Consider the following 42,039-nt stretch of genomic DNA (forward strand, 5'->3'; position numbering starts at 1 on the left):
CTCAACGCTCGGATACTTGACACCCCAAGAATACGAGCTAGGATACAGAAACATCAACGAAATCGCGGCCTAAACCCGCGTCCACAAAAGCGGGAACACTCCAGGGTGGCCTGGTCGAACGCGACTTCACCGCCAACCGGACCGAACCAGTTGTGGGTCGCGGACCTGACCTACGTCCGCACCTCCGACGGCTGGCGGGTCGCCACCAGTCTCTATACGGATCTGGCGCTGGACGCGCTGCGGATGGCGATCTGACGGCGCCGACCTGGCGGGCCTGGTTCTTCACAGCGACCGCGGAGTGCGGTACCGAGCCATCCGCTACACCCAACGGCTCGCCGAGGCCGGCGCGGCCGCATCCGTTGGCAGCAAAGGAGATTCCTACGACAACGCGATGGCGGAGGCGTTCAACTCGCTCTACAAGGCCGAACTCGTCCGCAACCGCGGGCCCTGGCGCGGTCTGGACGACCTGGAAATCGCGACCGTCGAGTACATCGACTGGTACAACAACCGGCGCCTGCACGGCGAACTCGGACCCCCCGCCCGCCGAGCACGAAGCACTACACGCGATGACCCACCCGATCACCGCAACCCTGGAAACCAACTAATCCAGTCTCCACCAAACCCGGGGCTTGACAAAGGTGGCGTGTCGGGTGAGGTCGAGTATTGCCGAACAAGACCTCTTCGTCTGGTCGCGGATTGTCCGTAGTGCCTAAGTGTGTCGCCTGGTGTCAGACTGTTTCGGACCTCTCGGGCACGCGTATGCCGGGTTCTATTGCCTGTTCCAGCTGACCCTTCGATAACTCGGGATGGTCGAGATCGCCGAGTGGTTCGGGGGTCTCACCTCGGACGGTCGCTCTGTGGCGGCGCCGCTCAGGCCAGGGCGCAGGCGGTGGTCGGCCGCGCAAGGCAACGCACTGAACGCCGCGAGCGCAGATCCTGGACTTGGTGGTCGTCCAGGTCCTGTCCGCGGAGCTGAACTCGTGGAGCCTGCTTGCGGCGCGGACGCCGATCACTGGCGATGCTGTCTCTGGTAACGGAGGTTCAGCTGGACTGCGCTCAAGGTTTCCGGGGCGCGTGACTGCCGGGCTTTGGGCAAGTGCCGACCTGCGTCTGTTCGTGTCGACGGATCGGTGATGCGCGGATTGTGGTGATCCTTTGCCGGGTCAGTGCGCGCGCGACATCCAGACGGGCCTCCTCGCCGATGTCGTCGCCGACGGCTTCGGCGGGAAAGCTGGAGTAGCGCCTCCTTCAGGCGGTTGACGGCTTGTGTCTTCGTGGCGGCCACCCCGCCAGACGAGTCGCCGCGACCCGTCCCCCGGCTCGGAGGGTAGGTGCGCGCCTGGTGGCGCGGCTCGCCGTCGGTGCGACGGTCCGGTGAAGGCATGTGCGCTGACCTGGGTTTTTCATTCACGGCGGTTGAACTCGGATACCCACCACTCGTCCGTTAGGATCATTTTCGATTGTTGGTGTGGACAACCGCCGCATGACCTGATGAAAGGCTCTTCATGGCTCAGAAAGTCGTCGTCGAGATCGTGGACGATCTCGACGGCCAGACCGCGACCCAGACCGTTCCCTTCGCGCTCGATGGTGTCTCGTACGACATCGACCTGTCGGACGAGAACGCTGAGGCCCTGCGCGAGGAGCTCTCGCGGTACGTGGAGGCGGGTAAGCGCGTTGGTGGGCGTCGGGTCAAGGTCGCTACCGGGCAGGCGACGGTCGCAGGTGCCGCTGATGGTGCGAAGCGGCCGGTTGACCGCGAGCGCACTCAGGCTGTCCGTGCCTGGGCGAGTGACAACGGATACGCGGTCGCCGACCGCGGCCGGATCCCCAACGAGATCTACGAAGCCTTCGACGCGGCGGAGGTGGCTGCGTCGCAGCCGGTCGAAGAAGCTCCGGCCCGAACAGCGCGCAAGCGTTCGCCGCGGAAGAAGAAATCCGCCGACGACTGAGACAGTAGCCGTCTCCGCGGATCACGAAATCGGCTCGGCTGATGTCTGGTCATACAACGGCCCGCTCTGGCCTCTGGGCGCGTTGGAGCGGGCCGTTGCTCCTTTCAACCATGGCCTCGAGGTTCTGCTGAATGTCCGGAAGGAAGCAGGTGGGCAGACAATTCTCGCGGAATAACGCTGGGCCTCTCGCGGCTCGGAGCGAACTGACTCATGGGGAGGGTGACAGCGCGTTCCGAGGTGCAGCCTGGCATTCCAGGCATGGACCTATGCGAGATCTACGGATCCATTGAGGCGGTGCCTGGATGGGACCTCGGCGGGTGCGGTCGGCCTAACGGAGAGGGTGTCGGAGCCGCAGCCTGAGATATTGCTCGAACGAGTGGCTGGCGGTCGGACGTGGGACAGCCGACGAGCCGGGCGCGGCTACGGCCTCGTTTGGGTGATGTCGTGGTTCCGGGCGGTGTCGGTTGCTGACGTCGTTGGCGGCAGGGTTGTTGGATGTGCGGCATGACAATTTGGGCGGCGCCGAGTGGGCGCTGTTCCGACGCCGCCCGCACCCTGCCGCACACGCTGCGCCAGATCAACGTCGATGATGACGCGCTGGGCCGAGCTGGACGTGCTCATCGGCTACGACGACGACCTCGCTGCCGAAGCCACCCGGATCAGCAACCGCGTCCGCGGCCTGCTCACCGGCATCCACCCCGCTCTCGAACGCGTCCTGGGCCCGAAAGTCGCCCATCTCGCGGTCCTGGAAATCCTGTCCCGCTGCGGTGGCCCCATCGGGATCCGCAAAGCAGGACGTCGGAAACTGGCCTCCATCGCGACCAAGAACGCGCCCCGGATGGGCGCGAAACTGGTCGAGGACATCCTCGCCGCGCTGGACGAGCAGACCGTCGTCGTTCCCGGCACCAGCGCCGCCGACACCGTGCTGCCCAGACTCGCAGACAGTCTGAAAAGTGTTCTGCTGCAACGGAAAACCGTCGCAGACGAGGTGGAGGAGATCCTTGATGCGCACCCTCTCGCCCGGGTCCTGACCTCGATGCCCGGCATCGGCGTCAGGACCTCCGCCCGCATCTTGCTGGAGATCGGCGACGCCTCGGGCTTCAAATCCTCCGGGCACCTCGCCGCCTACGCCGGCATCGCCCCGGTCACCCAGCGCTCGGGCAGCAGCATCCGCGGCGAACATCCAGCCAGAACCGGCAACCGCAAACTCAAACGGGCGTTCTTCCTCGCCGCGTTCGCGGCCCTCTCCGACCCCACCAGCCGTGCCTGCTACGACCGCAAAGGAGCCGAAGGCAAGAAGCACAACGCCGCCCTCATCTGCCTCGCCCGCCGACGCTGCGACGTGCTCTTCGCGATGCCCCGCAACCGAGCCCACTACCAACATCCCGAACCCCGGCAGGCTTGACAACAACCATAGGGACACCCCCCCCGCGCACCGTGCGGGAACCTGCGACCCCGCCACGCTTCGTTGCCCGAAAGTGCACAGCGGGGCGCCAAGCGTACCGCAATGGTGGCAACCAGGCTATCGCCACTGCGACACTGGGGTCTCTCTTTCCTGTAGCCGCATGACTGTGGTCAAGAGGGATAAATGGCTGATAAAAGCTCGCTCCGGACCAAGGTTCCCATTGTCAGTCTGCCCCTCGTGGACGGCGCCGGGCTTGGAGTTTCGCGCCCTGCTGACGGAGCGATCTGCGCCCGCGCTGTTCGGGACCGTCCGCCGTATGGCGCATGATGAGGCCGACGGCGCTGCCTTGCTCGCAATGGTCGGGTTGGACAGTCTCTCAGGGTAGCGACTAGATCGAAAATTGACTCTCACGTGAACTCCTGCGTCACGTCGAGTTCCTTTCGGGATAGTGTCGCCTCTTCCATTTTGTCAATAGCTTGGGCTGGGATTGTTAGTTGATTGACGGAGGTCGCGGCGCATGAGGGCAAAAACCCTGACAGTGGGTTCGGCTCGCCAGGCTTACCGTCAGGTGTGTGTCGGGACGTTTCCGGTGGGTGGTGCACCCATCCCGGTGCAGTCGATGACCACCACACTCACCTCCGATGCAGACGTCACGCTGCAGCAAATCGCCGAGTTGACCGCCGCCGGATGCGACCTCGTGCGAGTGGCGGCGCCCTCGCAGGATGATGCGGACGCCCTGTCGGCGATCGCGGCGAGGTCGACGATTCCGGTGGTCGCCGATATTCATTTCCAGCCCAGGTATGTGTTCGCGGCGATCGAGGCCGGGTGTGCCGGGGTGCGGGTGACCCCGGGGAATATCAAGCCTTTCGATGATCGGGTAGGTGAGATCGCTGCTGCGGCTCGGGATGCGGGGGTGCCTATCCGGATCAGAGTCAACGCGGGCAGCCTCGATTCCAAGATCCTGGCCGAGTATGACGGGCAGGCGAGCGCGGGGGCGTTGGTGGAATCGGCGTTGTGGGAGGCGTCGCTGTTCGCCATCCACGATTTCCACGACGTCAAGATCAGTGTGAAGCATCATGCCCCTGTGGTGGTGATCGACGCCTATCGGCAACTGGCCGAACGGTGTGAATATCCGCTGCACCTCGGGGTGACCGAGGCGGAGGCCGCCGTCACAGGGAGTGATCAAGTCCGCAACCGCGTTCTGGGCGCTGCTGTCGGAGGGGATCGGGGACACGATCCGGGTGTCGCTGACCGCGGACCCGGTCGAGGAGGTCCGGGCCGACGACGCGATCCTGCAGGCGCTGGGGTTGCGGGCGCGGAAGCTGGACATCGTCTCGTGCCTCTCCTGCGGACGCGCACGGGTCGACGTCTATCGGATGACCGCCGAAGTCCAGGCTGCCCTCGACGGTATGGACGTCCCTCTCCGGGTGGTGGTCATGGGGTGTGTGGTTAACGGCCGGCGAAGCCCACGACGCCGATCTCGGCGTCGCCTCGGGCAACGGCAAAGGATCAATTTTCGTCCACGGCAAGGTGGTCGACACCGTCCCCGAACACAAATCCCCGAAACGCTGATCACACACGCACTGCAACTCGCTGAAGAAGGGCACCAATGGCCATGTCGGTGGCACATACCGAGCACGGCTTACCCGACCCGCGCGGAGGCGGACCGATCGGCCTGGCTCGGTGTGGCTGCAAGGGTTTCACCGACGACGGGAGACGGCCATGACCCTCACCTCGAGCACGCGAATCGCGTTGGCCTTCTGCGAGGTGTTGCCGCAGGGTGCGTTGATCGCGGTGTCCGCCCCCTGCACCGTCACCGTCGACGATCCGGAGGACAAGGTCGATCTGACCGGTGAACTCCGTAGCTTGGTGGACGGTGCAGAGGTTGGTGAGGGCACGCTGCAGGTGGATTGCGGAGGCACCTCCTGCGGCCTGGTGATCAACGAGAATGAAACCGGCCGCTGCACAGACCTGCGCCGTGTCCTGGCAGATCTCGCCACGGGCACCCGCGACCGCTACCACGCCCACGGCCAACTCCCACATCCGCGCCTGGATCGCTACTCAGCCGGAGTTGAGCGTTCCGATCGTGGACGACCACCTGTATCTGAGTCGGCGGCAGTCGATCATGCTCCTCGAATTCGACGGCTCTCGCACCCGCGAATTGCTCGTCATGGCTAACCCGACCGTGACCGGCGTCCCAGCTGTCCCTGCCGCGCTGGAACGGGCTCGCGAAACGAGTCTGCCCGTGTTGCGGCGGGCGATCGCCACGCTGCACCCCGACCTCGCGGCGGTGGCCGGCTACCATTGCGGACTCACCGACCAGCACGGCCGACCGGTCACCGCCGGTGGGGGCGGGAAGATGCTGCGGCCTGCCCTGGTGCTCCTGTCCGCCCGCACCACCGAGACACCAGCGCGTACTTCGCCGTCGGAGGCTGTGGTGGCGGGGGCGGGGGCGGTGCAGTTGGTGCACGAGTTCTCCTTACTGCACGACGACATCATGGACCGCGACCGCACACGGCGCGGCCGGGCGACGGCCTGGACCGTCTACGGCACCGACACCGCTCTCCTGGCCGGAGACGTCGTAATGGCTCTGGCGATCTCCATGCTCGGCGATCACCCGCCCGCCGCGGCGGCACTGGCTGAGGCGGTGGTCTGCCTGTGCGCGGGCCAGGCCGAAGACCTGGCACTCGGGACCCGCTCCGCGGTGACGGTCGCAGATTGGGAACGCATGGCCACCGGCAAAACCGGTGCGCTGATCGCCGCGTCCTGCCGAGTCGGCGCCCTGCTCGGCGGCGGCGATGACGGCATCGCCACCGCGCTCTCCGACATCGGCGAACACCTCGGGCTGGCGTTTCAGGCCGTGGATGACTGGCTGGGTATCTGGGGCAACTCCGCAGCCACCGGGAAGCCGGTCGGCGCCGACATCGCAGCCCGCAAACGCTCCCTCCCGATCACCGCCACCCTCTCCACCCCGGGGGCGGCATCGCAGACCCTGGCGGCGATCCTGGACACCCCCGGAAACCTCACCGTCGGCGACATCGCGGAGGCCATCGCCGCTTTGGACCACGCCAACGCCGGCGAGTTCACCCGCCACCACGCCCAACGCCACACCACGCACATCCGCACCGCCCTCGGAGCGCTCGACCTGCCGCCCGAGGTGCGCCGGGACTGGGACGACCTGGTCACCTTCCTCACCACCCGCACCACCTAGAACGGATATCGCTATGGGTAAACGAGTGCTCTTCGCCGCCCCACGCGGCAACTGCGCCGGAGTCGAACGGGGGAAACACCGCAGCCTTCTAGGAATGACACTGCTGACGGTCGACGAAGACCAGTAACCCAGCGCACCTACAGCAAGAAACCAAGAACCACATCCCAGTCAGTGATGTACCGATCTATAGCCCGACGAGATGAGGAAGGCCGTAGCATGAGCGAAAGAACTAGTGAGAATCGGGATCAGTTGGCCGCGCACGCCGGGCAACAGGTCAATCCGAGGCGTTTACCATACCCGAATGCGTACCCGAATGGCTGGTACGGTGTCTGCCTATCGTCAGATCTACCGCCAGGGCGAGTCGTACGCCGCCGCCTGGCGGGCGAGGACATTGTCGTATACAGAACCAGGTCTGGATTATTGCGTGTTGTTCGACCCTATTGTCCACACTTGGGCGCTCATCTTGGATACGGTGGCGCGGTCGACCATGAGAATCTCGTGTGCCCGTTCCACCACTTCGCTTACGACTCCACCGGCGCCTGCGTCAGGACAGGGTATGGAACGCCCCCGCCGCCGAATCTCAAGCTCACCCTAGTCGAATCATGCGAAGCTGACGGAATTATCCTGGTGTGGTACGACGTAAAGGGAAATCCCTCGAACTGGAAAGTGCATGACACGGTTCCTTCTCATCTCCAACCGAGAACCTGCCGGACCTACACCCTGCGCGACCATCCCCAAGAAGTGTTTGAAAACATCGCGGACAGAGGGCATTTCGGCCCTATCCACAAGACTATTCTGAATAGTTTCTCATTCGAGGCACCCGATACTGAAACGTGGTTCAAGGCCTCATGGGACGCCAGGCCGGCAGCCCGAACCAACCTCGGAATCTGGTCCGCGACGAATTTTCGCGTCGAGGTGGAGGGACAGGGTTTGGGGTTTGCCTCCGCCCGGGTCGTCATTCCCAAGCTGGGGACACACCTCCGAGCGTGGGCCGTGCAGGTTCCAATCGATCCTACACATCTTGAGCTCAGAATAGGGTTGCGTGTGGAACGCATCTTCGGTCAAATAGCACCGCGCCTACTGTCCAGGCTCATTGACCGAGCGTTTTTGGTCCTGCAATGCAAGGATGTCGCGAGGGACTTCCCGGTGTGGCGGAATAAGATCCATCAGCCACGGCCTCGGTTGGTCAAAGGGGACGGTCCGATCATGGAGTACCGGCGCTGGGTGCGGAAATTCTATTATGGAGAGTTGGAAACACCGCATGCGGTCACGGACAATGGCGACCGAGCACGGACTCCTGTCAAAAATCCGTCGGATATGACGTAGTTCGCCGATAGGCGGGCCGGGATCACCAGATCGGCAAAGGTCGGTTACTGCTTGAAAAGGCGCTACGATTGGACGTATTCGAAGGTGGCGCCGGACTTTCATCGAGGCAATATCGAGCGTGCTATCGGTGCCGATAGCACGTATATCGGCAATACGATCAGATAACTCGACTGTCGACTAGGAGTTAGGGACCATGCTGACCCCGCAGATGCAAATCCCGCAGTTCTATTGCCCGATCCAGTGTAAAATACATCCGGCCTGGCGTGACGTCGATGAGAGTAGTGTTCGATGGCTGCTGCGTTACTTTGGTGAAGACGCAGAGACTCGGCGCTACGCAACAGGGAGAATGGGGATGCTGGCCGCGATGGCTGCTCCCCAAGCAATCGCTGACCGTCTTCAAATCTACGCCGACTTCTTGATGTGGCTCGCCGTATTTGACGACGGCGTTATCGAGGAAGGAGATCAGGCCACGCGTCCGAGAGAGCTTGCTGCGCGACTGCGGATTCTATTACGTGTAGCCGAAGCCCCCGAGTTCAGCCGTGCCGACGACCCTGTCGCCGAATCGCTGCGGGACATAAGGAGGCGACTGGGCAACTGTGCTTCCGCGACGCAGACGGCTCGGTGGGTGAGCGCAATGCGCGGCTACTTCTTTGACCAGGTATACCGCGCGCATCTCTGTGTCAGCAGGACGATACCGACTCTGGAAGACTACACGCTGCTGCGCATTTACGACACTTCGATGGGGGTCGATGTCGCCATGCTGGATATCATATCGGGCTATGAGATTACTGGTTCTGAAGTCGAGTCGGCCGGGTTCCGTGCGCTCAGCGAATTGACCTGCCTGCTAGTCGGATGGGATAACGATATCATCTCCTACCAGAAAGAGAAAACTCGAGCCCCGTCGGGTCAGAATGTTATCGATGTGCTCGTGAAAGAGAGAAATATTTCACTCGATGAAGCGTTGATGGTCGCAATGAGGCTGCGCGATCGACTGATGCACCGGTTCGTCACACTGCGCGATCAGATTCAGCCGAACGCGAGCGCCCCGGCTTTGCATTACTTACAAGACTTGGCATCCTGGATCGTAGGAAATCTCGAATGGGGAATGCGCTCAAATCGGTACCGGAAGATCAGCAATGGAGATTTTGCTTTCACTGTTGACGAGCCGGCGCGACATCGGTCTGCTGCGGTCCCAGCTGACCTGGTTGACGGCCCTCTGGACTTTCCTGCAATCTCGTGGTGGTGGCAGCCGGAACTCGCTACAGGTGGCAGTGGCTCTCCAATTGGAGCTTAAGAGCCCGTCTCGCGTGGTGTTTTCACGAGTTTCTTGTAGCAGATGATGGCGGCTTCGAGGGTGAGGAAGGCGATGAAGCGGGTGGCTTTGCGTTCGTAGCGCAGGGTCGGACGCAGGTGTCCGGTGAGCCAGGCCATTGTTCGTTCGATCACCCATCGTTGATTGCCAAGCTTGTCGTTGGATTCGACGCCTTTGCGGGCGATGCGGACCTTGATGCCGCGGTCGCGGACCCAGCGGCGCAGGTCGGCCGGGTCGTAGGCCTTGTCGGCGTGCAGTTTGCCGGGTTTGCGTCGGCGGGGTCCGCGCCGGGACTTGACTGCGGGAACGGCCTTCACCAGTGGTTTGAGTGCGAACGACGATGCGCGGTCTGGAACGGCGCCCCGCTGCTTTCCGCTCAGAGCCGGTCACAGGGGTGTGGCGCCAAGGCTGGTGCAGGCGGATCCGTAGGTCTTGCCGCCGCAGTTGTCGCTGGTGTCGCACGACATCTTCGCCAGCGGCACGCTGTCGGCGATCGCCGACAGATCCAACGAGAACTCGTCGGCAGGGGAGGTAAGGGCTAGGGTAGTAATCGATCACTCCTTCTCGGTTACTTCTTGGTGTTCTTGGCCTGTCGGGGAAAGGCCAGGACATCGTGATGTGCTGGTATCGTTTGTCGACTGGATCGTCCCTATATGCGCGATTGATGATCGTGGCGGCTTCGCCCGCGGTTGGCGGGTTTGGTTTCGCTGGTTTAGCTGGCGGTGGCTCGATGCGATCCATTGGATTAACGAACCACCATTCCCGCGCAATCCCTTTCTTGTATGCTCCGGATGGAAGGAAATAGATCTTTCGAATGGTGTCGGACGCGAGCCCGTTGCGCGAGTGGGGTCGACAGCGTTTATCGCACTTGTGCGGCCGCGGGGTCCGATGGTCGGTGAAGCGCTTTTCCTTGCAGCGGACCCGGCACCGGCGAAGTTCTGTGAAGAACGAGTCCAGGGTGTCGCCGCTAATGGGGCCAGCCTTCTTGTCGCCGATCGGCGACAGGACGTGCAGGTCGATGAGCTCAACCTCCCGCGCGAGGGTGGTTCGTTCGACGTCTCGCCGATCGATGAAGCGCTCAAATAGCTGACGGACCGTTGCGTTCGCTTTGGGCTGTCGCCGCTCGTTGACCTCGTTCAGCATCCGGATGAGCATGTCATTGGCTTGCTTCGCGGCGTCTGGTCCGGTGTTCGAACCATCGGTCGTGCCCCAGGCATCGACGGTCGGCGGTGATCGGCTAACGTGCCACGTGTGCCGGGAAACAGCGGATCGGGTGATACGTGCTCCTCGCCTTCGCCGGAGCAGTACTGGCTCAAGATCGCTGACCCTCGAGCCGACCTACCGGCCTTTCCCGCCGGTGCCGATGTCCGTGTTCTCCTCCCCGCGTCCGATGAATTCCATGATGTCAGGGCCAAGCTGACGGCGAATGGCGTCGACTGGCATGCGGTGCGCTATCTGGTGGACGACGAGATCGTCACCCACCGAGTCTCACAGGTTTCGGAGTGTTACCTGGCGCGATCCGCGCGCCGGCAACCGTTCTCCACCGCAGGCTCGGAAGCGGCTGTCGCCCGGGACGCCTTCAAAGTGCTCTGGGACAGTCACGCCGGAACCTCTGAGACCGCGTTTTCGGTACCGACGGAGGAACTCGTCCCCCGCGATTGGCTTCGCTATTTGCCGTACCCTTCCTTCAATCCCGCCCAAGCGGAAGCTGTTCCCCCGATCTTGGGGGATTCGACGCACGTCGTCGTGGTCGCGCCCACCGGTGCGGGCAAAACCGCGGTCGGAATGGTCGCGGCGCTTCGAGCCGTGCTCGGTGAAGGCCGCAAGGCCGCGTGGTTGGTGCCGCAACGATCACTGACGGACGAACTCGATCGCGAACTCGACCATTGGCGTAGAGAGGGGCTCCGGGTCGAGCGGCTTTCCGGCGAGTACAGCGTCGACGTCGAACGTGTCCGGGAAGCGGACATCTGGGTGGCGACAACGGAGAAATTCGAGGCGATGTGCCGGGCGTCGTCCTTGCGTGAGGCTCTCACCGAAGTCGCGTGCCTGATCGTCGACGAGATCCATCTGCTGGGCGACCCCGAACGCGGGCCGGTCCTGGAAGCACTCCTTGCCAGGATGCGTGGCAACGACCAGGTGCGCATCGTGGGGCTGTCCGCCACGGTCGCCAACGCCGACGAGATCGCGGCGTGGCTGGGAGCGCGGCTTGTCAGGGTGTCCTGGCGGCCGAGCACGTTGACCTGGCAATTGCCGGTCATCGCCACTCATCGTGACTGGTCGCTGGTCGAGAGCGCACGTATCCGGGTGGCGAACGCGCTCACCGGGATGGTCACTCAAGACGGTGGTAGTGCGCTGGTGTTCTGCGGAAGTAAGCGCGGCGTCCGGCGCACGGCCCTCGTGATCGCCGGCTCGCGGGGGGTGCGCACCGATGGCGTTCACCCCGATGATCTCGACCGGCTGTACGAAGTTTGTCGCGAGGCTCGGATAGGCATCCACTACAAGGGATGGGATCACAAACGGGAGGCGGAGAAGGCGTTCCGCGCTCGTGACATCGACGTGCTCGTCGCCACGTCGACGGTCGCCGCCGGAGTGAACCTTCCGGCGCGAGCGGTCATCGTGCAGGACACCGAGGTCGGAATGAATCCGATCGACGTGGCGACCGTCCAGCAGATGTTCGGCCGAGCCGGCCGTGTCGGGCACGGGGAGCGCGATGGTTGGGCTTTCTTGATCGTCACCGAACAAGAGCGGCAGCGCTGGCAGGCCAAACTCGTCGCCGGGAACACCGTGCGCTCCCGCATCGAAGCCTGCCTGCCGGATCATGTTCTCGCTGAGGTGGTCCAGCGGCGGATCCGGTCACTACGGGAGGCTGAGGACTGGTGGGTCGGCACCTTGGCGTGCCATCAGGGCAGCCGTAGCCTGCAACCCCTGCGTGAGGCCGTCCGGTTCCTCGTCGAAGGTCAGTTCATCAGCGGATCCGAGGCGGCCGATGGTGAGTTCGTGCTCGCGCCGACGGACTTGGGAAAGGTCACGGCGCGGCTCATGGTGCCCGCGGTGGTGGGACATGAGATCCGGGTGGGTCTCGCTGAGAGCGCCTTGCCGGATTCGCCGGATGAAGCGGAACGCACGGTCATCGACCTGATCGCGGGACTGGTACCCAAGCTCGCGCAAAGCGCGATCAACGAAGAACTCAAGGTCGTGGTCAACCGATTGCTTCATCCGGATGGCTCCGGCGTCTATCAACGGGGCGACCTTGCCAGGGTCGCACTCGGTCTCGTCGCGAGTACCCCGGAAGCATTCCGTCGTGGCGCCAAGACGATCGCCGGGATCCCCTATCAGGCCCTGTATCCCGTGTTGGAGGACGCGCCCCGGTATCTCCATTGGATCGGTTGCCAGGGGCAGCTCGGGACCGTCCACCCCTGGAGCGCGGTCGTCGCCGCGGACCTGAGCCGCCGCGTGAAATGGCGACGATGCCGGCCGCCCCGTGGCGCCGGCCGGCTGCTGTGGATGTGCGAGCAGATGGCCACTTCCGCGCACGCTGAAGACCTTGTTCCCGGCCTCTGGAACGCCGCGAGAGGACGCGATATCACTGGCCCGGACTGGTCGGCCAGGGGCGTTCCGAGCCAATGCCGTCTCGAGGACGAGGCTTATCGAGCCTTGTTGAGGGAACGTGCGACCGGCGTCGTCCTTGAGAGAAGTGAGGAGCTGATCGCGGTCTCGGCACCGGATGCGAGTGTCGTCGTGGCTTGGTCGGGCAGGCGGTTTTCTCGGGTTCTCCTGTCGCAAGGAAATGCGTCGGTTCCGATCAGCGACGACGACACGCAGGTGGCCGTCTTCACCTGGCGCGGCGACTATCGTGCGACAGGCTGGCTCAGCCGGTACTCGCGGATGGAACCGTCCTGATCGAGACGTCCCTTGCTTCCCAAGCGGTCGCCGCGAGTTTGTCGATCTGGTCGAGAACCGCTGATGGTGCCGTGCTCAGATCGATGGGGTACTCGATGATCTCGACAGCGGTGTGCCTGACTTTGACCGCCGGCCGGACGTCGGTGAGCGGCAAAACGTGCAGGTACATCAGTTCCGCGGCCAGGAGATGGGTGGCTCGCGACGTGCCGCGCAACCGTACCTTCAACTTTTCCCGAAAGGATCCGGTGCCTGCGTCCGAGGGACGGACGATGCGGACGTGGAGGTCCCGGGCGACCTCCGGCGTCCACGCCCTGAGATCCGGATCGATCGCCGACGACCCGTCCGAGAGGGCCGGTTCGAGAATCGCTCAAGCCGCTTCCCTGATGATCTCCAGTGACCGTTGCTCCGTGCCCATTGCTGTAGCCAACACCACCTAGTGTCGCGTGATCCTGCAGGTCTTACCCGTGACTGGACGGAGATCTCGCGTGATCAGGCGGCGATCTCGCGTGATTGGACGGAGGACACACCCGCAGCCGGATTCCGCCGGGTGTCGTCCGTCTGATCACGCGAGATCTCCATCTGATCACGCGTAACCGCCGCCTGATCACGCGAGATCACCGTCTGTGGAACGAAACCCAACGTCAAGCAAGCAGGATCACGCGACACTAGAAGACCATCGAGGTACTTGGAAGCCCGCACTTGTCCTCCCAAGTACCCTGCCGGCAGCCTCTCACGGCCTGGTGAAACCGGGTCGGACACCCCGCTGGTCGGCTCACCGCCCGTACGGATCCTCATTCCCCCTGCGCGTCAATGAACCGTGCGGGTGAACGGTGGCCGCGCGGGTATCACGCGCTGAACGCTCGTAGCCGCCATCCGGATGACCGCCTTCGGGCGACCGCAACCTGCGAGCGTGACGTCCTTCCGATCCGCCTGGTGCACCGAACGTGACTGTTAGCGTACAGAACGAAGTGATCATGAACGGGGAGGAATCGATGAACCGTTTTGTCGCCGCAGCGGTGAGCGCGGCATCGGCGGGTGCGCTGATGATCGTGCCGAACCCGCCTGCCCAGGCCTCGGCGGGAGAGGTGGTGGTCTTCTCGACCGAGTTCACGCAGCTGGACACCTACCGGAATCCCGTGGGATGCAAAAAACTTTCGATCACCGCGCACGTGCTGGCCAATCAGACCTCGTCAGACGTGGTCGTGCACGGGGATCCGCTCTGTCTGACACCCGGCCTGACGGTCAGGCCAGGTTACGGCTCCCATGTTCAGCCGGGCAGCGGCGCGTTCTCGATCCGCCGTTGATCGCCCCGAGCGAGAACGAAACCGAAAAGGGACACCCAGTGTCTATCGACCTTGTCGTCGTCGGAGTCGGCTACGTAGGCCTGCCGTTGGCGGAAGCCGCGAGCGCGGCGGGCATGTCGGTCGTCGGGTACGACACCTCGCCGCTGGTCACAGCCGCAGTGGCCGGGGGCCGTTCGCATGTGCCCGACGTGTCCGACGACCGGTTGCGAGCCATGCGGGCACGAGGCTTCCGGGTGACGGCCGATCCCGAGGTGCTCGCGAACGCGGACACGATCGTGCTGTGCCTGCCGACCGGGTTGACCGCGGAGGGCAGGCCGGATCTCGGAGCCGTGCGTTCGGCGGCGGAAACCGTCGCCGAAAAGCTGCGCCCCGGCACGCTGGTGGTGCTGGAGTCGACGAGTTTTCCCGGCACCACTGACGAAGTCGTCCGGCCGATCCTGGAAAGGTACGGGCTGACGGCGGGTGAGGACTTCCCGCTCGGTTACTCGCCCGAACGGGTCGACCCGGGCAATCCCCGATTCGGCCTCCGCAACACACCGAAGGTCGTCAGCGGGCACACACCGTTGTGCGCCAAGCATTGCGCCGCGTTCTACGGGCGCATCGCCGACACCGTGGTGATGGCCAAGGGCACTCGGGAGGCCGAGATGGCCAAGTTGCTGGAGAACACCTTCCGCTACGTGAACATCGCGCTGATCAACGAGATCGCGATGTTCTGCCATCGGATCGGTATCGACGTCTGGGACGTGGTGCGGTGCGCCTCGACCAAGCCGTTCGGCTTCATGGCCTTTCTGCCAGGGCCGGGTGTCGGCGGCCACTGTATCCCCGTCGACCCCAAGTACCTGCTGGACAAGGCCGAGCGTGAGGGCACGCTGCTCGGCGTGGTGCACGCGGCGCGGCAGGTGAACGACCGGATGCCGTTTCACGTGGTCGACAGGGTGAAGCGGCTACTCGCCCGGCACGGGAAGCCCGTGCGGGGTGCGAAGGTGCTGCTGCTCGGCGTCGCGTACAAGCCGGGTGTGCCCGACACGCGCGAGTCCGCCGCGATCCAGGTCGCCGTCCGGCTGCGCGAGCTGGGTGCCGAGTTGTCGTACCACGATCCGATGGCTTCTCCGGTACCTGGACTGGGGCCGCCGGTGGACGACCTCGACGAGGCCTTGGACACCGCGGACATCGCGGTGCTCCTGGTGGCGCACCGCGCCTACGAACCCGGGCGGCTGACTGCGGCGGCCAAGCTGCTCTTCGACGTGACTGGGCAGGTTCCCGGAGAGGAGGTCGTCCGGCTTTGACCGTTCCGCCGCGATGAGACCGGCGGACTCGTACCGCAATTCTTCCGAAATTTCGCGAAAAGGAGTGTGCAGGATGACCACGGCGGTCAAGAACGACAGGGCCAAGAAGCGCTTCGAGAAGTGGGACGTCAACGGCAACGGCACGATCGAAAAGTCCGACCTCGTGGCGGAAGCCAGCCGGATCATCACCGCTTTCGAGGAGGACCCGGCCTCGCCCCAGGCCCGCGCTGTGCGAAGCGCGTTCGAGGCAATGTTCGAATACTTGGCAAGCAAGGCAGGAGTCGGCCCAAGTGGCTCGCTGGACGAGGAGCAATTCATCAACGTACTCGAAACGCAGGTCTTCCAGGGGGGCGATGCGGGATTCGACAAGGTGGTGCGGCCGACCATCGCGGCGATCGTCGGCCTGTGCGACACCGACGGAGATGGCGAGGTGAACCCATCCGAGTTCGCCAAGTGGCTCGACGCCATCGGCGTCGAGCGCTCGGCCGCGAAGAAGGCGTTCAGCGACATCGATGCGAACGGTAACGGCAAGCTCACCGTCAACGAGCTCGTGCAGGCGGTACGTGATTACCACTCGGGGAAGATCGACGTACCGCTGTTGGGCAACTGACGGTGGTCCGGGTGGTGGGCGGCCCTCGTTCCCAGGAGCCGCTCACCACTGGCCGCGGAACCGGACCTCTTTTTCCGGCTTCAGGCTGATGTCCTCGCCGCTGATCGTCCGCTTGGCATGGATGAGCACGTTGTAGTGGTTGGGAAAATGGCAGCTGTCGAAGCCGAGTACGGTGCCGATCAGTTTGGTGCCGATCCACACCTCGTCGCCCCGGTCGATCACCCCGGCACAGTCGATCTCGACGAAGCCGAGGAATCCGACCTTGTCGATCCGCGATCCGGACGTGGTGTCGCCTTGGGTCGTCGTGACGAGTTCGTGCACCTCGCCGGCGCGGACACAACGGCTGGCGAACGGTTCCAGGCTCATCCCGCGGTCTTCGCGGTGATGCACCAGCACCTTCACCGTTCTCGCGGTGACCTCACGTTTCGGCCCATTCTCACGCATCGTTTTCTCTCCGGTAGCACTCGTTCACCAAGGACAAGGTCGTGAGGCCGGGGTCGCGCCAGGACCCGCCCTGGCGTACAGCTCTCGCGAAGTCACGGAGCAGTTCGGCGTATTCGTGCCAGAGCGACTCCTTGAACTTCGGGTAACCGGCCAGCAGATCGGCGCGGAGGAAGCTACCGTCCCCCAGACAGACCTCGATGTCCTTGACCTCACCGGGAAACGACCAGTCGAGGTCCACGGTCGCGCGGTCGAGTTCGAGCGTCGCCCGCCGATCGACACCGTCGGTGTCACGAGTGATCCGGACGTCGCGTAGTGCCACCGGGCCGACGAACAGGTGGACGAGGTCGAGTGCGTTCGGCCCGTTGTCCGCCACGCAACCGCCACCGCAGCGTGCCGCGTCGAGGTACCAGATGTCGGCACCGGCGTGCTCTTCGATCTTTTCCCAGTACCGCACGGTCATCGAGGTGATCGGTGCCGCCTCCACGAGTTTGTCGTACAGTTCGCGGACGTTGCGGTTGTACCTGCGGTGGAACGCGGTGAACAAAGCGACACCCCGCGCCGCGGCCAGTTCGACGAGCGTCTCGCCATCGACGTGCTTGGTGGCGAGAGGCTTCTCGACGCAGACCGGCAATCCGGCATCGAGGACATCCCGGCTCACCCTGGCGTGGATGTCGTTGGGCGTGGTCACGATCACCGCGTCGAGGCCGCCGTCGGCGAGCATCGCCCGATGATCGCGGTACCCGGGAGCGGCGACACCGGACAGCGCCGCGGGATCGAGGTCGCAGACGGCGGCCAGCGCGAATTCCCGTGAGTGTTCGATCGCGTCGAGATAGAACCGCGAGATGACGCCCAGCCCGACGACACCTACCCGGATCATCGGCCGATCCTTTCCTTGGCCGTGCAGAGTTCTTCGTACACCGCATCCGGAACCGGCACCCCATGCGCACGGAACCGGGCCGCGCGTTCACCCTCGTGCCAGCCCGGGTAGACGACCGGCGCCGCGGGATCCAGGGCCGGCCAGCCGAGCACCTTCGCGAACAGCGCGGTCGCGTCCGCCGCGAAGCCGGTCCGGAGGAGGTCCGGAGCGATCGCCAGGGCCATGACCCCGATGTCGTCGTCGCGATTCCCGTCGGTGGACAAGGCGCCGAGCGCGGCGCCGGGAACCAGCGCGGCGAGCACCTCGACCAGCAGACCAAGGCCGAACCCCTTGTACGCGCCCGTTTCCGGATCACCGCCCAGCCAAAGCAGACGAGCGTCTCCCCGGTCGAGCGCGGCGGCGTCGGTCACGGGCGAGCCGTCCTGGCCTGCCAGCCAGCCCGGCGGGATCGGCCTGCCCTCGCGGGCGGCGGCCCGCACCCGTCCGGTCGGGACGACCGTGGTGCTCATGTCGAGCACGAACGGATGGCCTTCACCGGCGGGACAGGCGAGCGCGAGCGGGTTCGTGCCGAGCATCGCGGCCGTGGCACCCGGCGGAGGAGCGATACGCTGCCCGCCGCAGTTCGAGGCGATCAAACCGATCATGCCGTGCGCGACCGCCCGCGCGGCGTGGTGGCCGGCACAGCCGATATGGGTGGCCCCGCGCAGTGACACCAGGCCGATGCCGTGCCGGGAAGCCCGTGCGCACGCCAGTTCCATGGCCTGGGAAGCCGACCACAGGCCGAGCGTCCGCCGGGCGTCGGCCAGGACACAGGCGCCGAGGTCGGTCTGGACGACCATATCCGCTCGTGGATCCGTCCGGCCTTGGTCGAGCAGCGGCAGGTACAGGCGTGACAGGTTGACCAGACCGTGAGAGGTCACCCCGGTCAGGTCTCCGTGACACAAGGCCTCGGCGGCGACCGTCGCGCGATCCTCGGGGACGCCTCGGCCGGTGAAGATCTCGACGACCTTGGACAGCAAGGTCGCGTACGGTACGACGGTCATGCTCCTCCGCTCCGGCTGAAGCGCACGACGATGTCGCGCACGAGGGCGCTGAACTGATCGAGTTCGTCGACGTCGGCGTACTCACCGGCCGAGTGGGCGTTGTTGGCGCCCAGGGAGCCGGGGCCGAGAACGGCTGTCCGGGTGCCAGGGACATCGGCGAGCCAAAGGGCGTCGCAGGTGAAGCCGGGTTCGTCGTCAGGCCAGCGTGGAACGAGCCCGTCCAGAAGGGGAATCTCTTGGCGCGGAAGGACCGGGAGGTCGCGTTTTCGCCAGTGCAGACCGGTGATCTCGGCGGCCTCCATCGCGGTGCGGTGGAAGCCGGGCGAGTCCTGGAATCGCCTGCGGAATTCGCCGAGTCCGGTGCTGAGACCACTTTCCAGCGCCGCAGTCATCTTCGCTGCGGATTCCTGGCTGTCGTAGGGAATGTTGAGCAGAAGCTCGCCTTGGCCGTAGACGCGGTTGTGCATGGTTCCGGTGTGCAGGCCCGCGACGCAGACCTGACCGCGCGGGGCCAGGTCGAGCGCGAGGTGCTGCGCGAGGAAGCCCAGCAGTACCGATGCGTTGTGCCCTCGATGGGCCTCGTCATCGATCGCGTCGTCGCCGTCCACCCGGACACACGCGGTCATAGAGGCCGAGCATCTCGGCAGGTACCGGAGTCCAGTAGGTTCGCAGAAGATGTTGAGCTCGCCGTGGAAACCCGCCTCCACCAGCGGACGTGTGCCGAAAGTGCCCATCGCACCGCCCTCCTCTCCGGAGACGGCCTGTACGATCACACCGGCGTCCCGGCCGACCGCCGGATCCGCCGCGATCGCGGCACGGAGACCCGCCAGCAGGGCCACCGCCGGCCCCTTGGCGTCGATCGCGCCCCGGCCGACGAAAGCGGTCCCGTCGAACCATGCGGATTCGAAGGGAGCGACTGTGTCGAGGTGCACGTTGAACATCACCGCGGGGGAGGCCGGACCGATGCGGAGCACGAGGCTCGGCTGACAGAAGAGAAACTCCGGCTCGACGTGGCGAACCACGGCGGGTACGCCGGGACGATCCAGTAGGGACGGGTCCGGGGAGTCGAAGTACGCGATGTCGAAGCCGATTTCGGTCGCCGCGGCGGCGTAGAGCCGCATCGCCTCCCACAGCTGGACCTCGTCGGTGGTCTCGAGGGGGCCGGCTGTCGGAAGATCGAGCAGCCGAAGGAGCAGATCCCGGTCAGGCGGGATCACCGGAGCAACTCGGTCATCGCCTTGCCGGCCGTGCGGAACTGAGCGACGGCGTCCGCTGCCAGCCCGCCGGATTCGTGTGGGGCGACCGCGAGATGCGGTTCCAGAGACCAGGCGCCACTGTACCCGTTGGCTTGTAACAGTTCTACACACTCCATGACTCGTGCCGAGCCCTCGCCTGGGACGGTGTAGCCGCATCCGTCGGCGTCTTTGACGTGCACGTGCTCGACGTGGTCGACGATGTCGGCGAGCAGGTCGTAGCCGTCGTAGCCATGGACGACCCCGTTCCCGGTGTCGAAAAGCAGCTTCAACGCGGGGCTTGAGATCTCATCGAGCAGGTCCAGCATTCGTTCGGCTTTCGTGCCCGCCCAGCCGGAGCAGTTCTCGTGCAGCAGGGTCACACCATGCCGCTCTGCTCGATCGGTGAGCGCGCCGACCCTGGCGATCGCGTGGGCGCGCCAGTCGAACTCGGCCAGGCCGTCGTTGGGATAGGACATGATCCTGACGTAACGCGTGCCTAGGAGGCGGGCCCGCTTGGCGAGCACGTCGAGTTCGTCGAGGTCGTCGCGGAACGGGGTGGTGATCGGCCGGGACCAGCCGCCGATGCGGGAGGCCAGGCAGACCACGCGCAAACCGTTGTCGAACAGCGCGGCTGACACAGAAGAGAACTGTTCGTCCGTGATATCGGCGATGGCGACCTTGTCGATGGTGCGCAACTCGATCGCAGGCCACCCCAGGTCCGTGAGCACCGAAATCTGCCCGTCGATGTCGTGTGCCGCCTCGTCGGTCAGGCCGGCGAGCACTGGTTCACTCGACATGCGTCGCCGCCGCTTCCGGGTCCGGGCGGGTGACCGGCTCCGCGCAGATGTTCTTGGCCACGGACAGCAGCTGCACCACCTCGGTGGCGAACGTGAAGCCCAGCGTCTGTTCCCCACCTGCCTGAAACTTCTGGTACGCCTGGTACATCCATTCCGTCATGGCGTCGTCGCGCAGCACCACGTGATCGGACGGGCCGTCCGAACGCAGGGTCAGCTGGGAGTGGTGATCGTCCCCGCTGACCGCGAAGTGCCCGACCGCACTGCCCTTTTCGAATTCGACGGTGACTCTTCGTTCGCGCACCGGAGATGTCAGATCCGAGCGGATCTCCGTGTGGATTCCGGTGTTGTGCCGGAGGCCGATGGTGGCGCCGCCCATTCGCGCGCCGAAGTTGCCGCCCATCTCGAGATCGGTCCCGGACGCGTGGGTGACCCGCGCCGCGCCCGCGAGTCGCACGGCGAGCGCGACACCGTGCGGTAGTTCGACGTCGAAGGCGGTCGGATGCCCTGGCACCATCAGCGAACGGCGGAATCGCGGCTTGTTCTGCACGACGTCGATCGTCCTCGGGGTCCCGAACCGGCCACTGCGGATCAGCTCGACCAACCGCCAGGTGAGGGTGCTGGTCAGCCACGGCTCGACGACCTCGACATGCAGTTTGTGCTTACGGCGCAGGCGGATGATGCGGGCGAGATCGTCGATGTCCGCGGCGAGCGGCTTTTCCACGATCAGCTTGCGGAAGCCCAGTTCCGCGAGCTCGGACAGGACCGGGAAGTGTTCGGTCGGCGGGGTGCAGACATGCGCGACAGTGTGGGCGGGATCGAGTCCGGCGGCCGCTTCGTCGATGGTCGGCGCGATGACGAGCCCAGGCCGGTCTGTGACGCCCTGACGCGTGTCGCACGCCGAGATGGGCTCGTCACCGAAGAGGTGCGGGGTGCTGCTGCGAAGTTTGGCCAAGACCGGGAGGTGCAGACCCGCGCCTGCCCGGCCGAGTCCCACGACGAGTGAACGCACGGGTGAGCTTGCTCCTCGAGTTTCTGCCTGAGAAATTCAAGGTAAAACTGGCAGCATGGAGTTCGAGTGTCAATACCCGACGGCCGGATTTGACCAGGAAGGGCGAACCTGTAGAGGGGGCGGATTGCCTGCTCTAGGGTCGGTAGCCGGTTCTCAATGCGCGGGAGGTGGGGACACTGGCTGTCTCTTTTTACAATCAATCCAGGACTTTCGGGCAACTGTGGCCGGCCATCAACCGGCATATTCTCGACGTGATGGAAAATGGAAAATTTTCGCATGGGAACAAAGTGGCGGAGTTGGAGACCGCGCTCGCCGCGTACACCGGTGCGAGGTACGTCGTCGGGGTCAACAGCGGAACGGACGCGCTGGTGCTCTTGCTCCGCGCGGCGGGCTTGGGACAGGGCGACGAGGTCATCGTTCCCGCCTTCTCGTTCGGAGCGACGGCGACCTCGGTCGTGCTCGCGGGTGGGCGGCCGGTCTTCGCCGACATCGAGCAGGACAGCTACGGCATCGACCCCGGCGGGATGGAGGCGGTCGCCGGGGAACGGACCCGCTTCGTCATGCCGACGCATCTGTTCAGCCGGCTCGCCGACATCGACGGCGTGCTCGCCGAGTCGCGGCGGCTCGGCCTCACGGTCGTCGAGGACAGTGCTGAGGCCATCGGCATGCGGCACCGTGGCACACACGCCGGTCTGTTCGGCGCGGGCGGGGTGCTGTCCTTCTTCCCGACCAAGACACTGGGGGCGGTCGGTGACGCGGGTGCCGTCCTCACCGACGACCCCCGCGTCGCCCGGACCGCCGACGCACTGCGCCATCACGGCAGGCTCGGCGACACGATCGGGAACTTCCCCGCCATCGCCACCACCACGAGCCTGCCGGGCGTGAACAGCAAGATGGACGACATCCAGGCCGCCGTCCTGCTCGCGAAGCTCACCAGGCTGGACGAGGACATCGTCCGACGCTCGAGCTTGGCCGCCCGGTACACGGAGTCCTTGTCCGGCGTCCCGGGGGTGCGCAAGACGCCGGTACCCCGGCCGGACAGCGTGTTCTACGTCTACGTGATCGAGGTCGACTCTCGGGACGATCTGGCGGCTCACCTGTCGGCAAACGGTGTGCAAACCGAGATCTATTACCCGGTGCCACTCCATCTTCAGCCTTGTTTCGCCGGGCACGGCCATCGCGTCGGCGACTTTCCGAACGCGGAGAACGCGTGCCGGTACACGCTGGCGCTGCCACTGTATCCGGATATGACGACAGGTGATGTCGACCAGGTCTGTGCGTCCATTCGGAAGTTCTATTGTGGACGGAAAGCATGACGCTACCGTTTTTCCCCGAAGATCTCTTCGACGCCGACAGGGACGTGTTGCTCGACATCGTGGAGCGGGTCGGATGTGCTCCGGAACAGAAATTCATCCTCGGCGAGCGCACCGCGGAATTCGAGGCGGCGATCCGTGATTCGGTCGGTGCCGCGGACGCGATTGCCTGTGGGAGCGGCACTTCTGCGCTGACACTGGTGTTGCGGGCGATGGACGTCGGCGTCGGCGACGAAGTGATCGTTCCCGCTTTCGGCTGCGCTCCGCTCGCGTCGGCACCGGCCCTGCTCGGCGCGACACCGGTGTTCGCCGACGTCGATCCCCGGACCATGGTCGTCGACACCGCCGCGGTCGCGCGGCTGATCACCCCCCGGACGAAGGTGATCATGCCGGCGCACATGTTCTCGGTCATGGCGGACATGCCGGCGTTACGCCGGATCGCGACGAGCGCGGGCGTGCGGCTGCTGGAGGACTCCGCGGTCGCGCAGGGGGGATCGCTGGCCGGCACACCCGCCGGGATGTGGGGCGACGCGGGGGTGTACTCGTTCGTCCAGGTCAAGACGTTCGGGATGCCGGGGGAGGGCGGCATGGTCGTCACCGGCGATCTCGACCTCGGGGCGACGGTGCGGATGCTGCGCAATCACGGCCAGGACGGCGAGAATCGCTTCCTGTACCACCAGGTCGGTTACAACAGCCGGTTCGACGAGATCATGGCGGCGTTCCAGTTGCACCGGCTCCCGACCTTCCCCGAGCGGCTCGCCCGGCGTGCCCGGATCGGCGAGTACTACACCGGGCGGTTCGGCGATCTCGCCGGATGTGGTGTGGAGCCGCCGCCTGCCACTCGTGACGGACGCTGCTACTACGTCTATTCGCTACTTGTCGAGCGGCGGGAAGAACTCCGCGACCATCTCGCGACGCGAGGCATCGGTTCCCACGTCTACTACCGGGACGCGCTGCCCCGGCAACCGGCCTTCACCTCGTACGTCCGGCCGGATGGGGCCTGGCCGGGCGCGGATCTCGCCGCGCGGCGGTCGCTCGCCATCCCGATCTACCCCCAGCTGACCGATCAGCAGGTGGAACACATCGCCGACGCGGTGTGCGAATTCGCGAAGGAGTTGTGATGCGGCAAGTTACCCGGACACCGGCGCCGAGCGAAATCGCCGAAGAGTGGCGCAGTCGCGCCACACGCTCCGGATTGGCCAGGGTCATGCGGGCGTCGCAGCCGGCCGACCTCGCGGCCGAGACGACCGCCCGGACCATTCAGCTCGTCACGACTTTCCTGCGCTCGCTCGGCGAGGTCGACAGCGCACTGGAGATCGGGTGCGGGATGGGCAGGCTCACGTCGTCGATCGCGGGGCAGGCGCGGGCGGTGACCGCGATCGACATGACTCCGCGCATGCTCGACCTCGCCAGGGACAACTGCGCTCATCTGTCCACCGTGGACTTCATGCTGGCGAAGGTTCAGCGACTTCCGTGGAAGGACAAGCGATTCGACGTGGCCGTCTGTGTCTGGGTGCTGATGCACATCCTGGACGACGACGAGATTTCCGCGGCTTGTCAGGCCATCGCCGCGGCCGCGCGGCATCTCGTCCTCGTCGAATACGAGGAGGCGGACATTCCCGTCGGCAGATTCTCGGCGTTACGGAACCTGGGGGACTACTTGGACCTGCTTCCCGGTGCCAGGCTGATCGAACGGCATGAGCTGCGCTACGGCGGAGACCGCTCGTTCGCCGCGCTGATCGCGCTGGACGGCTCGCGATGACGACCCACGCCGTCGCTCGCGGCAAGGCGTACTTCCGGCTCGCGAAGCTCGACATCGTCGACTACTACCTCGGCGTGGTCGTGGTGTGGACGCTGCTCGCGCCGGCAGCCCGGTTCGATTCGAGTGCCCTCGCCTCCGTCGGGGTGTTCCTGCTCGGTGAGGTTTTCGTGATCGCGGCGATGGTCGCGCTGGACGACCTCACGGGCTACCGCGACGGCAGTGACATCACGAACTATTCGCCGGACGACGCCAAACGCAAGCGCTATCGCAAGCCACTGGTCGCGGGAACCCTCGACGAAGAACAGGTGCTGCGGTTCGCGTGGCTGACCGCGGCCGCCGGCGCGGCGCTCTGGGGCGCCGCCGTTCTGCTGGCACCACACCGTCCAGTGTGGACAATGGGGCTCATCGCGGTCACCTACTTCTTTTCGTTGCAGTACTCCTGGGGTCTGAAACTCAGCTACCACGGTCTCCAGGAGTTCTTCATCGCGGCGCTCGGGTGGGCGCTTGTCCTGGCCCCCTACGGTCTGGCGACCGGTGAGTTCACCGGGTTCGCGCTCACGCAAGCACTGCTGTTCGGACTCGGGCCGCTGCTGTTCGGCGTCTACTCCAACACCAACGACGTCGAGGGCGATCGGCGGGTCGGGAGGCCGACGGTCGCGGCACTGACGTCACCGCGTGGCAACACGATCTTCGTGATCGCCGTGTCAGCAGCCGAATTCGCCCTGATCCTCGGCGTTCCAGCGCTCGGCGGGCCTTGGTGGTTCCCGCTCGCACTGCTTCCGACGATCGTGTCCCGGGCCCGGCAGGTATGGGTCGGGTTCGGGCGGGGAGACATCCTGTCGGCACGGATGCTCGGCATCAAGATCCACCGGCTCACCGTGCTGACGCTGGCCTTGGTGAATCTGGTGGTGATCGCGTGACCGATGTGGACGTCGCCGTCGTGGGCGCGGGGATCGCCGGGCTCACCGCCGCGTACCGGTTGGCCGAGACCGGGCGCGAGGTGAGGGTCTTCGAGGCGGCGGACGTGGTCGGCGGCCGGATGACGACCTTGCGCGAGGACGGTTATCTGATCGACACCTGCGCGGAGCAACTCGCCGAGCGGGGTTACCGGGAGACATGGAAACTCCTGGCCGAGCTGGGTATCGGCCGTCAGGCGGTGCCCAGGATCGGACGCGGCATCGCGATGTGGCGCGGCGGCCCCCGATCCGGCGTCGCCGAGCTACGAGGGTTGCTCACCGGCGCCGGGTTGCCGGTGCGGGCACGGATGGACAGCGCGCTGGCGATGCGGGGAGAGTTCGACCTCGCCTGCCCGGAGACCTCGTGGCTGGGCAACCGCACCGTCTCGGAGTACGCCGACCACTACCATCCGGATCTGCTGACCTATCTGCTGGAGCCGGTCGTCTCGGGGTTCTTCGGCTGGAACCCGGAGCGTTCGACGGCTGCGCCTCTGCTCGCCTTGCTCACGTCGGTCGGGCCGCCACGGACTTGGCGCGCTTACAACGACGGCATGGACACCTTCGCCCGCGCCCTCGCTTCCCATGTGGACGTGAGCACGGGATTCCGGGTCGAGCAGATCGTGGACGACGGCTCCTCGGTGCGGATCATCGGCGCCACGCGTGACATCAGCGCCAACACGGTGGTCTTGGCCGTGCCCGCACCCATCGCGGCCGGGCTGCACCCGCGGCACGGATCGGAGTTCCTCGCCGCGTGCTCGTTCACCCCGGTGGTCAAGGCACACCTGCTCCTGGACCGTCCGCTCGGCGGTCCAGACTACGCCGTGGTGGTGCCGATAGCGGAGAACGGCGTCGTGGCGACGATCATCTTCGACCATCTCAAGAACCCCGGCCGTGCGCCGGACGGCCGGGGCCTGGTCACACTGATGGCGCATCCGGCCGTGGTGCCGGACTTGATGACCGCTTCCGATGAAGAGGTTTCAGCACGTCTGCTGGACGCAGCCGAACCGCTCGTGCCCGGCCTGCGCGCGGCGACACGGCGTGCGATAGTCCGGCGGGTTCAGTACGCGTCGCCAGAGGCGACGCGTCGCGCCCTCGCCTTGCGTGCCTCCTTCGAAGCAGGGCTGGGGAGGGGCGCTGTCGACTACGCAGGGGACTGGGTGTTCCTGAGTCCCTGCAGCGAGGCGGCGGTCCGCTCCGGTGTCCGGGCGGCCGGGCGCCTGGCCGGGGGAAGGCCCCGATGAAACCACATGACATGGGAACCCTGTTCGACGAATGCACGGCTGTCCGGACGATCGTTCGCCTCGACCGGCCGTTCGACATCGCGCCGGACCGCGGGATCGATTTCACCGTCGGCCAGCTCGCCGGGCTGGTCCGCGATGCGGCGGGCTGGCTGCACGAGGCAGGAGTCCGCCCCGGGGACCGGGTCGCCATCGCCAAGCGCAACCACTGGGATTACGACCTGCTGGCCTGCGCCGCGGTGCGAATTGGCGCGGTACCGGCGAAACTGTCCGGCCATCTACCGGACGACACACTGGACCTCCTGGTCAAACGGCTCGATGCCGCCCTGCTGGTCACCGATCGGCCGTCCCCGCGCGCCCGCCGGGTGCTGCGGATCGACGAATTCGCGGCCGCGGCACCACCAGAGCCCCATCGGAGGCACGACGACGAACCGCTGGTCATCTGTCACACCTCAGGGACCACTGGCACACCGAAGCTGGTTGTCCACACGACTCGCACGATCATCGACAGACTCGCACGACCGGAAGCAAGCCGTTGGCCCGTCATCGGTACCCGGCGTGACGACGTCGTGGGCAACGCCAGTTCGTACGCGCATGGCCGGACCTTCTGCTGGACCGCGTCGGCCCTTTGCCTCGCGCCTCGCGAGCTGGTGATCCTGAGCACGGACTCGGCGGCCGCCCGGATGTTCGGGCGGTATCGGCCGACCATCATCGAGGCACTCCCCACGGCATACACACGCTGGCGTCAGCTCGCGAACAGCCCGGAGAACCCGTTCCAGCGGGTCCGGAGATTCGTCAGTACCTACGACGCCGTCCATCCCCCGGTGGTCAGAACGTTGCTGAACGCCAGCGCACACAAACGTCCGCTGTGGATGCAGGGCTGGGGTCAGTCCGAGACCGGGCCACTCGCGTTCCGTTTCTTGACAAGGCGTTCCGCGCATACGACGCGCGATCTCGGCAGACCCGTACCGGGGTTCGCCAAACTGAAGGTCGTCGACCCGGAAAGCGCCGAACCGGTCGCGCCCGGCACAGCGGGGCTGTTGCTGGCTCGTACCCGCGCGCTTTGCGTCGGCTACGTGGGTGAGCAGGATCGCTGGGAGGCCAAGACATCCGGGCCGTGGTGGAATACCGGCGACCTCGGCGTGGTGAGCCGGACCGGTGCGGTGACCCTGCTGGATCGCGAGGTCGACACCGTACCGGGGCTGAGCTGTCTCGCCGTCGAGGACCGGATCGAGGATCGCTTGCCGTCCATCGCCGAGTGCGTGCTGCTGTCCGCGGCGGGACGGGAACCCATCCCGGTCGTCGTCACCGATACCGCACTGGACCTCGAGCGGTGGAGTGCCGCCGTCGCGGACTTGCCGCCGATGGGCGAACCGGTAGTGCTTCCCTGGGACGACGTCCCGAGAACGGGGACCGGTAAGGTGCGGCGCCTGGACCTACTGGCGCGTCTCACCGGAACGACCGACACATACGGATCGGGTAGGTGGACGTGACGACGGCTTACGTGTTCGACAACCACAGCGGACACGCCAATGAACAGCATCGGTGTCTCTCGCAGGCATACGATCCGTTCACCTTCGAAAGGCTGGCGCAGACCGGCGTCGGTGACGGATGGTCCTGTCTCGAGGTCGGTGCGGGCGGCAGCGGTGTCGCGCACTGGCTCGCCGACCGGGTGGCGCCGACGGGATGGGTGCTGGCGACCGACATCAAGCCCGACCACGTCGCCACCGGCTCCCGGCTGACCGTTCTCCGGCATGACATCGTCCATGATCCCTTGCCGAGCAACGCTTTCGACGTCATCCACGCCCGGCTGGTGCTCCAGCACCTGCCCGAGCGTGAGGTCGTGCTGGGAAAGCTGGTTGAAGCCCTGAAACCGGGCGGCTGGCTCCAGATCGACGAGTTCGACATCTCTTACGGCCCGGTGCTGCTCGCCCCCGGCGAACGGTCCGCGCGACTCTACGAAAAATTCCTCACGGCCAAGGAAAGGGCGTTCGAGAACGCGGGCGGTGACGGCACCTGGGGTCGCCGGGTCGCCGCGTCGATGGCTTCTGCGGGCTTGACCGGGATCGACCCGATACCGCGGGTCTTTCCCTGGCGGGCGGGATCACCCGGTGTCCGGTTGCTGATCCACCACACGCGCCATCTACGGGAGCGGCTGATCGCCGAGGGCATGACCGACGGCGAACTCGCCGAGGTCCGCGCGGTCATGGAGGATCCGAGGTTCCGGGCGGCATCGTGCGTGGTCTATTCCGTCCACGGAAGGCGTCGCGCATGATCACCACCCTGGACACGATGACCGTGGCGGGACCGGTCGATCTCCCGATGGCCGGTGAACTGGACGTGCAGGCCGCCTGCGGGATCATGCATGTCCACGGCCGCCGATACGGCGAACCGACCCCGCTCGGTCTCGACTACGCGTCCATCCTCGCGTCCGAACTCGCCGCGATCGGTGGCACCGCGGTGGGCTTCGCCCGCGACCGGGGAATCCCGCTGCGCGGCGCGTCCACTTCGCTGGCGCAGGCGGCACTGCTGGCGGTCTCCCAGTACCTCGCGGCCGCGACAACCGAGGACGACCATCAGGAAACCTGGCTGCCCGGTGGCCCGCCCTTCCACTCGGCGGAAGGTGTCGCGTTCGAGATCGAGACACTCGATCCTGTCGTGTGGCAACGGTTCTGGAACGCGCTCGGGGCCTGCCAGGAAACGATCGCACGCGGCTGGCGGCCGTTCGCCGACCGGTTCGCGACCGCGACCTGCCCGTTGCCTTCCGGGCTGCACGATCTGGCCGCCGCGGGGCCGATCCAGTGGATCGAAGGGATCGCCGCCCACACGGGAATGACCCTCGTCCGCGTGGCGACGCGTCCGTACGACGGTATCCCTGCGTTCACCGTGAGCGGGGAGGGACGCGGCCACCGGAGGGTCCGGCCGCTGGAGTTCCTGCCGCTGTCCGGCCTCGTGGTGCTCGAATCGTGTCGGCGGGTCCAGGGACCCATGGCGGGGCACCTGCTCCGGCTTCTCGGCGCGACCGTTCTGCGCGTCGAACCTCCGGGCGGCGACCCACTGCGATGGGTTCCGCCGATCGCCGGCGCGGCGTCGGCCCGGTTCCGCGCGCTCAACGACGGCAAGGAAGTCGTCGAAATCGACCTGAACACGCCGGGCGGCAGGCGGCAACTGCTCGAACTCGCTTCCAGCGCCGACGTGTTCTTGCACAACTGGGCGCCCGGCAAAGCCGAGCAATGGTCGTTGACCGCGTACGACCTGGCGCTGGCCCAGCCGGGGATCGTGTACGCGCACGCGTCGGGCTGGGGTGTGGAGCTGGGACCGAATCCGCCGGTGGGCACGGATTTCGTCGTGCAGGCCTATGCCGGGATCCCGTCCTCGCTGATGACGTTGGTCGATGTGTTCGGCGCGGTCATGGCCGTGCGCGGGATCGTGCGGGCACTGTCCCGGCGGGCCACGAGGGTCGGTTCGTCGCTGCTGTCCGCGGCGTCCCGGCTCAATGCGGCAGCGACGCGGCCACGCTGTGGACATCCGCTGAGTGTCCCCGTCTGCGACGACCTCGCGGCGCTCGCCGCGGATCCCCGGTTCTCCCGCGCGGTCGTGCGGGACGAGTGCGCGCTCGTCGGTTCGCCGTGGGAGTTCCACTCATGACCTGGGTGTCCGCGACCGGGGTGGCTCTGCCGGATCTCGTGCCCGCGGAGGTGCGACGCGATTGGGTCCGAAAGGGACACTGCCCGGACCAGGACTTGTACTCCTTGTTCCTCGACCGGGTCCGCGAGCATCCGCAGCGAGCCGCGGTGATCGACGATCTGGGGATGCTCACCTACACGACGCTCGATGTCGCCGTACGCGCATCGGCCGCACGTCTGAGGGCGTCCGGCTGCGGATCGAGGGATATCGTCGGGATACGGGAGCCCAACGGAAGACGCGCTGTCATCGCCGAGCTCGCCGTGTACGCCATCGGCGCCGTGGCGCTACCGGCGCATTCGGACGACCTGCTCGATCGTGCGGGGGTGCGGTACGTCGTCGGGAACGGTCGTATAGCGGGCAAGCCTCGCCGGAGCGCCGGTGTCACCCGGCCACATCCGGACGCCCCGGCGAGGATCCTGGTGACCTCGGGTTCGGAGTCGGCGCCGAAAATGATCGCGTACTCCCATAACGCGTTCGCCGGCGGCCGGGCCAACTACCTCCGCGCCGTCCACGGCACGACCGACGTGCCCAGGGATCTGGTGCTCGTCCCCTTGACGTCGGGATTCGGCTCGTTCGGGGTCCCGGTGACACTGTGCTGTCTCGGCGGCACGCTGATCCTGACCCGCCGGTTCGAGGCGGGCGCGGCGGTGCGCCTGATCAGCGGCCAGCGCCCGACGCACGTGTTCGCCGTGCCGACGATGTGGCGGCGCATGGTCGAAGACCCGGAAGTGTTGAACGCGTCGAGTGTCGAGGCCATCGTGTCGAGTGGCGACACCCTCGCACCCTCCACACGGGCCGCGTGCCGGGAGCTCTTCGGCGCCGACATGATCGACGTCTACGGCTCTTCCGACGGGGCCAACTGCCATACGACGGAGCCGGAGAACGGTGCCGGTGTCCCGGATCCCTCCGTCTGCGAGATTCGTATCGTCGGGGGTGAGATCTGTGCGAGAGGTCCGATGACCCCACTGTGCTACGTCGCCGCACCGGAGATGGACGCGGAATACCGGTTCGACGGAGGCTGGGTGCGGACGGGAGACAACGGCCGCCTGGACGTGCACGGACGGCTGCACGTGACCGGCAGGCGCAAACGGGTGGTGATCCGCGGGGGTTACACGATCAGCCCGGCCGAGGTGGAACTGGCGATCAGCGATCATCCTGCGGTCACGGACGTCGCCTGTGTGCCGGTGCCGGACGCCGAACTGGGAGAGCGACTCTGTGCCTGCGTCACTGTCCGGAATGGACATTCGCCGACCTTGTCCGAGCTCGCGGCGTTCCTGACCGCTCAGGGGGTCGAGACGGCGAAGCTGCCTGAATTCCTGATAACCCTTCCCGAACTGCCACTGGGTCGCACCGGAAAAGTCGCCACGCACGCGCTGAAGCGGGTCGCGGCCGACCGGTGTGGAGGTGCGCGATGACGGTGCTGGTCACTTCGGGGACCTGCGCTACCGGGACTACGATGGTTCCCCCAGCGCCGCGCTGAGGATACGAGCTGTGCGAGCCACGGTCTCCGACATCGAACCGGGTTTCGCTGAGCCGGTGGTCGCGACCGCGATCGAAGCGATCGTTTCGCCGGTGGGCACCCGGATAGGTGCTTCGGTGACCACAAGGCCGTGCTCGGCCTGCCAGGCGGCGGAGAATCGGCCGGCGCGCCGCGGCACTGTCGACCCCGGCCGAAGCAGGGTTTCATGCCGTGGTTCGGTGAGGCTGGCTGCGGCGATCAGGATGTGGCCGTCGCAGGAAACGGTGAGTACCGCACTTGCCCGGGCCGCCGTCGCCAGTCGCCGGAGATGGCCACGCGCGAGTTCCAGCAGCCGTGGGTAAGGTTGCCATGATTGACCGAGCCGGAATGCCTGTGCGCCGATGCTATAGCGGTTTTCTCGGCGCCGGACAACCTCCAGTTCGGTCAATTGCTCGAGTAATCTGTGTGCTGTGGCTTTCGGTAATGAGCACGAATTGGCCAGCTGGGTCAATCCGGCTTCACCTTGATGCCGCACTAAAGCGTCCAAGAGAGTGAACGCTCCTTCGAGGACACTTCTGGATCTTCTCTTCGTCTCCATCGAAATCCCCTCGTGCGGTCCGTCAGATGGAACTTTTGCTGACAACGCCATGCCGTAACTGCGAAGCTGCACTTCTCCCGGTGTGCATCTTCGGTCAAAAGGCGCGGGCTGGGAAGAGCTTATCCAATGAACGGAAAGAGGTTCGTCAAATGCGAAGAACCATTCGGCTTGGCACGGCGGTCGTGGGTCTGCTCGCGGGTCTGCTCGCGGTGCCGTCGACGGCGGGTGCGGACGATGCCGACGTCGGCATCATGGCTTCACCGTCGTCGCAGAAGCCCGCCGCGGATTTCGACGGCGACGGCTTCGCCGACAAGGCGGTTTGGCGTCCCGGGAATGGTGTCTGGTATGTGATCCGCAGCAGCAACGGCACCGTGGCGACCCAGCAGTGGGGTGTCGCGGGCGACGTTCCGGTGGCCGCGGACTATGACGGTGACCATCGCGCCGACTACGCCGTATGGCGACCGAGTAACGGCGTCTGGTACGTCATCCAAAGCAGCACCGGCACCGTCGTGACCCAGCAATGGGGTGTCGCCGGCGACGTTCCGGTCACCGGCGATTTCAATGGCGACGGCCGCGCGGACTTCGCTGTGTGGCGTCCGAGCAATGGCGTCTGGTACGTGCGCGGTATCGCCACGGTGCAATGGGGTGTGGCAGGCGACGTTCCGATCGCGGGCGATTTCAACGCGGATGGCGTGACCGACTTCACGGTTTGGCGTCCGAGCAACGGTGTCTGGTACGTCCGAGGTATCGCGACCCAGCAATGGGGTGTCTCGGGTGACGTTCCGGTCACCGGCGATTTCAACGCGGACGGTCGGACCGATTTCGCCGTGTGGCGGCCGAGTAACGGTGTCTGGTACGTGCTCGGTATCGCGACTCAGCAATGGGGTGTCTCGGGCGACATTCCCCTGTCCGGCAATTTCGGCGGCGACCCGCGGGCGGACTTCGTTGTGTGGCGCCCGACGAACGGAACCTGGTACGGCCTCGGCCTGTTCACCACTCAGTGGGGCGTGGCGGGCGACATCCCGGTCTGAGCGGTGTCGACGCTGGGCTGGCCATCGCCGGTCGCCCGTTGACCGGCGAGAAGCTCTTCACGCTGTCGCAGACCGGGCTGCTTCGCCTGCAGGTGAAGCCCGCTTCCTCTGGACGAAGCTGCGGTTCGTCGAGATCCCGTCTCCGGCCTCGGTGAAGGGCGACGGGCGAGGTGCGGACAGCCCGCACCTCGCCCGGACTGCCATGGACAAGTCGGCCCACCCCTCGCTGACACGCCGAGGCCAACCCCTGCGGTGGGTGACCGCAAAGCTGCCGGGATGAGCGCGGTGCAGTCGGCAACCACCCCCGGAATCAGTGAAAGCGGCAACGGTCCGCAGGCTGTTGCTGGTCATCAGAACCCGGCGACGACAATTTCGTCTCGGTCGGAGACCCACGCGTAACGCGTCGAGCAGTTCTGCGACTTGGTGAAACGTTCGGCTGATTCGAGGGTGGGTAGTGCGTGTGAGTGACGTCGATAAGGTTGAAGACGTGGCGGAGGGGCTGCCGGTCGCGCTGGCAGCTCCAGCGAGCGCCGTGGTGGTGGTCGGCCCTGGTGTGGAGGGGACGGAATCGATCGCGGTCTGGCACGTGAGCCCGCAAGGAATGCCCGTGGGTGCGTGGATCTACCCGATGGAAAGCCTGCTGGCTTCGCGGGATGAGGCGCGTCGTCTTTTGACCTTGGTCGAGCGACGGTCGATCACCGCGGTCGTTCCGAGCGAGCTGGACGAGGTCCTTGATCGTGCCACCAAAGCCGCAGACATCGATGCGGAGAAGTGGTGGACGAGGCAGCTCTTTTCGCCACTTCAGTGTTTCGCGGACATTGTCGACCGGCGTGCGGTGTACGAGGAGACTGTAGCGGCGGCGAAGTGTGAGCTGAAGAATGTGGCTGATCTCGAGTGGAGCCGTGACTTCGCGGCAGCGCACCTCGTCGATTTCGACGCCCTGCGATCTCAGTCCGAGGTTCGGCCTGTCATTGGATCGACGGCGGTCGGTTCGGATGCCTTGACAGTGGTCGGGGTCTTGCGCTGGCTCGTCCGGCAATGGGCTGAAACCGAGGGAGTGAAGAGGCGCCGCTATGTCCGCGACGCTCATGGAGAACCCGAGCCGCTTCCGCCGTCGTGGCTCGCGTCGGTCCAGGCGGGCATGACCACGCGGCTTCCGCTATGACGGCACTTCGCGGGTTCGCTGTCGTCGACACCGAGACGACCGGGATACTGCCCGGCTTCCACCATCGGGTGGCCGAGATCGCGGTCATTCACGTCAATCTTGCTGGAGAGATCACCGACGAGTGGGCGACGCTGGTGAATCCTGACCGTGATCTCGGCCCTCAGGCCATTCACGGTATCCGGGCAGCCGAGGTGCACGGAGAGGAGATTTCGGCAGCGCCTCCCCTCGGACCTCGGTAGGGTGGCCGTGGTCTACACGAGGGGGTATTCGTGACGGTGGTGGGCACGAGGCCGGTGCCGAGGGCGTTGGCGCCCGATCCTCGTTTGTTCGTGAACCGGGAGGACGAACTCGAGCTGATCGAGCGGGAGATCACGTCCTCGCTCGCTTCCCGGCAGGTCGGCGTCGTGGTGCTGACCGGCTTGCCAGGGGTCGGCAAGACGACGTTGGCGACCAGATGCGCGCATCTGGTCGAGGATCTCTTCCCGGACGGAGCGTTGACGGCTGATCTGGGGAGTTCGTCGGAGTCGGTGACAGTCGACGACGTCCTTTTCCTTTTTCTCAGCCAATTGGGTGTGGAGAAGCCGTCGCCGAGCTCGCAAGGCCTGCGCGCACAGTTCCGGACTGTGACCGCCGATCTCGCTCTCCTGCTGGTTCTCGACGATGTCGAATCGGCGGCTCAGCTCACGAACCTGCTGCCGTCCTCCTCACGAAGCACGGTGATCGCGACCAGCCGCAAACGGTCCGAGGGGTTCTCGCGGCAGCGGTACACCGTGGTCGAGGTTCCGCCGTTCTCGGTGGCGAGTTCGGTCGAGTTGCTCTCCGTGGATCTGTCGGCCGGTCCGACACCGGCTGAGCTGCGGTCGATGGAAGCGCTGGTCGAGTTGTGCGGCCGTCTGCCGCTGGCGTTGAGCATCGCCGGCGCCCAGCTCGGTAACCGGCACGCCGGGCGGCCGGCCGATTACCTGAGTCAGCTCAGGACGGCGCGATCGGTGCTCAAGACGCTGACCGAGGACGGACGGCCGGTGGTCGAGGCTGTTTTCGAGGTCTCCTACCAGGACCTGCCCGAAAGAGCCCAGCGGGCATACCGGTTGCTGAGCCTGCATCCCGGGGATCGTTTCCGCGCGGACGCGGCACACGCGTTGCTCGGTGAGAACGGGGATGCCGAGCTGGAGAGCTTGATCGTGGCGAACCTGCTCACCCGGGTCCGCCACGATCGCTATGAGGTCCATAGCCTGGTCCGTCAGCACGCGGCGGGTCTGGCGGAGCAGACCGAACACCCCGACGACGCCGACGCCGCGGTCGAGCGGGTCATCGAGTGGTATCTCGAGTTCGTCGCGGCGCGCCAGCTCACGATCAGCGACCGGCCCAGGTTCGGTGACCGCTTCAACGGCCGGGTCGCACCGGCGTATACGGGCGAGGGGGCCTGGACGAAGGCGATAGCAGACCTCGAAGCCGAGCGCACGAACCTGAGGCGGGTGGCCCGGGCCGCCGCGGACCTGGAACTGCACGCTCTGACGTGGCAGTTGAGCGAGGCTCTCGCGACATTCTACTTCCAGCGGGATCTTTGCGGTGACGCGATCACCGTCCACACCCTCGGTCTCACCGCCGCGACCGTCGTCCACGCGAGGACGGGGGACGCCCGGCCGGTGCTGCGGATGCGCGCCGAACTCGGGACCGCGTACTTCGGCCTGGAGGACGACGAAGCCGCGACGGAGCAGTTCGAAGCCGCCGCGGCCCTCGCCGCGGAACTGCCGGAGTCCGGTGAGGTGCTGTTCACGCGCGAGAAGCTGCTGCAGTGGAAGTCGTTCGTCCACCAGCGCAGGGGTGAGGCTGACGCGGCTGTGGACGCGATCGACCAGGCCCGCGCCTTCCTGGATCACCCGGCTTTTCCCGAGAACGACCGAGCCCGGGAACGTGCTCTGCTCGACCTCAACGGCGGCCCCATGCTGGCGGAGGTCGGCCGGACGGAGGACGCGGTGTCCCGTGGCCGCGCCGCTGTGGCGTACTTCGGCGCAGGCAAGGAACAGCACAACCGGGCGAAGGCTCTCGCGAACCTCGGACGGTCTCTTGGTCTAGCGGCGCCGGAGCACCTCGACGAGGCCGAACGTACTCTGCGTGACGCGATCAGGTGGTTCGACGAGCTGGGAATGCTGTTCTGGGAGGCCGACAGCAGTGCGGTCTTGGCAGATCTGCTCGACCGGACAGGCCGGCACGAGGAGGCCTTCGCCTTGCGCGGGCGCGCCGATGAGCTGAAGACGATTCTGGACGACAGGAAGGCCGGGTCAAGCTGAAACCGTTCGGATGTCGAACCGGGCGGGACCGGCCACCACGTGCCACGACGGGGGCAAATCGGACAGCGGCTTCCCGGTGAGCAGCCATTCATGGACGAGTGCGCCGACGACGACGGGATCGGCGCACGCGAGCAGGACCAGACCTTCGTCTCGCGCACGCACGACAAGCGGTGCGCCGGTGGCGACAGTCAGCGTCGCGCCCGGATACTGCCGGAGGGCGTCGTCCAGCAGAGCTTCGGTCCGCGCGAGGGGGTCGCCGGGTTCGACGATGATCACCTCGGCGTTGTCCAGCAGATCGCGTTGAGGGTGGTCCTCGTGCACGACCAGGATCGTGTCGTCGTGCGGCGACCGGTCCGAAATCACCTCGGCGGGATAGCGAACGAGGTTCGCGCTGCCGGCTTCCTCGAGCGAGCATCTGACGTGGTCCGCGGACGGAGCCGGCCGCGCCTCGGCGACGAGGGCGTCGACCGGGATGATCGGCACCAGCGCGGCACCGTGGGGCTCCGGGAGCCGGAGGTGTCGGTAGAACAGGGTGCGCAACCGGGCGGCCGCCTGCCCCGGGCAGGAAGTCAGAGCCTCGCGAATGACACGCAGCCCCTCGGTATCTCGGCCGAGTGCTTCCTCGACCTGAGCGCGCAGCGGGGCGTGCCGGTGCAGCCGCGGTGCCACCGAGCCCAGCAGTTCGGCAGCCGAGCCGGTCGCCACGTCCTCGTCGGGGAACGCCGCCAGCAGTACCGGACGCAGGAGACCCGCCGCATAACAGCTCGTCGCGCCGTGATCCCCCAAGACGAGGTCCGATGCGATCAACGCCGCTTGCCAGCCCTCCTCCGGCGGGACGAGCAGCAGACCCGCGCGGACGCAGTCGGCCAGCCAGGTGTGCACCTGCCACGGGCCGTGTCCGTGCCAGATGTTCGGGTGGACGACCGCGGCGACGCGGTATTCGTCGCTCGGAAGGCAGGCGAGCACTTCTCGGAACAGCGAGGGCCAGGTGCCCATGAGCGAACGTTTGTACCAGGTGCTCGCGATCGTGACGAGCTGCTGGCCTGAGGTTAAGCCGAGCTTGGCCCGGTAGCGGTCGCGGAGGTGTTCGCTGCGCAGCATCCGGTCGAAACACGGATCCCCGGCGACGACAGCTGTGCCGATTGCCGCCGGAGTGATCTCCGCGAGCCGGGCGAGCTGCTCCTCATGCGACAGCACCAGCGACGCCGCGATCGGCGTGCCGTCGTAGAGCAGCCATTCGGGAGAAAGACCGAAGACGGAACGGTTTCCGGTTTCCGGTTTCCGGTTTCCGGTTTCCGGTTTCCGGTTTCCGGTTTCCGGGCGAATTCTTATTGTACCCCGCGCCGTGCGGCATGACGACGACAGGTCCGGTCAATTCGGTGAGCCCGCCGTGATTGGCGGCCAGGATCAGATCGAATTCGGTGTCGATGGCCTGTTGCCAGGGAATGACGACGACACCAAGATGCTGAAGGAATCGATCCGTCCCGTGCCGGAAGGGGTCCGAACCGTTCCAGCTGAACACCACCTGCACGCGAGAGTCGGAGTCGAAGACCGGAAGCACGTCCAAGAGCCTGAGCAGGGATGTTACGTGGTGGGCCACGACGAGGACGACTCGTTCGCACCGCACGGTGTTCCAGTGCTGTGCCTGGAGGCTGATCGGCACTTTGACCGGGGACACGGTGAACACGGGACTCCCTGCGGGAACGAGCGGTGCGGTGGCGCTCAGCCACCGTAGCCGATCATCGTGGTCCGGCAGGTGAAGCCAGGGCGCGGTCGACGACAGGAACCGGTGCACGGTCCCGGTGTGGTCGAAGGCCCGCAGTGCATGCTGATAGGCGCGTCTGCGCAGGTGGGCGGGACTTGCGGCGAGCGCGCGCAGGAGCGTGCGGGCCAGCTGGTGGGGCGAACCCGGTGAGCAGGAGAATCCCGTCAGGCCATCCGCCACTTGATCTGCCAGGCCGCCAGCTGTGGTGGTGATCACGGGTGCCGCGCCGGCGGCGAACGCCTCCATGGGAATCCGGCCGAACGGCTCAGCCCGTGACGGAACGATCACGCCGCGGAGTCCTGGGTGTATCAGCAGGGCGGGGACCGCGGGAGTGAACCTGGTCAGAACGGTGTGCGGATGCCCGAGCGTCCGGAGACGGCGGGCCAAGTGCTGTTGATAGGGGCTCGGCCGGGAGAGTTCAGTGGTCGCGGCGAGAACGAGCGGCGGCAGGTCGGCTCCGGCGCTCTTCAGGATCGCGATGGCGTCAAGGAGGTCGTCGAAGCCCTTGTACGGTTCGGCACGTCCCATGGCGAACAGGAATTCCTCGGGCAAGGTGCGGATTTCGTGGTTCGGATCGTTTCTCGCCCATTCGGAATGGGTGAGCCCGTCCTGGAGCGGGATCATGGCGGCGTGCGGTATCGCGTAGTCGTCGCGTAGGTGCCTGGCCATGAACGGCGAAATAGTGCCGATTCTCGCGCCGTTCCCGATCGCGGTGTGGAGCGAGCGGCGTTCCCAGCACAGCCGATCCTGGTCGCGGGGTGCGTGGACGTGTCCGCTGGAGCGAGGGACCAGCACGGTCTTGGCGCGGGGGAAAGAAGGCAGCCCGAAGAACGGGACATCGAAGGCGACGATGAGCAGCGGCCCAGACCAAGGCAGGACCTCGCGGGCGATCCTGGCCGCGGTGTGCGCGGACACCTGCCGGAAGTTCTCCAGACCGCCCCAGCGATCGAGTCCGTTGGTGCCGTTGTCCACGGGGAGGACCTCGAATCGCGCCCTCGCGGCCAAGGCCAGGGCCCGTTCATGCCACTCGGAGTGGTACTCGGTTCCGGACGGGGCCAGCCGTACCGGCAGAACGACCAAGCGGACATCGGGAGAGACGAGACCAACCAGTGTTTCGAGGAAACCGAAGTTCGCGTGACCCGCACCTGTGCCGCAGCCGAACCAGCCATCGTGGACGGCGACTGCGATGGTCGGGCGAGGTATCCGAGAGTGGGCCACCCCGCTGAGGATATGCTGGTCGAAACAGTACGACGCACACGAATCGGGGGAGACGTATGCGAGAGGAATGGATCGTGCTCGTGGCGGCCTTGGCGGGCGTGCTGGCGGGCGGTGCGATGACGTTTCGTTACGCGATCAGGGCCGGTCAGGCCTCGGTCGAACGAAGTCTGCAGGCACAACTCGTTTCGGCCGAGCAGAGGCTGAAGATGCGCCTGGAGTCCGAAGCTCAGCGGCGACGACACGAGAAGCTCGAGGAATCCTACGGCAAACTCATGGGCTGGTTCTTCGAACTCGACATGGTCGTCGACAGCGTCTGGATCGGAATCCACTCCGCGGACCAGGAGGTCATCGAAGAAACCAGGGTGACGCTCGACAAATGGCCTTGGGTGACCTTGAAACCGCCGCAGTATGTGGCATCGACCCAGCAGTACTGGAGTGTCGCGGTCCGGGATCTGGTCGACAAATTCTACGGCGACACGGTTGATTTCGTGAGGTTCGCTCAAATCGTCATCCGGTCCGGCGACGACTTGAAGGACGGTGACGACGTGAAGGATCGAGCCATGGAAAAGGTCTGGGAGGGGCGCGGTAAGTCGAGGGAAAGCATTGCCAAGATCCGCGAGCAGGCCGGGGTGGAGCTGGTGCACCCCGACCGTGACCTCTGGCAGAGCGCCCGATGACCGAATACGGTGGCGTGCAACGATACCTGTACTGGTCGGATCGCCTGGTGGGGAAGTATCTCGACGACCTGGGCGTCCGGGTGATGGAAAAGCGCCAGCGGAAGATATCCACGCCCAACATCCGGGGCTTCCTGCCCGCTGTCGAGTGGTCGGAAGAAGGACCCGCCCTCACCCGGCCGGATATCGCCGCCAAGCTGGAACGAGGTTTGGGGCAATCCGTCGTCGATACCTTCGCTTCGCCGCCGCCAGTACATTTCGCCCGGGGAATCGGCGATGTCGTGTTCGGCGAGTTCGTCGGCACAGAGCCCGGACGGGCGGTCATGTACACCACGGTATCCGAGCCCAATGGCGGCCGGATCGCGGTCTGTCTGTTCGGGAGCGTCCACAACTACGCCGACTTCGTGGCCGAGAGCGGAGCACCGAGCCGGCACGGCTGGACAGCCTCCGAGGCCGGGAACATCCGCCGCTTCCTGGACGAGGAGTGCCGGGTGCGGCCGTCGTGGGCTTCGGAGGAGGAACTCGCCCGCGATGCCGTCAAGGTCGCTTGTTCTCAGGGCGAGGACGCTGCGGTGCCGGTGGCTCGCCGCCGGTGCGGCTGGCATCGTGGTCACACCTACGGCGACACCGGTGAGGTCGGCGAGTGGCTGGCGGAGATCTTTTGCGATTTCGATTTTCGTGAGACACCGCTGGGTCCGCAGGACGGTCATGATCGCGTCCTGATCGGTGCCCCGTTCTGGCTGCGGACGCCCTCGGTGCGCGCGATCAGGCTCTACGCGGACTACGCGGAAGGCGAGTTGGACGAGCGGGAGAGGAAAGCGTCGCGCAGGTGGGGTTTCCGCAAGTTTTTCGGAGGCGCGTCCGCCGACCTGATGCGGTGATGGCCCTTGCGGGGTACTGGTTTCGGACGTCGAGTGCCCGATCTCGCGCATGACCTTCGAGGAGATCACCACTGCTGCGCTGATGTTCGGCCGCGAGTCGACCGAGGAGCCTGCCCGTTCGAAGACAAGCCGAGGGATATACCGAGCGGGACGCAGGCCGCGGGCAGGATCTGGAGCGAGGACGACCGCTTCTAATACTACAGCGGCAGTGAGGGATGTTTGTTGCGTTGTCGCTGGTAGTGGCTGTGGCGGGCGCGGGTTTGGTGGCGTCGTCGCCAGAGTGACCAGTGATC

The 42,039-nt window shown here is 65.9% G+C and carries 36 protein-coding genes and 4 pseudogenes; 28 read left to right on the forward strand and 12 right to left on the reverse strand.

Annotation, left to right across the window (positions count from 1 at the left end):
* Window positions 1-141: 141 nt before the first annotated feature.
* From ACFOSH_RS30485 to ACFOSH_RS30520, 8 genes and pseudogenes are all read left to right on the forward strand, one after another.
* Window positions 142-541: pseudogene (locus tag ACFOSH_RS30485) on the forward strand (integrase core domain-containing protein); the annotation flags it as partial.
* A gap of 964 nt (window positions 542-1,505) precedes the next feature.
* A complete protein-coding gene (locus tag ACFOSH_RS30490; protein WP_378242720.1) occupies window positions 1,506-1,949 on the forward strand; it encodes a histone-like nucleoid-structuring protein Lsr2 in 444 nt (147 codons plus the stop codon).
* A gap of 537 nt (window positions 1,950-2,486) precedes the next feature.
* Window positions 2,487-3,354, forward strand: a pseudogene (locus ACFOSH_RS30495) (IS110 family transposase); the annotation flags it as partial.
* Between the two features lie 517 nt (window positions 3,355-3,871).
* A pseudogene (ispG, locus tag ACFOSH_RS30500) lies at window positions 3,872-4,955 on the forward strand (flavodoxin-dependent (E)-4-hydroxy-3-methylbut-2-enyl-diphosphate synthase); the annotation flags it as partial.
* Window positions 4,956-5,076: 121 nt separating this feature from the next.
* Entirely contained in the window at window positions 5,077-5,532 is a 456-nt protein-coding gene (locus tag ACFOSH_RS30505) for a YjbQ family protein (RefSeq protein WP_378242722.1), read from the forward strand.
* The gene (locus ACFOSH_RS30510; protein ID WP_378242724.1) at window positions 5,441-6,565 is read left to right on the forward strand and encodes a polyprenyl synthetase family protein; all 1,125 of its coding nucleotides are present in this window, start codon (window positions 5,441-5,443) and stop codon (window positions 6,563-6,565) included. The genes ACFOSH_RS30505 and ACFOSH_RS30510 overlap by 92 nt, the downstream gene beginning before the upstream one ends.
* 216 nt (window positions 6,566-6,781) lie before the next feature.
* Window positions 6,782-7,891, forward strand: coding sequence for a Rieske 2Fe-2S domain-containing protein (locus tag ACFOSH_RS30515; protein ID WP_378242725.1), 1,110 nt, complete (start codon window positions 6,782-6,784; stop codon window positions 7,889-7,891).
* Between the two features lie 193 nt (window positions 7,892-8,084).
* The gene (locus ACFOSH_RS30520) at window positions 8,085-9,185 is read left to right on the forward strand and encodes a terpene synthase family protein (RefSeq protein WP_378242727.1); all 1,101 of its coding nucleotides are present in this window, start codon (window positions 8,085-8,087) and stop codon (window positions 9,183-9,185) included.
* Here ACFOSH_RS30520 and ACFOSH_RS30525 read toward each other — a convergent pair.
* Together ACFOSH_RS30525 and fxlA are read right to left on the reverse strand one after the other, a co-directional pair.
* Window positions 9,182-9,535, reverse strand: a pseudogene (locus tag ACFOSH_RS30525) (transposase); the annotation flags it as partial. The gene ACFOSH_RS30520 and the pseudogene ACFOSH_RS30525 overlap by 4 nt on opposite strands.
* Before the next feature lie 54 nt (window positions 9,536-9,589).
* A complete protein-coding gene (fxlA, locus tag ACFOSH_RS30530) occupies window positions 9,590-9,712 on the reverse strand; it encodes an FxLD family lanthipeptide (protein ID WP_378242729.1) in 123 nt (40 codons plus the stop codon).
* A 379-nt stretch (window positions 9,713-10,091) separates the two neighbouring features.
* On the opposite strand from fxlA, the gene ACFOSH_RS30535 reads away from it, so the two are divergent.
* Complete coding sequence (locus ACFOSH_RS30535; protein WP_378242731.1) at window positions 10,092-10,289, forward strand: hypothetical protein; 198 nt, start codon at window positions 10,092-10,094, stop codon at window positions 10,287-10,289.
* Window positions 10,290-10,949: 660 nt separating this feature from the next.
* The gene (locus tag ACFOSH_RS30540; protein WP_378242788.1) at window positions 10,950-13,103 is read left to right on the forward strand and encodes a DEAD/DEAH box helicase; all 2,154 of its coding nucleotides are present in this window, start codon (window positions 10,950-10,952) and stop codon (window positions 13,101-13,103) included.
* On the opposite strand, the gene ACFOSH_RS30545 is transcribed toward ACFOSH_RS30540, so the two are convergent.
* Entirely contained in the window at window positions 13,072-13,317 is a 246-nt protein-coding gene (locus ACFOSH_RS30545; RefSeq protein ID WP_378242733.1) for a hypothetical protein, read from the reverse strand. The genes ACFOSH_RS30540 and ACFOSH_RS30545 overlap by 32 nt on opposite strands.
* 760 nt (window positions 13,318-14,077) lie before the next feature.
* Between ACFOSH_RS30545 and ACFOSH_RS30550 the strand changes: the two genes are divergently transcribed.
* The 3 genes from ACFOSH_RS30550 (at window position 14,078) to ACFOSH_RS30560 (ending at window position 16,303) form a co-directional block, all read left to right on the forward strand.
* The gene (locus ACFOSH_RS30550; protein WP_378242735.1) at window positions 14,078-14,407 is read left to right on the forward strand and encodes a hypothetical protein; all 330 of its coding nucleotides are present in this window, start codon (window positions 14,078-14,080) and stop codon (window positions 14,405-14,407) included.
* Window positions 14,408-14,445: 38 nt separating this feature from the next.
* Complete coding sequence (locus tag ACFOSH_RS30555; RefSeq protein ID WP_378242737.1) at window positions 14,446-15,693, forward strand: nucleotide sugar dehydrogenase; 1,248 nt, start codon at window positions 14,446-14,448, stop codon at window positions 15,691-15,693.
* 73 nt (window positions 15,694-15,766) lie between these two features.
* Window positions 15,767-16,303 carry an EF-hand domain-containing protein gene (locus ACFOSH_RS30560; protein ID WP_378242739.1) on the forward strand — a complete coding sequence of 179 codons (537 nt, stop codon included), beginning with the start codon at window positions 15,767-15,769 and terminating at the stop codon, window positions 16,301-16,303.
* 42 nt (window positions 16,304-16,345) lie between these two features.
* Here the strand turns inward: ACFOSH_RS30560 and ACFOSH_RS30565 are convergent, their stop codons facing one another.
* Genes ACFOSH_RS30565 through ACFOSH_RS30590 form a run of 6 tightly spaced genes read right to left on the reverse strand, consistent with a single transcriptional unit; the run spans window position 16,346 to window position 21,708 of the window.
* A complete protein-coding gene (locus ACFOSH_RS30565; RefSeq protein WP_378242741.1) occupies window positions 16,346-16,747 on the reverse strand; it encodes a DUF6917 domain-containing protein in 402 nt (133 codons plus the stop codon).
* A complete protein-coding gene (locus tag ACFOSH_RS30570; protein ID WP_378242743.1) occupies window positions 16,740-17,624 on the reverse strand; it encodes a Gfo/Idh/MocA family protein in 885 nt (294 codons plus the stop codon). Before ACFOSH_RS30570 ends, ACFOSH_RS30565 begins: the two co-directional genes overlap by 8 nt.
* Entirely contained in the window at window positions 17,621-18,667 is a 1,047-nt protein-coding gene (locus ACFOSH_RS30575) for an Ldh family oxidoreductase (RefSeq protein ID WP_378242745.1), read from the reverse strand. Before ACFOSH_RS30575 ends, ACFOSH_RS30570 begins: the two co-directional genes overlap by 4 nt.
* Window positions 18,664-19,884: a M20/M25/M40 family metallo-hydrolase gene (locus tag ACFOSH_RS30580; RefSeq protein ID WP_378242747.1), complete on the reverse strand. Its 1,221-nt coding sequence runs from the start codon at window positions 19,882-19,884 to the stop codon at window positions 18,664-18,666. The genes ACFOSH_RS30575 and ACFOSH_RS30580 overlap by 4 nt, the downstream gene beginning before the upstream one ends.
* Entirely contained in the window at window positions 19,881-20,699 is an 819-nt protein-coding gene (locus ACFOSH_RS30585; RefSeq protein WP_378242749.1) for a sugar phosphate isomerase/epimerase family protein, read from the reverse strand. Before ACFOSH_RS30585 ends, ACFOSH_RS30580 begins: the two co-directional genes overlap by 4 nt.
* On the reverse strand, window positions 20,689-21,708 hold the full coding sequence (locus ACFOSH_RS30590; RefSeq protein WP_378242751.1) for a Gfo/Idh/MocA family protein: 1,020 nt from the start codon (window positions 21,706-21,708) through the stop codon (window positions 20,689-20,691). Before ACFOSH_RS30590 ends, ACFOSH_RS30585 begins: the two co-directional genes overlap by 11 nt.
* Window positions 21,709-21,875: 167 nt before the next feature.
* On the opposite strand from ACFOSH_RS30590, the gene ACFOSH_RS30595 reads away from it, so the two are divergent.
* The 9 genes from ACFOSH_RS30595 to ACFOSH_RS30635 are packed head-to-tail and all read left to right on the forward strand — an operon-like array spanning window position 21,876 to window position 32,079.
* Complete coding sequence (locus tag ACFOSH_RS30595; RefSeq protein WP_378242753.1) at window positions 21,876-23,024, forward strand: DegT/DnrJ/EryC1/StrS family aminotransferase; 1,149 nt, start codon at window positions 21,876-21,878, stop codon at window positions 23,022-23,024.
* Window positions 23,021-24,142 (forward strand): DegT/DnrJ/EryC1/StrS family aminotransferase, encoded by a 1,122-nt coding sequence (locus tag ACFOSH_RS30600; RefSeq protein WP_378242755.1) that lies wholly within the window; start codon window positions 23,021-23,023, stop codon window positions 24,140-24,142. Before ACFOSH_RS30595 ends, ACFOSH_RS30600 begins: the two co-directional genes overlap by 4 nt.
* Window positions 24,142-24,783: a class I SAM-dependent methyltransferase gene (locus ACFOSH_RS30605; RefSeq protein WP_378242757.1), complete on the forward strand. Its 642-nt coding sequence runs from the start codon at window positions 24,142-24,144 to the stop codon at window positions 24,781-24,783. The genes ACFOSH_RS30600 and ACFOSH_RS30605 overlap by 1 nt, the downstream gene beginning before the upstream one ends.
* Window positions 24,780-25,703 (forward strand): UbiA family prenyltransferase, encoded by a 924-nt coding sequence (locus ACFOSH_RS30610; RefSeq protein ID WP_378242759.1) that lies wholly within the window; start codon window positions 24,780-24,782, stop codon window positions 25,701-25,703. The genes ACFOSH_RS30605 and ACFOSH_RS30610 overlap by 4 nt, the downstream gene beginning before the upstream one ends.
* The gene (locus ACFOSH_RS30615; RefSeq protein ID WP_378242761.1) at window positions 25,700-26,980 is read left to right on the forward strand and encodes a protoporphyrinogen/coproporphyrinogen oxidase; all 1,281 of its coding nucleotides are present in this window, start codon (window positions 25,700-25,702) and stop codon (window positions 26,978-26,980) included. The genes ACFOSH_RS30610 and ACFOSH_RS30615 overlap by 4 nt, the downstream gene beginning before the upstream one ends.
* A complete protein-coding gene (locus ACFOSH_RS30620) occupies window positions 26,977-28,470 on the forward strand; it encodes a class I adenylate-forming enzyme family protein (protein WP_378242763.1) in 1,494 nt (497 codons plus the stop codon). The genes ACFOSH_RS30615 and ACFOSH_RS30620 overlap by 4 nt, the downstream gene beginning before the upstream one ends.
* Window positions 28,461-29,252 (forward strand): class I SAM-dependent methyltransferase, encoded by a 792-nt coding sequence (locus ACFOSH_RS30625; protein ID WP_378242765.1) that lies wholly within the window; start codon window positions 28,461-28,463, stop codon window positions 29,250-29,252. Before ACFOSH_RS30620 ends, ACFOSH_RS30625 begins: the two co-directional genes overlap by 10 nt.
* Window positions 29,249-30,625: a CoA transferase gene (locus ACFOSH_RS30630; protein WP_378242767.1), complete on the forward strand. Its 1,377-nt coding sequence runs from the start codon at window positions 29,249-29,251 to the stop codon at window positions 30,623-30,625. The genes ACFOSH_RS30625 and ACFOSH_RS30630 overlap by 4 nt, the downstream gene beginning before the upstream one ends.
* On the forward strand, window positions 30,622-32,079 hold the full coding sequence (locus ACFOSH_RS30635; RefSeq protein WP_378242769.1) for a class I adenylate-forming enzyme family protein: 1,458 nt from the start codon (window positions 30,622-30,624) through the stop codon (window positions 32,077-32,079). The genes ACFOSH_RS30630 and ACFOSH_RS30635 overlap by 4 nt, the downstream gene beginning before the upstream one ends.
* Window positions 32,080-32,115: 36 nt before the next feature.
* Here the strand turns inward: ACFOSH_RS30635 and ACFOSH_RS30640 are convergent, their stop codons facing one another.
* Window positions 32,116-32,772: a helix-turn-helix domain-containing protein gene (locus ACFOSH_RS30640; protein WP_378242771.1), complete on the reverse strand. Its 657-nt coding sequence runs from the start codon at window positions 32,770-32,772 to the stop codon at window positions 32,116-32,118.
* On the opposite strand from ACFOSH_RS30640, the gene ACFOSH_RS30645 reads away from it, so the two are divergent.
* From ACFOSH_RS30645 to ACFOSH_RS30660, 4 genes are all read left to right on the forward strand, one after another.
* The gene (locus ACFOSH_RS30645; protein WP_378242773.1) at window positions 32,748-33,752 is read left to right on the forward strand and encodes an FG-GAP repeat domain-containing protein; all 1,005 of its coding nucleotides are present in this window, start codon (window positions 32,748-32,750) and stop codon (window positions 33,750-33,752) included. The two genes, ACFOSH_RS30640 and ACFOSH_RS30645, sit on opposite strands and share 25 nt — an antisense overlap.
* A 460-nt stretch (window positions 33,753-34,212) precedes the next feature.
* Window positions 34,213-34,917, forward strand: a complete 705-nt coding sequence (locus ACFOSH_RS30650; protein ID WP_378242775.1) for a DUF6218 family protein — start codon at window positions 34,213-34,215, stop codon at window positions 34,915-34,917.
* A complete protein-coding gene (locus tag ACFOSH_RS30655) occupies window positions 34,914-35,156 on the forward strand; it encodes a 3'-5' exonuclease (RefSeq protein WP_378242777.1) in 243 nt (80 codons plus the stop codon). Before ACFOSH_RS30650 ends, ACFOSH_RS30655 begins: the two co-directional genes overlap by 4 nt.
* Before the next feature lie 30 nt (window positions 35,157-35,186).
* A complete protein-coding gene (locus ACFOSH_RS30660; RefSeq protein ID WP_378242779.1) occupies window positions 35,187-37,208 on the forward strand; it encodes an NB-ARC domain-containing protein in 2,022 nt (673 codons plus the stop codon).
* Here ACFOSH_RS30660 and ACFOSH_RS30665 read toward each other — a convergent pair.
* Both ACFOSH_RS30665 and ACFOSH_RS30670 read right to left on the reverse strand, forming a co-directional pair.
* Window positions 37,200-38,405 (reverse strand): hypothetical protein, encoded by a 1,206-nt coding sequence (locus ACFOSH_RS30665; RefSeq protein WP_378242781.1) that lies wholly within the window; start codon window positions 38,403-38,405, stop codon window positions 37,200-37,202. The genes ACFOSH_RS30660 and ACFOSH_RS30665 overlap by 9 nt on opposite strands.
* Window positions 38,392-40,053, reverse strand: a complete 1,662-nt coding sequence (locus ACFOSH_RS30670) for a glycosyltransferase family 4 protein (RefSeq protein ID WP_378242783.1) — start codon at window positions 40,051-40,053, stop codon at window positions 38,392-38,394. The genes ACFOSH_RS30665 and ACFOSH_RS30670 overlap by 14 nt, the downstream gene beginning before the upstream one ends.
* Window positions 40,054-40,247: 194 nt before the next feature.
* Here ACFOSH_RS30670 and ACFOSH_RS30675 point away from each other — a divergent pair, with 194 nt between their 5' ends.
* Both ACFOSH_RS30675 and ACFOSH_RS30680 read left to right on the forward strand, forming a co-directional pair.
* Complete coding sequence (locus ACFOSH_RS30675; RefSeq protein WP_378242785.1) at window positions 40,248-40,868, forward strand: hypothetical protein; 621 nt, start codon at window positions 40,248-40,250, stop codon at window positions 40,866-40,868.
* Window positions 40,865-41,746 carry a hypothetical protein gene (locus ACFOSH_RS30680; protein ID WP_378242787.1) on the forward strand — a complete coding sequence of 294 codons (882 nt, stop codon included), beginning with the start codon at window positions 40,865-40,867 and terminating at the stop codon, window positions 41,744-41,746. Before ACFOSH_RS30675 ends, ACFOSH_RS30680 begins: the two co-directional genes overlap by 4 nt.
* Window positions 41,747-42,039 lie beyond the last annotated feature (293 nt).

Source organism: Amycolatopsis speibonae (assembly GCF_042647925.1).
GTDB classification, from domain to species: domain Bacteria; phylum Actinomycetota; class Actinomycetes; order Mycobacteriales; family Pseudonocardiaceae; genus Amycolatopsis; species Amycolatopsis speibonae.

Excerpts from the sequence above, each read along its gene's own strand:
- ACFOSH_RS30490 (WP_378242720.1), top strand. The coding sequence starts at position 1,506 with ATGGCTCAGAAAGTCGTCGTCGAGATCGTGGACGATCTCGACGGCCAG.
- ACFOSH_RS30505 (WP_378242722.1), top strand. The coding sequence starts at position 5,077 with ATGACCCTCACCTCGAGCACGCGAATCGCGTTGGCCTTCTGCGAGGTG.
- ACFOSH_RS30515 (WP_378242725.1), top strand. The coding sequence starts at position 6,782 with ATGAGCGAAAGAACTAGTGAGAATCGGGATCAGTTGGCCGCGCACGCC.
- ACFOSH_RS30520 (WP_378242727.1), top strand. The coding sequence starts at position 8,085 with ATGCTGACCCCGCAGATGCAAATCCCGCAGTTCTATTGCCCGATCCAG.
- ACFOSH_RS30535 (WP_378242731.1), top strand. The coding sequence starts at position 10,092 with ATGGTCGGTGAAGCGCTTTTCCTTGCAGCGGACCCGGCACCGGCGAAG.
- ACFOSH_RS30550 (WP_378242735.1), top strand. The coding sequence starts at position 14,078 with ATGAACGGGGAGGAATCGATGAACCGTTTTGTCGCCGCAGCGGTGAGC.
- ACFOSH_RS30560 (WP_378242739.1), top strand. The coding sequence starts at position 15,767 with ATGACCACGGCGGTCAAGAACGACAGGGCCAAGAAGCGCTTCGAGAAG.
- ACFOSH_RS30565 (WP_378242741.1), bottom strand. The coding sequence starts at position 16,747 with ATGCGTGAGAATGGGCCGAAACGTGAGGTCACCGCGAGAACGGTGAAG.
- ACFOSH_RS30570 (WP_378242743.1), bottom strand. The coding sequence starts at position 17,624 with ATGATCCGGGTAGGTGTCGTCGGGCTGGGCGTCATCTCGCGGTTCTAT.
- ACFOSH_RS30575 (WP_378242745.1), bottom strand. The coding sequence starts at position 18,667 with ATGACCGTCGTACCGTACGCGACCTTGCTGTCCAAGGTCGTCGAGATC.
- ACFOSH_RS30585 (WP_378242749.1), bottom strand. The coding sequence starts at position 20,699 with ATGTCGAGTGAACCAGTGCTCGCCGGCCTGACCGACGAGGCGGCACAC.
- ACFOSH_RS30600 (WP_378242755.1), top strand. The coding sequence starts at position 23,021 with ATGACGCTACCGTTTTTCCCCGAAGATCTCTTCGACGCCGACAGGGAC.
- ACFOSH_RS30605 (WP_378242757.1), top strand. The coding sequence starts at position 24,142 with ATGCGGCAAGTTACCCGGACACCGGCGCCGAGCGAAATCGCCGAAGAG.
- ACFOSH_RS30610 (WP_378242759.1), top strand. The coding sequence starts at position 24,780 with ATGACGACCCACGCCGTCGCTCGCGGCAAGGCGTACTTCCGGCTCGCG.
- ACFOSH_RS30620 (WP_378242763.1), top strand. The coding sequence starts at position 26,977 with ATGAAACCACATGACATGGGAACCCTGTTCGACGAATGCACGGCTGTC.
- ACFOSH_RS30630 (WP_378242767.1), top strand. The coding sequence starts at position 29,249 with ATGATCACCACCCTGGACACGATGACCGTGGCGGGACCGGTCGATCTC.
- ACFOSH_RS30635 (WP_378242769.1), top strand. The coding sequence starts at position 30,622 with ATGACCTGGGTGTCCGCGACCGGGGTGGCTCTGCCGGATCTCGTGCCC.
- ACFOSH_RS30645 (WP_378242773.1), top strand. The coding sequence starts at position 32,748 with ATGGAACTTTTGCTGACAACGCCATGCCGTAACTGCGAAGCTGCACTT.
- ACFOSH_RS30640 (WP_378242771.1), bottom strand. The coding sequence starts at position 32,772 with ATGGCGTTGTCAGCAAAAGTTCCATCTGACGGACCGCACGAGGGGATT.
- ACFOSH_RS30655 (WP_378242777.1), top strand. The coding sequence starts at position 34,914 with ATGACGGCACTTCGCGGGTTCGCTGTCGTCGACACCGAGACGACCGGG.
- ACFOSH_RS30675 (WP_378242785.1), top strand. The coding sequence starts at position 40,248 with ATGCGAGAGGAATGGATCGTGCTCGTGGCGGCCTTGGCGGGCGTGCTG.
- ACFOSH_RS30680 (WP_378242787.1), top strand. The coding sequence starts at position 40,865 with ATGACCGAATACGGTGGCGTGCAACGATACCTGTACTGGTCGGATCGC.